Raw genomic sequence first — 55,269 nt, 5'->3', positions numbered from 1 at the left:
GATCTGAGCTACTCGAAGTTCATCTTCGGCCTGAGCAAGGCCGGGATCGAAGTGGACCGCAAGGTTCTCGCCGATCTCGCCGTGCACGAGCCGGAAGCTTTCGGTGCGATCGTCGAGCAGGCGAAAGCCGCCGCCGCCGCGTAATCGGCTGTCGATAGAATTCGGGAAGGGCCGCTCCGTTTGGGGCGGCCTTTTTCGTTTCGAGTGGATGACCGGTCGGGGAGGGGCTCTGCCCCCTGCTCCTTCGGAGCCCCCCGGGATATTTGGATCAAGAGGAAGAAAAACGCCCGGCTCGGACCCATCATCGGGCGGCAGGCCGGGCGCTTCCCCTTGAGCGGTCATCGGCGTCCCCGCCTGTACCGCATCTCCGAGTGAACGCGATTCCAGTTAATGAACCGCTAACCTTCCTCTTGATGGAAATATCCCGGGGGTGAATGGCGAAGCCAGAGGGGGCAGCGCCCCCTGTCCGGCCGTTAGTTGCAGGCGGTCTCATAGCCTGTCGCGATTTTCTTCGCGATGCCGAGCATCATCGTCTGCGCCAGCGCTCCGCCCATTTCATCCGCAGGGGCGCCTTGAGACTTCCCAACTTCCATGAGCGTCCCTATCAGCTCTGGATGCGCATTGGCGACCAGTGCAAGCCCCACCGTAGCCACCTTTTGGTTTTCATCAGGGGACTGAGCCTCCAACAGTTCTGTGGTCTGCGACGAAACCCCGAAGGCGTCCTGGAGAACCGACAGGTCTTCCTCCTTTGCCGCTTCGACTTTGTCGAAGCCGCTCTTCAATTCATCCAGCGACATCGCGCCAACTCTGGCCTCGAAGTCGTTCAAGGCGGCACATTGTGCGCTCGAGAGTTCCAGTTTCTGGTCGCTGTCTCCGTTGTCGGCGGTATTACCCTTATTGGCGTTCTGGCCCTCAGCAGACGCGTTTTCCTCTGCGACAGGGCAGCCGGTGAAGGGATGATACATCGTGCCGCCGTAGAACATTTCATCCGGGAACATCTGCTCGTGTTTGGCTTTGTAAGCGCTTTCGAGTTTCGCATAGGTGTCTGCATCTGAGATCGCCGCCACACAGCGATCTTCGATCTTTTCAAGTCCGATGAGATCTCGCGTCTCACTTGCCTTCTCGGCGGCACTATCGAAGCAGACGTATGCTTCCTCATAGAGTTCGTTCTTGTCCTTGCAGATGTTGATTACTGGATCGGCCGCAGGACCATATAACGCGTCCGAGCGCGCCAGGTTGAGCATCTCGTATCCCAATGCCCCGTTTTTCAAACAGTCGGGCAGATCGCTCGCATCTCCCTTGGCATTACACGTGGCGATAACCTCGTCCGGCACGCCCTCTGCGGCGATTGGGCTCGCCATACATGCAACAAAACAAATCAAAGTTGTCCGAAAATACATTTGGCAATCTCCTTCCAAAAACTACTCCAAAGCTGGACGGCGATCGTGGCATCGATATGACGTCGGAAGGCAAATTCCGAGCGATCAAGGCGACTGCCCCCGCGCTTCGCCCCCATCCCATACCCTGGAACGCAAACTGCCGAGATCCAGTTGGATCTCGGCAGCCAGGCCATCTTCGGACTTCGTGTCCGGTATGAGGGTGATAGATCGTATCAGAGTCCTCAGCTCTTCGTTGGCGCGAGCGACGAGATCCGGATCGCCGAGCAGCGCTTCGAGGTCCTGGAGCGCCGCCTCGAAGATCGCAGGGATGTCCGGCGGCGTGGCGTCTTTCCTGTCCTGCCGCGCCTCAAGTTGCGCGACCCGGTCTTCGAGTTCCTGGGCCTCTGCTTTGAGTTCCTTGTCGCGCGCGCCGTAGTCGGCGAAGTCGGCGCCGTTCTCGATCGCGCTCATGATGCTGCGGCGGGCTTTGCGCACCTTGGCGAGCTGGGCATTCGCGGCCTTGATGGAGGCCCCCAGATCGGTGTCTTCCAGAATGCGCATCTCGGCCCGGAACGCAGCTTCGAACTCAGCGATCAGTTCAGCGCTGCGCAGCCTGGAGCGCAGAGCGGTGAAGACGCGCGGTTCGATCCGGGTTTGGCGGATCGTGACGCTGTTCTCGCAAACACCTTTGCGGTTCTCACGACACTGGAAGCGGTTCCTGCTCGTCTTGATATAAGGCGCGCCGCAGCAACCGCAGACCATCAGGCCGCTCAGCAGGTGCTTCGAGCGACGCGCCGCCTGCGGATTGCCGGTGCTGGTCGCACGCTGCGTGCGCGTCGCGAGCTCGGCCTGGACCTGATCCCAGAGGTCTTGCGGGATGATCCGCAGCGCGTCGAAGGTTTCCGTCACCGCATCATCTTCGGTCGCGAAGACGGCTTTGGCACCAGTCTCGGGGTGATAGCGGCGGCCGAACTGACAGACCGAAGCCTCGCCGATATAGAGGCGGTTGTTCAGGATGCCTTCACGGCGATCCTTGCGGCCGCGGATCGACGAGGCATCCCAGGTGCCGCCCTTGGGTGCCGGAATCCGATCGGCGTTGAGCGCCTTGGCAATGGCGGTGGCGGAGCGGCCATCCGCCGTCTCCCGAAAGATCCGGCGCACGACCTCGGCCTCTTCCGGGTCGATCTCGCGGTTCAACCCCTCAGCGGCCTCGCGCTTGCGATACCCGTAGGCGCTGGTGTGCAGCCGCCCGCGCGAGACCGCCCCCTGCATGCCGCGCCGCGTATGCGCGCCGATCATCTCCGAGAATTGCTGCGCGCCGATGCCTCCGACCAGAACCGAAAAAAATTCCAGCTCGCCTTCTTTCACGGAGTGCAGCTCGACGCCCTTAAACTGGAACAGATCGAACTGGGTGAGTGCGTCCGCAACCTTGCGCGTCAGACGATCCAGCGCCTCGATCACGACGACATCGATCTCGCCCCGCGCGACCGCCGCCTTCATCGCCTGGAAACCGGGACGGCGCATATTGCGCCCGGTCTTCTCGCGGTCTTCAAAAATCTCGACCACGGTCCAGCCGTTGCGCTCGCATTCGCGGCGCGCCATGGCGATCTGATCCTCGATCGAGGTGGCCTTCTGCAGGCTCGACGAGTAGCGGGCATAGAGGGCGGCGCGTTTCACTGAGCGGTCCTTTCGGTCGGGGCGGTGGTGATGTTGGCGGGCGCGGACGCCTGGGCGAAGCGCCGGGCGGCGGCGCGTCCGAGAAGCGAGACGAGCCCGGTCGGTGCGATCTCGATCCGGGTCGTGCCGCCGGGGTTGTCGTTGGCTGCGGTCAGCGTCTGGGTGGTTGCCTGCATGTCTGCTCCTTGCGGTCTGATTTTTTCGACGCAGGAAGAGTGGATAAGAGCAGGAAAAATACCCCATCGAATTTCGGAAAAAACTTTCAAGTCATTGCTTTCGAACGAAAGAAAGCCTCTTCCGAGTGGTTTGATCTCCCAAAAAAAGGGGGCGCAGATCCCGTTCGGACCCGCGCCCCAAGTTGGGTGGCTAGCTTACTTGCCGAGCCACCGAAGACGGCGGACTTCTTGATCCGCCGCTATCAAATCGGCGACGCGCTCCGAGTGGTTCAGCGCCACCCTCAGTTCGTCGCGAAACACCTCGACCGTGTCGTCGGGGAGGAAGGCCCCGAGCCGCTCGATGCAGAGCGCGATTTCGGCGCGAGCCCCGTCGCCGATCGTGTCGCGCCGCTCCAGCCTACGCTCGAGCGCAGTGAGCTCCGTGCGGATATCTTCGGCGATGCCTTGAGAGAGATCAGAGGCCGATTGCAGGGCAAGGCGCAGCGCGCCGGTCGCATCGGCGGCGATGTCCTGGATCCGGTCGAGATCGGGCGTTTTCTGGTCGGGCGAGGACAGTATGATCCGATGGGTGTTGCCGCTCGGGATCATGTTGGGAACGAGCATTGTTGAAACTCCTGTTGAGAGAGGAAAAGGCGGCAGCGCCGGCGAACTGACGCTGCCGAAAGGCTTCAGCGTCAGGTGCCGGTGATGACCGCCCGCGCCGCGGCCCGGGCCCGGGCTTCGATCAGCGACTTGCGGTCATCGATGCGCGCACGGCGGCGCTCGGCGCGCGCCTCGGCGGCGATGTCGGCCTCGGCCTGGAGGCGCGCCCGTATCGCATGCATCCGCTCCAGCGGACGCCCGGTCAGACGGCCGAGGACAGGGGTGCGCAGGGTCGGGCTGACCGCGAAGGCGCGATTGTTGGGACGCACGATAACGATGCGATCGCCGCGAAACGCCGTCGCGCGCTCGAGCCCGGCCACCCGCGCGTCGTGCGAGCCGAGCGGGATCGCATAGCCCTTGCGGACCTTCTCGGTAACGGAGGTGCCGTAGGCGATGGTGAGCCAGCGCTGCCCTGAGATCAGGGCGGACGCGAGAACGAGACAAGGACGGGCCTTCGGTTCGGGGCCGGTCTTGCCTTCGTCCGTAGGGAAGCGGAACGAGACGATGTCGCCAGAGCGCAAGGTCTCGGACCACGCCTGCGTCGTCGTCTCGACGGTCGAGGGAACGTTGTCGAACATGGGGTTCTCCATTTTGGGAAAAGATCGACACGCTCCCGCTCCGGCCCCTTCGGGGTGTCCGGGTTTCGGTCGCGCGTCATATCGACCGCGCGACCGAAACCCGGACGCCTCGGCGGCCATTCACGCGAAACCGTTCGGGCCCTGGCCCGCGGTCAGTCGAGAACCGGCGCAGTGCTGGAGGGGGTTCGGGGGAGGCGCGCCCAAGCGGCCTCCCCCGGGCGCAGGGGGTGTCCAGAGGGGGAGTGCAGAACGACGACCCTCTGGTCCCGCGGAAGGCGGCCGGGGTAGTCCAGAGGGGGCGGCGAGCGCCCCTATGGTCCGTCGGAGGACGCCAGGGGGAGGCCGGAGGGGGCGCGGCGAGCGACCGCCCTTCGGTCCCGCGGAAGGCGCGGGGTCCGGGGCAGCGCCCCGGCGAACGGCTTCTGACAGGGAGGGCCAACGGCCCGGAATGTCAGATGCTTAGTGAGTAATGGCGTGGCAGACTAGTAAGGCGCAACAAGCTTCACTACGGTGTTCCGAGACACGGAGCTCAATCAAGATACTTTCAGTGGACGCCTGATTCATCAGCGACACGACTGAAATCCGATTTCTCAGTGCCGGAGGGCATTCATGAAACTTTCACGCCAGAATAGATTTAGATGACAGAGACCATAAAACTCCCCAAACGCCTATATAAATATAGAGCATTCAGTCCTCGCTTGCTCGATATGCTCGTCCGAGATGAACTATATTTCTCCGACCCCGCGGATTTCAACGACCCATTGGATTGTCGCCCGTCACTTGAGGCGGATGTCACAAATGATCAATTAGAGCAAATTTTAACTCGAATGCGACAGCAGCGCGCCACAGCAGAGATGGAAGCTGCGGCGAAATCTCTCAGATATCGAGGGATCCGGACCTTAGAGCACATAAACAGGCAAGTCCAAAAAACAGCATCGCAGCTATTGGATGAGATTCGCTACTTAGCAACGGATCCTAGCGCTTTGGTGGAAGATCCCCTGAGTTCACTATTGCAGCATTACATCGAGAAAGAGCTATTACTCCGATATGATCGAGGAATTGTCTCCTTCGGGTCTCGCTCGACCTGCCCACTTATGTGGAGTCACTATGGCGACCAACACAACGGAATATGTGCTGCATATTCAATTCCCACCAATAAAAGAGCAGATCTGCATAAAGTTCAATATGGTGGAAGTCGAATGGTCCGCGCAAGTGATGTTGCCACAATGGATCATGACGCCAAAGCCCGGCGCCGTGTCGACGAAGCGGTCTTGTTGCGTAAAGCTGCGAGCTGGCGTTACGAGCGTGAGTGGCGACTCGTCGGAGAACGCGGAGTGCGTGACTCCCCCCTCGAACTAGAAGAGGTTATATTTGGAATACGTTGTAATGTGGCTGTCAAGTTTGCAATAGTTCAAGCGCTTTCAGAGCGCGAAAGGCCGATAAAATTTTATGAGATGCATGAAGTCAAGGACAAATTTACGCTGAAGAAAACTAGAGTCGATGTGGACGAACTTAATGCACATTTTCCTCGCCGCGCTCTGTCCGTCTATGAGCACTTTGATTGAAAATTAAAAAAGTTGCGCATCAAGAGGAAGAAAAAGATTAACACAAAATAAACCACTCAAGACTTCATTCTCCAATAATTTCCAAAATTATCGGAAACGCGTTCAATTGCGTGCCGGTCCACGGGTTCTGCATTGCTCTTCAATAGGGCAAAAATATCACTTAGGATCGTGCGACTGCTTCCGACGTAGGCATGCGAGAAGTTTCCGAGATCAAGATCGTTAACGAGCACTGTATCCATGCCACTCAAGACGAAGGTTGGGGGTGTTATCCCGACCCGAGGAAAGCTATGAAGCCAACCCGAAACTTTCAACGCAGCATCCAAGTCAGAGACGTAAGAGGTGACGCGCCTGCAATGTTTTATTACATCCACGCCTTGATGAGGCATAATGCCAGCATCGATGTCAGCAGCCGCCAAAATAACCTGATTGATCCTTTTCAAAGTATTCGTATTCCCTTTCGCAAGAACTTCAAGCGCACCAATTGCGCACCTGCAACCCATGCTGTGCGCAATTATATTAACCCTTCTCCCCTCTTGGTCGGAAATAAACTTCTTTATAAATTCTGCGAGTAAATACTTACTAACCTCTACGGCCGCCTCATCAGAAGTGTATTTGTAAATCTTTCCTTTCGACGGCCAGCTGAAAAGTCCAATCCCTTGCCCCACTCCAAGATCATACCCAATCTGAGCCGCTCTTAACACCGCATCTTTGAACGTAGTATTGAAGCCATGGACAAATATGGTTGGGCACTCCTTTCTCTTCATGCGGCGAGCTGAATCTCTGATATATTTACCGAAGAGCTCGCTATCTAGAGAAATTAAACGATGAACACTAAGACGATCATCATGCCGATTCATTAGCCTCTTCCAAAGTGGCGAACCCAGCGAGCCTATTCTATGGCCTTCTGGAACAATCACCTCGCACACACCATAGCTTAGTTGTTCAGCATTAGCGTCTCCATAATCAACTATCTCCCCCCTTTGAACAATCTTGTTTCTATTGGTTCCAAAGAAGACATCATAGCGAATCTTAGGCGTCTTAACTTCCACCGCCTGGCCTCTAGAAAAAAGTCCTCCTGCGCCTTCAATTTTCATCGCGCCATCTGAAATCTTTCTCATAACGGGGGAATCGAGCAACTCATCCTTCGGATTAATTTCAGACCAAGCCTCTAAGTTACGCCTCTGAGATACAGTAAGCACGGTTCCAATAAAAGTGGAATCTATAATACTTGCCCCATGAAGGTCGGCATCTCGAAGGTTAGTGTTTTCAAAAATCGATCCGACAAACTGTGACATTTGCGCATTTGCTTTAGATAAATTCGCGTCCTTAAAATTCGCACCATTAAAGTTCGACAAAGACATATCAGAGTTCGACAGATTGGCGCCCGAAAATTTACCGTGAGAAAAATTAAGATGGGAGAGGTTCGCGCCAGAAAGATCAGCGTCTGAAAGATCAATCCTTTCAAAGTATCTCGAAGTTTTTGGCGAGTCACGAAAATCAGGCGGTAGAAAATCGAAAAAATTTACACCCCGCAAATCCGGCGAGAAGCTCACCTTTTTTCGACGGCGATTCCAGCTTTGAACCCCCTCCCTGAGCCACTCAGCGTGTTGTCCCGCGGTCATTTGCTACCCCAAAAAGAAAAGATTTTCCATTAAATCCGACCTAAGCCCATTAGGGTTTTAACCCCTCAGTTGTCGAAGATTACACACAGGTTCTTCCATGAGGCAAGATTCAAGAAATCGAAGCTTCACAACCCAACACGCACGCGTATACCCCCCTGAAAAACCTGATTCTCTGAGGATTCGGCGCCGATGAATTCGAAGTCGCGCGTTTGGGCGTAGATTGCCGCCTCATTTCTTTCTACTTCGTCACTACAAATTTTGGGTTCACGTGCGCAGCGCGATCTCCTGATGATCACCAGTCAGGAATCCAAAATGTCCATCCACTACCCGTTCGAAACGCTCAACGTCGCCGAAGCGGCCGGCGCCCACCCGATCGCGCTCCGCTTCGAGGAGATGTTCCCGCATCAGCTCCACCGCTACGACCTGCATCTCCGACGCAAGCAACGCGACATGGACCATTTCGATCACGAACGCACTCCACTCAATCGCCACCTCCACGGCGAAGAGGACTGGCTCGAATCCCTGAAGGCTGACATCGAACTCGCCCGCCTGCAAAACCTCAATCAAGAGGTCGAGGGTCTGCAGCGCACACGCGGCTCCAACGAAGCGCAGAAACGCCTTATCGAAGGCCCTCGCGATCCGTGGCGTGCGTCGAAAGGTGGCCCTCTGCGCGAGTTCATCATCACCGCCAACAAGGAGTGGTTCGAAGAGACGAGCGACAGTGCCAAGCTCTTCGACATCCGCGAGCAAGAGGCGCGAGAACGCCAGTTCGAAGCGCGCGCGCTCGAATGGCTAAAGAGCCGCTTCGGCGACATGCTGGTCCATGCGCGCGCCGACCGTGACGAGACGACCTTCCATATCCACGGCATTATCGCCCCATGGCACGAGAAACACTCAAAGCGCAGCGGGCACCAACGCATGCTCCAGCCCTCCGCGCATCCGCTTCTCAAGGACTATGAGAAGGCGCAAGACGACGTCGGAGCCTTCTTCGCTGAGCTGGGTCTCACCCGAGGCGAGCGACGCGCAGAGGCACGCCGCAAGGCCAAGGAGGCCCGCAAGACAGACCCAAGCGTCGAGATTCCGAAGAAGCGTAGGCACATCCCCGCTCACATCTGGCGGGCCGACGAAGAGCTGCGACTGGCGAGTGAAGCCCGCAAGCTCAAGGCCGAACAAAAATCGGCACAGGCAGAGCGGGATGAAGCTGCGCGCGCGAAGCGTGAAGCCGATCGAAAGTCACAAGAGGCGCACACCGCGTCTGCACAGGCTCAAATGCGCACGCAGGCGGCGGACGAGGTGCTGCAGATCGCCGAGCAGGCCGCACGAGGAAACCTGCGGCCCGGAGAGGACGGGCGCCTCGCAATCCGGCGCGACGATCAAGCCGCTCTCGAGACCCGGAAAGGTCTGGAACGCGTGCTCACCAACCCCGCTCCCGCCGCGCGAAAGCTGATCCGTCATCTGGAGCGGACCTATGGCGCCTTCCGGCAAACCGCGACCCGTCGCGCAGAGGCGGAGGTCGAGACGCGCATGAATGCAGTCATGCGCGCTGAGACCGCGCTTCTCGCGCTCCGCAACAAGATCGCCGGCGCTCTGCCAGAAGCTTTCAGGAAGCGTTTCGTCGCCGAGACCACGAAGCCCGGAGCGGAGCTGGAGCGTGCGATGCGAGCCGTTCGGAAGGGTGATCAGGGGCCCGAAAAGGAAGACGAACGGTGAGCAAAAGATTCCCGTTTTTACTCTGCCCATGACGCCCCAGCTTTAGGGTCCAACCGGACTTATTAACGAAAGGAATACCCTATGACGGTTCAAATCCCCCAGACGAAACGCGACGCGATCTTCAACGAATACTGCCGCATCCAGGACAAGATCACGAAGGTCGCCGAGAAGGAGCACAAAGCTCAGCTGCGTCGGCGGCGCTATGTCCTCGACGCGTTTGGCAAATGGCTCGACAAGGCTCCGCGGAGCGAGGTCGAAACCTTCCTTGAGACGCTTTCCGATGCGTCCAGCGTCGCTGACAGCAAGCGGATCGCGGACTACCTCAACAGCCTGCCTCCCGAGCCGGAATCCACGGCTCCCGTCGCTCGCTCGACTATTGAGGCGAAGACCGACGAAAGGGCCTAGCCGACGGTGACCGAAGAGAAGGGGAGTTGATCCGAGTTTCGTCCAACGCCTCTGCCGCCCGCAGATGAAAGCAAAGCCCGCCAGTGCTCTGGCGGGCTTTTCATCAATCAAATTGCAGGTGATGCCTGCGCGACAAATAACGGTCGGGCAGCGCCCCCATCCGCCCTTTGCCTGCAAGCGCGAGGTTGCAAAGGCGCGCCGGCGCGGCTAACCCGTCTCCGAGGCAAATTCCCGGGGAATGATATGCAAGAGCTTCGCGATAAATACCTGAACGCCGTGGCCGATGTGACCGACGAGGCCGCGCTGGAAGAGATCCGTCTGGCCGCCTTGGGCAAGAAGGGCGAGATCAGCCTGAAGATGCGTGAGCTGGGCAAGATGACCCCGGAGGAGCGCCAGACCACGGGCAAGGCGCTCAACGTGCTGAAGGACGAGATCGACGCGGCGCTGCGCGCGAAGAAGGCGGCGCTGGCGGATGCGGCGCTCGATGCGCGGCTGCGCGAGGAATGGCTGGATGTGACGCTGCCGGGCCGTCCGCGGCGGCAGGGCACCATTCACCCGGTCTCTCAGGTGATGGACGAGGTCACCGCGATCTTCGCCGATATGGGCTTTGCGGTCGCCGAAGGCCCGCAGATTGAGGACGACTGGCACAATTTCGACGCGCTCAACATCGCGCCCGAACACCCCGCGCGGCAGGAGCATGACACGTTCTTCATGCATCGCGACGAGGGCGACGACCGCCCGCCGCATGTGCTGCGCACCCATACCTCGCCGGTGCAGATCCGCGCGATGCTGGAGCAGGGCGCGCCGATCCGCGTGATCGCGCCGGGCCGTGTCTACCGTATGGACATGGACCAGACCCACACGCCGATGTTCCATCAGGTCGAAGGTCTGGCGATCGGCAAGGACATCTCGATGGCGAACCTGAAATGGGTGCTGGAGGAGTTCTGCAAGGCCTTCTTCGAGGTGGACGGCGTCGAGCTGCGCTTCCGCGCCTCGCATTTCCCCTTCACGGAGCCCTCGGCCGAGGTCGATATCCGCTGCTCGTGGGAGGGCGGTTCGCTCAAGATTGGTGAGGGCGACGACTGGATGGAGATCCTCGGCTCGGGGATGGTGCATCCGAAAGTGCTCGAATCCGCCGGGATCGACCCGAACGAATGGCAGGGCTTCGCCTTCGGCATCGGGATCGACCGCCTCGCGATGCTGAAATACGGCATCCCGGACCTGCGGGCGTTCTTCGAGAGCGACCTGCGCTGGCTGAAGCATTACGGGTTCAGCGCGCTGGATCTGCCGACGGTGGCTGGTGGGTTGAGTCGGTGACGTCCCGCACTTCATTTTATTCGTTATGGCGAAGATTTCGCGAGTATTCGCGGAAATCTGGTGAAGTACATGCGGGTGTCTTCTTTGCATTTGTGGTATGTGGGGCGATTCTCATTGTTGCGCTTCCTGACGCTGCGGCCGGAATAGTCGCTGCCACCGCTGCCCTAATCATCGCCTTCGTCGCTTACCCATGGCAAAAGGCAAGAGATCGCGAGTTGAAGCAGCACAGTGAAAAGCTGGCGGCCTATCAGAGGTTTGTTTCTGAAATAACTAAGCATCATTCGCTAGTCGCGACTACTTGGTACAACGACGGCAATAAAGCAGTCCAAAATGACGAAGCGTGGAAACCAATAATCGCCGCTTACCCCGGTGTGGTATCTTCAAGCTATGATTTGATATTCTATGCACCGGCAGACGTCATTGAAGCCTGTCAGGAATATCTTGAAGCGGTACTAGCTTACGAAGTGATGGTATTGGGGCCGCTCGGCCTAGAGAAGCAAGAACGCTCAGCAAAGAAGTACACGGGTGATCTTGGAACATTCAAAGCTGCTCAGCGCGCGCGACGCAGAGCAATTCTAGCAATTAGGAAAGACATATCCGACGAAGCTCCCGAGGTGAGTGAAGAGGCGATAAACGCCTTTTTCGTGCTGACGCCGGCGGAAAACGGCTAAGACTTGATCGGTGTCTTCCCGGCGACGTGATGATATGCCCAACACCCCCATCACCTTCACCTTCGGCGATAGCCGCGAACTCTGCGACCAGCTCCTCACCCTGATCCGCCAAGGCAAGAAGACCGCCACCTGCGGTGCGCTCACTTACTTCACCGAAGGGGGCGAGGATATGCCGGTGGTGGGGCGGCGCGATATCGCGCTCGACTGGGACGGCAAGCCCGCGGTGATGATCGAAACCGTCGAGGTCACGATCCGGCGGTTTTGCGATGTCGATGAAGACTTCGCGCTGGCCGAGGGGGAGAACGAGACGCTCGAGGGCTGGCGGCGCGATCATCAGGCCTATTTCGAGCGTAACGGAGGTTTTAACCCCGAGATGGAACTCGTCTGCGAGCGGTTTCGCTTGATAGAGGACTATCAAGGAGCCTCAAATGTCACAGAACAAGCGCCTCTTCGACACTCCGAAGCATGAACAGACCCCCGAGCAGCGCCGTTTCGTCGCCATCACCGAGATCGCCTATACGGTCGTGGATTTCGGCGCGGCCTTCTGTTTCGTCGTGGGGTCGATCTTCTTCTTCTACGACAGCCTGATGGTCCCGGGGACGTGGTTGTTCCTGATCGGGTCCATCCTTTTCGCGGCAAAACCCTCGATCCGGCTCTGGCGGGAGTTGAAACTCCTCGAGATGGGGGATTACAAGGACCTCGCTCTGCGCAGAAAATCCTGAGGGAAGTCCGATGAAATTCACCCTGTCCTGGCTCAAGGATCATCTCGAGACCGAGGCCACCGTCGATCAGATCGCCGAGGCGCTCACCGATCTGGGTCTCGAAGTCGAGGAGGTCGTCGATCCGGCGGCGAAGCTCGAGACCTTCACGCTGGCCAAGGTGCAATCCGCCGAGCAGCACCCCGACGCCGATCGTCTCCGGGTCTGCATGGTCGAGACCAACGAGGGGGTGAAGCAGATCGTCTGTGGTGCGCCGAATGCGCGGGCCGGGATCACGGTCGTGCTGGCCAAGCCCGGCGATTACGTGCCCGGCATCGACGTGACGCTGTCGGTAGGCAATATCCGCGGTGTGGAAAGCCACGGCATGATGGCCTCCGAACGCGAGCTGGAGCTGTCGGACGAGCATAGCGGTATCATCGAACTGCCGTCGGGCGAGGTCGGGCAGAAGTTCACCGACTGGCTGGCCGAGAACCGTCCCGAGGCGGTCGATCCGGTGATCGAGATCGCGATCACGCCCAACCGCCCCGATGCGCTTGGCGTGCGCGGTATTGCGCGCGATCTGGCGGCGCGGGGGCTGGGCAAGCTCAAGCCGCTCGACGTGCCGAAGGTCGAGGCTGCGTTCGATGCGCCGATCTCGGTGACGATCGACCCGGCGCTGAAGGACAAGGGCTGCCCGCTGTTTGCTGGTCGCGTGATCCGCGGTGTGAAGAACGGGCCGTCGCCCGACTGGCTGCAAAAGCGGCTGCGCGCGATCGGTTTGCGTCCGATCTCGACGCTGGTCGATATCACCAACTACTTCACCTATGACCTGAACCGGCCGCTCCACGTCTTCGACATGAAGAAGGTGACGGGCAACCTGGTGATCAAGCAGGCCTCCGGCGGCGAGGAATTCCTCGCGCTCGACGAGAAAACCTACACCGTGCGCGCAGGCGATATGGTGATCTGCGACGACAAGGGCGTCGAGAGCCTTGCCGGGATCATGGGGGGCGAGGAATCCGGCGCGGATGAGGACACGGTCGATGTGTTCCTCGAGAGCGCCTATTGGGACCCGATCACCATCGCGGCCACGGGCCGTGCGCTGAAGATCAACTCGGATGCGCGGTATCGGTTCGAGCGCGGCGTCGATCCGGCCTTCACGCTGCCGGGGCTGGATCTGGCAGCGAAGATGGTCGTCGATCTGTGCGGCGGCGAAGTGTCGGACGTGGTGATGGACGGCGCGGTGCCGGATGTCAGCCGCGCTTACAAGCTGGATCCGGCGCGGGTGATCTCGCTCGTCGGCATGGATATTCCCGAGGCCACGCAGCGCGAAACGCTGGAAGCTCTGGGCTTCACGCTGGAGGGCGATATGGCGACGCCGCCGACTTGGCGCCCGGACGTGCTGGGCTCGGCCGATCTGGTCGAGGAAGTGGCGCGGATCGCTTCGCTGACCAAGCTCGAAGGCAAGCCGATGGGCCGCGAGACGACCGGCGTGCCCGGCGCGATCCTCACCCCGATGCAGCAGCGCGAGCGGATGGCGCGGCGCACCACGGCGGCTTTGGGGTACAATGAGTGCGTGACCTACAGCTTCATCGACGAGGCCTCCGCCAAGCTGTTCGGCGGTGGCGCGGATGCGACCAAGCTGGAGAACCCGATCAGCTCGGAGATGACGCATATGCGTCCCGACCTGCTGCCGGGTCTGCTGCAGGCGGCCGCCCGCAATCAGGCGCGCGGCATCGCCGATCTGGCCTTGTTCGAGGTCGGCCCTGCGTTCAACGGCGGCGAGCCGGGGGAGCAGGTTCTGCAGGCGACGGGGCTTCTGGTCGGTCACTCCGCGCCGCGCGATCCCTTCGGCTCGCGCCGTCCGGTGGACCTCTATGATGCGAAGGCCGATGCCGAGGCCGTGCTGGCCGCGGTCGGCGCGCCGGCGCGCGCGCAGATCAACCGCAAGCTCGATGCGTGGTGGCATCCGGGCCGCGCAGGCAATGTGGCGCTCGGGCCGAACCTGCTGGCGACCTTTGGCGAGGTGCATCCCAAGGTGCTGCGCGAACTGGGCGTGAAAGGCCCGGCGGTGGCGTTCACCATCCGTCTGGCGAACATCCCCTTCCCGAAGAAAAAGGGCGCGACGCGGCCCGCGCTGCAGATTTCCGATCTGCAGGCGGTCGAGCGCGATTTCGCCTTCGTCGTGGATGCGGATGTCGAGGCGCTGACGGCGGTGAACGCGGCGATGGGCGCCGACAAGAAGCTGATCGAGAGCGTGAATGTCTTCGACCAGTTCACCGGCGCCAAGGCCGAGGAACAGATGGGCGTGGGCAAGAAGTCGATCGCGCTGACGGTGCGGATGCAGCCCGCCGACAAGACGCTGACCGATGCCGAGATCGACGCGGTGAGCAAGAAGATCGTCGAGAAGGTGAGCAAGGCCACCGGCGGCACGCTGCGCAGCTAAGGTTGTCCTCGAGAAAGTTTGGAGCGCCCGGTCGGAGAGACCGGGCGTTTTCTTTTGCGTGCAGCGGAGGGCGGGGCCCGACCGCCGGGTGGGCGCATTGCCCTCGGAGGTCGGCACTTTATCCCCGTCACATCCGGGCGACCTCGAACCGCGCGCTGCCGTCATAAAAGCGCCCGCCCGAGGGGGCGGTCGGGCGCTGCCTTGGCCGCTGACGCGGCTGATCCGGGCATTCAATTCCAGTCGTTCTCGCCCGAGGCTCGGGCGCGTCCCTAACCCGTCCGACCCTGCGTCACGCTTCCTTATCTTCCGAAACCCGTTAGGCTTTTCGCGAACGAGGGAAGGAGGAGCCCTTGCGGTTCGATTATCTCATTCTGGGCGGCGGCTCGGCAGGCGCAGTGCTGGCGGCGCGGCTGTCGGAGGACGCCGCGGTGACCGTCTGTCTCGTCGAGGCAGGGCGCGAGGCGCGCGATATCTTCGTGCGCGCGCCTGCGTTGGTCGCTGCGATGGTGGCGGGGCGACCGCCGATCCACAACTGGGCGCTGCGCACCACGCCGCAACCGGGGCTCCACGGGCGGCGCGGGTTCCAGCCGCGGGGCCGGGGGCTTGGCGGGTCGTCGGCGATTAACGCGATGCTCTATGCGCGCGGCCAGCCCGAGGATTACGACGGTTGGGCCGAGGCGGGCGCCGAGGGCTGGGACTGGGAAACCGTGAAGCCATGGTTCCTCGCCTCCGAGCGCAATGCCCGCGGGGCGTCGGACTGGCATGGTACGGCGGGGCCGTTGCAGGTCGGCGATCAGCGGCGGCCTCGGGCGATCAGCCGCGCTTTCATCGAGGCGTGCGGCGCGGTGCAATGCCCGCCGAACGAGGATTTCAACGGGCCGCGACAGGAGGGGGCGGGGCTTTATCAGGTCACGCAGTTCTGGGACGGTCCGCGCAAGGGCGAACGCTGTTCGGCGGCGGCAGCCTATCTGCATCCGGTGATGGATCGGCCGAACCTGACCGTGCTGACACGTGCGCGCGCTGAGAAGATTGAGATTGCGGAGGGCCGTGCGACGGGGGCAATCGTCCGGCAAGGCCGCAAGCGGATGAAGATCGAGGCGGCGCGCGAGGTGATCGTATCGGCGGGGGCGTTCGGCTCGCCACAGCTGCTGATGCTGTCCGGGATCGGGCCTGAGGATCATCTGCGTGAGGTCGGGATCGAACCGCGTCTCGATCTGCCGGGCGTGGGGGCAAACCTTCAGGATCATCTGGATTACGTCATCAGCTACACCTCGCCCCGGCGCGATGTCGTAGGCCTCAACCCGCGCGGCCTGCTGCGGCTGGCGCGGGCGGCGGGCGCGTGGCGCAAGCATGGCGAGGGGCTGTTCGCCTCGCCCATGGCCGAGGGCGGAGCGTTCCTGCGGAGCGATCCGAGCCTCACCCGACCCGATCTGCAAATCCATTTCGTCGTCGGTATCGTCGATCAGCACATGCGCAAGCCGCATCTGGCCGATGGCTGGTCGGCTCATATCTGCCCGCTGCGGCCTCAGTCGCGCGGCACGCTGCGGCTGGCCTCGAGCGATCCGCGCGCGGCGCCCTTGATCGACCCCGAATATCTCTCCGATCCGCGCGACGCAGAGCTACTGCTGAAGGGCGCACGGCTATTGGACCAGATCGCCGAGGCGGAGCCGCTTCGTCCGTGGCGGGGGCGCAGGTTCTATCCGCATGACGGAACGGATGAAGGGCTGATGGCCGATATCCGGGCGCGGGCGGATACGATCTACCACCCGGTCGGCACCTGCGCGATGGGGCAGGGCGACATGTCGGTGGTCGATCCTCAGCTGCGGGTGCGCGGGATCGACGGGCTGCGCGTTGTCGATGCCTCGGTGATGCCGCGGCTGATTTCGGGCAATACCAACGCGCCGACGATCATGATCGCCGAGCGCGCGGCCGCGTTCATCCGAGAGGATCAGTCGACGCGATCGGTCGGGTGATTGACGCCGTCGTTCCACGGCACCGGGTCCAGATCGCGCGGGTTCACCCCTTCCAGACAGGCGGCGTTCACGCCGTATTGGTTCGGGTTCGAGCGGCGCTGGTGATGGGTGTAGACGCCGCAGGTTTTGCAGAAGTAATGCTTCGCGGTCATCGTGCCGAATTGATAGAGCGTCAGGTTGTCCTCGCCCTTCACGATGCGGATGCCCGAGAGCGGGGCCGAAACCGCCACCGCCCCGCGCCGACGGCAGAAAGAGCAATCGCAGCGCCGCTTGGTGTTGAGCCCGTCGGAAAGCGTCACTTCCATCTCCACCGCGCCGCAATGGCAGGTCAGGCGGTGGGGCGACTGGATTTCGGGCAGCATCAGCGTCTCCGTGTGACTGTGGGAATATTGGTCTGGCTCTCGCGCGCCTCGGGGAAGGGCGGGTGGCCATGGGTGAGCCGCCAGAAGAGCGGCCCGCCGAGCCGGAGCCATAGCGGCAGGGTCAGAAGCACGCCCGCCACGAAGCCGCCGATATGGGCCATATGAGCCACCCCGCCCGAGGCGCTCGAGGTCAGCTCGTTGAACAGTTGCAGCGTGAACCAGAGACCCAGAACCAGCCAGGCAGGGGTGGCCCAGATCTTGAAGAAGACGAGGAAGTAGAACAGCACGTCGATCCGCGCCTTCGGATAGAGCAGCAGATAGCCTCCCATCACGCCTGCGATCGCGCCCGAGGCGCCCACCATCGGCACGGTCGCATCGGGGTTCGCTGCGATCTGCGCGAAGGCGGCGGCCAACCCGCAGGCGAAGTAGAACAGCAGGAAGGCGATGCGGCCCATCCGATCTTCGAGGTTGTCGCCGAAGACCCAGAGAAACAGCATGTTGCCCGCCAGATGCAGGATACCGGCATGCAGGAACATGTGTGTAATGAGCCCGTGCCACGCGACGCCATGGGTCACGGCGGCAGGCCAGAGCGCGTTGTCGAGCCAGAGTTCCCGCAGATCGCCGCCCCATGGCGCGGTCATGACATAAACCACGATATTGATCGCGATCAGGGCCCATGTGACCCAGGGGGTATTGTACGAAGGATTGTGATCGCGGATCGGGAACATCGCCCGAGAGGGCCACGCGCAGGGCCCTCGGTCAAGGCGCTTATTGCGTGGCTTCGATCACCGTCTCGCCCTGCGCGATCAGCTCCAGCCGGTCCTGCGACAGTTTCACCGTATCGACTCGGGCCATGGCCGAGTGGAAGGCCTTCTCGACACCCATTGCGGGCTCGGGGCACATCATCCTCGTGCCCGCCAGTTCGCCGACTCGCACTCGGCCGTCCTTCTCCGAGATCCGGCCGTTGTAGTGATTGCAGCCGGCCTTGCCCGCGACCAAACCCTTTTCGGGGTGGGTGAGGGTGACCTCCACGCCATTGGGGATCGGTTTGCCGTCAATCGACACCACTTCCCAGATCGCGTTCGGTGCGATCGCCTCAAGAGGGTCGCCCGGCTCCGACTGGCATCCCGTCACCAGCCCCAAGGCCAGCAGCGGCCCGATCACGATCGCACGCATATTTAGCTTCCCTCTTGCTCTCACGCGCCTTGCTTAGACCTTGGGGATGGGGTGCGCCATTCACGGCCCCGTGATCCCGCGTGGGAAAGTTGCGACATCGGCGCGCATCCTCCTTGGCCCGAAGGCCGTATATCTCTATGCTCTCGCCCCGCGACAGGAGGAGTCCCATGATCAACGAACTCGGGCATTTTGCCCTGATTCTCGCCTTTGCGGTGGCCATCGTGCAGGCCATCGTGCCAATCGTCGGCGCACAGAAAGGCTGGCGCGGCTGGATGGCGGTGGGCGAACCCGCAGCGACGGCGCAGTTTTTGCTCATCGCGGTGAGCTTTGCGGCGCTGACCCACGCGTTTGTCGTGTCGGACTTCTCGCTGAAGCTGGTCTGGGCGAATTCCCATACCGACAAGCCGATGCTCTACAAGATCACCGGCGTTTGGGGGAACCACGAGGGCTCGATGCTCCTCTGGGTGTTGATCCTGTCGCTCTTCGGGGCGGCGGCGGCCGTGTTCGGTGGCGCTCTGCCACCGCGGCTGCGGGCGCGTGTGCTGAGCGTTCAGGCGTGGATTGGCGTCGCGTTCCTCGGCTTCATCATCTTCACCTCCAACCCGTTCCTGCGTCTCGCGGAGCCGCCTTTCAACGGCGAAGGGATGAACCCGCTGCTGCAAGATCCGGGTTTGGCCTTCCATCCGCCGTTCCTCTATCTCGGCTATGTCGGCCTCTCGATGTCGTTCTCCTTCGCGGTGGCGGCGCTGATCGAAGGCCGGGTGGACGCGACCTGGGCGCGCTGGGTGCGGCCGTGGACGCTGGCGGCGTGGATATTCCTGACCATCGGCATCGCGTTGGGCTCTTGGTGGGCTTATTACGAGCTTGGCTGGGGCGGCTTCTGGTTCTGGGATCCGGTGGAGAACGCCTCGTTCATGCCGTGGCTTCTGGCCGCCGCGCTGCTGCACTCGGCCATCGTGGTCGAGAAGCGCGAAGCGCTGAAATCGTGGACGATCCTTCTGGCGATCATGGCTTTCGGCTTCTCGCTGATCGGCACCTTCATCGTGCGTTCGGGCGTGATCACCTCGGTGCATAGCTTCGCCTCCGACCCGCAACGCGGCATCTTCATCCTCGGCATTCTCGCCCTCTTCGTGGGCGGGGCGCTGACGCTCTATGCGTTCCGTGCGAGTTCGATGCAGGCAAAGGGCGTGTTCTCGATGCTGTCTCGGGAAACCGCGCTGGTGATCAACAACATCCTGCTGGCCGTCGCAGCCCTCGTCGTCTTCGTTGGCACGGTCTGGCCGCTGGTCGCGGAGATGTTCTTCGGGCGCAAACTTTCGGTCGGCGCGCCGTTCTTCGATCAGGCCTTCACCCCCTTCATGGTGATCCTCGCCCTGATCCTGCCGATCGGCGCGATGATGCCCTGGAAACGCGCGCGTCTCGGCCGCGTGGTGAAACCCCTGGTCCCGGCCTTCGTGCTGGCGCTGGCCCTGGGCGGGCTTGCCTGGGCCGTCGAGAGCGGCAATTCGCTTCTTGCCCTCGTCGCGGTGTTCCTCGGCAGTTGGCTGGTCTTCGGCGCCATGACCGAGTTGTGGCAGCGTTCGGCCCGCAATTTCGGGCGCCTCAAACGCCTGCCGCGCGCCGACTGGGGCAAGGCCACGGCCCATTCCGGCCTTGGCATCACCTTCATCGGCATCGGCCTACTGACCGCCGGCCAGCTCGAGGATATCCGTGTCGCCAAGATTGACGAGCCTTTCACCGTCGGCGGCTACCAGATCACGCTGACCGAAGTGCATAAGGAGAAGGGGCCGAACTATACCTCGCATATGGCGACGATGCTGGTCGAGAAGGACGGCAAGAAGATCGCGACGATGCATCCCGAGAAGCGCATCTACCCGGTGCAGCGGATGCCCACGACCGAGGCCGCGATACACACCACGCCGCTGCGCGACATCTACCTCGTGATCGGCGATCCGCAGGATCAGGGCGGCTACGCGGTGCGCACCTATATCAAGCCCTTCGCGGACTGGATATGGGCGGGCGCGATCATCATGGCGTTGGGCGGGCTTCTGAGCCTGTCGGACCGTCGTTACCGTGTTGCGGCGGGGGCGCGCAAATCGCGTGCGACCTCGGCGCACGCTTCTCCGGCGGAGTGAACGATGCTCAGGAAAACCCTTCTTGTCGTGACGCTGGTTCTCTCGGCGCTGATCTCGCTCGGGCCTGCACTGGCGGTGCAGCCTGACGAGATCATGAAGGACCCGGCGCTTGAGGCGCGGGCACGCGAAATCTCCAAGGTGCTGCGCTGCCCGGTCTGTCAGGGCGAGAATATCGACGATTCCAACGCCGAGGTATCGCGCGATCTGCGGCTGCTGGTGCGCGAGCGGCTCAAGGCGGGCGACACGAATAGCCAGGTGATCGATTACATCACCGCTCGCTATGGCGAGTATGTGCTGTTCGAGCCCGAAAAGCGCGGGGCGAACCTGCTGCTGTGGTATCTCGGTCCGGCGGCGTTGATCGTGGCGCTGATTGGCGGGTTCTTCTATGTCCGCTCGCGCCGCGTGGCGTCCGATGGGCCGGCCCAGCCCGATCTCTCCGACGAAGAGCGCAAGCGCCTTGAGGAACTGATGGGCGAGTAGGGGAGCAGGGCGCGCGGCGGCCCGTGGGGTGGCGCATCGCGACCTTGGACGGCACGCGCTTTATTCCAGCCACGCCCCTCCATCGAATGAGCGTCGCGCGCGGTCACCAATGCCCCAGCCCGTCGGGACGGGCCGCCGCGCGCCCTGCGCCTTCGGCGCGCTCCGGGCGCAGGCGCTCTTCAGTCCGCGTTTTAAAATGAAAGAAGCGGCGGGAAAGCCCGCCGCTTCTCTATTCTCACCCTGATGTCTCAGGTGCAGCGGTCACTCGATCCCGCCGAGGCACATGTATTTCAGCTCGGTGAAATCTTCGATGCCGTATTTCGAGCCTTCGCGACCGAGACCGGATTGCTTGATGCCGCCGAACGGGGCTACCTCGGTCGAGATCAGCCCGGTATTCACGCCGACGATCCCGGTCTCCATCGCTTCGGCCACACGCCAGACGCGGGCGAGGTCACGGGCGTAGAAATAGCCCGCCAGCCCGAATTCGGTCGCGTTGGCCATCTCGATCGCCTCGGCCTCGGTCTCGAAGCGGATCAGCGGGGCGAGCGGCCCGAAGGTCTCCTCGCGCGCGACCCGCATCTGTTGCGTCACGCCGGTCAGCAGCGTCGGCTCGAAGAAGGTGCGCCCCAGGTTCGAGCGGTGCCCGCCAGCAGCTACCTGCGCACCTTTCTCGGTCGCGTCCGCGATATGCGCCTCGACTTTGGCGAGCGCGTCCGCGTTGATGAGCGGCCCGGTGGTTACGCCCGGCTCGAACCCGTTGCCCGGTCGTAGGGTCGCAAGCCGCGCGGTCAGCTTCTCGGCGAAGGCGTCATAGACGCCGGCCTGCACGTAGATCCGGTTCGCGCAGACGCAGGTCTGTCCGTTATTGCGGAACTTCGCGATCATCGCGCCATCGACCGCCGCATCGAGATCGGCGTCGTCGAAGACGAGGAATGGCGCGTTACCGCCCAGTTCCAGGCTGATCTTCTTCACCGTCTCCGCCCCTTGGCGCATCAGGATCTTGCCCACGCGGGTCGAGCCCGTGAAGGTAATCTTGGCGACCTTGGGATTGGCGCAGAGCTCTTCGCCCATGCCCGCCGCATCGACGCCGGGGATGATGTTGAAGACACCCGCCGGGATACCCGCGCGCTCGGCCAGAACGGCCATCGCGAGGGCTGAAAGCGGCGTCAGCTCGGAGGGGCGCCCAACGAAGGTGCAGCCCGCCGCCAGCGCCGGGGCCAGCTTGCGCGCGATCATCGCGTTGGGGAAGTTCCACGGCGTGATCGAACCCACCACGCCGACCGGCTGGCGGATCACGAGAATGCGCTTGTCGCGCTGGTGGCCGGGGATCACGTCGCCATAGACGCGCTTGGCCTCTTCGGCAAACCATTCGAGGAAGCTTGCGCCATAGGCGATCTCCCCCTTGGCCTCGGCGAGCGGTTTGCCCATCTCGGCGGTCAGGATCGCGGCGAGGTCGTCCTGATTTTCCATCATCAGGTCGTGGAAGCGGCGCAGGTAGCCCGCGCGCTCCTTGCCGGTGAGCGCGGCCCAGTCCGGTTTCGCGGCATGGGCGGCCTCGATCGCGGCGCGCGTGGCGTCCACGTCGAGATCGGCGACCTTGGCCACCAGTTCTCCTGTGGCTGGGTCGGTCACGTCAAACGTCTTGCCCGTTTCGATCCACTCGCCGTTCACATAGGCGCGGGTTTCCAGCAGGCTCGGGTCGTTCAGTTTGAGCATGTCAGCCCTCCTTCGCGGCGGTCATCGCCTCTTCGAGGATGTCGAGCGCCTTGGCCATCTGCTCGTCGGGGATGGTGATCGGCGCGAGGAAGCGGATCACGTTGCCATAGACGCCGCAGGTCAGCAGCAGCAGGCCCCGGTTGAGCGCTTCGACACGGATGCGCTGGGTCAGCGCGGCGTCGGGCTTGCCGTCCGTCATCAGCTCGACCGCGACCATGAAGCCGGGGCCACGGATCTCGGCGATCTCCGGCATGTTGGCGCGGATCGCCTCCAGACGCTGCTTGAGACGCGAGCCAAGCTCGTTGGCGCGGGCGCAGAGGTCTTCCTCCTCGATCACGTCGAGCACCGCGTTCCCGGCTGCGACGCCCAGCGGGTTGCCACCATAGGTGCCGCCCAGCCCGCCCGGGTTCGCCGCGTCCATGATTTCGGCGCGACCTGTCACCGCCGCGATCGGAAGGCCGCCGCCCAGACCCTTCGCCATGGTCGTGATGTCCGCGGCCACTCCATAGGCGTCCATCGCGAACATCGTGCCGGTGCGCGCGAAGCCGGTCTGCACCTCGTCGGCGATCATTACGATGCCATGCTCGTCGCAGAAGGTGCGCAGCCGTTTGACGAAATCATGCGGGGCCGGGTTGAAGCCGCCTTCGCCCTGCACCGGCTCAAAGATCACAGCAGCGAGCCGCGTGGGATCGAGATCGGTTTTGAACAGGCTCTCCATCGCAGCGAAGCTGTCATCGGTCGACACGCCATGCAGCGCGTTCGGGAAGGGGACGTGGAACACGTCGGGCATCATCGCACCGAAGCCCGCCTTGTAAGGCGCGACCTTGCCGGTGAGCGTCATCGTCATGAAGGTCCGGCCGTGGAAGCCACCGCCGAAAGCGATGATCGCGTTACGGCCGGTATAGGAGCGGGCGATCTTGATCGCGTTCTCGACCGACTCGGCCCCGGTGGTGACGAAGATCGACTTCTTGTCGAAATCCCCCGGCACCTTCTCGTTGAGGCGTTCGGCAAGGCGCACATAGGGTTCGTAGGGCATCACCTGATGGCAGGTATGGGTGAAGGCATCGAGCTGGGCTTTCACCGCCTCGATGACTTTCGGGTGGCGGTGGCCAGTGTTCACCACCGCGATCCCGGCGGCGAAATCGATTAGTTCGCGGCCATCGGCATCGGTGACGGTGGCGTTCTCGGCGGAGACGGCGAAGTTCTGGGTCTGCACCCCCACGCCCCGGGCAAGGGCGGCGGCGCGGCGGGTTTCGAGGTCGGCATTGCTGGACATGGGTACTCCTGAGGTGCTGGAGAATCACGGAATGATGTGACGCTAGTGTTTAACGAATAGCTGTGCAATGTTTAGTTTGTTAAACGTAGGGCGACGGCGCGCGCGCTGGAAATCCGCCCGCCCGCACTCTAGAACAGGCAAAGGACAGGAGGCTTGCGGTGAGCGAATTCGACGTGGGCGGACGGCTTCGGGCGATCCGCGAGGACAAGGGATTGTCGCAGCGCGAGCTGGCGCAGCGGTCGGGCGTGACCAACGGGCTTGTCTCGCTGATCGAGCGCAACAAGACCTCTCCCTCGATCACCTCGCTGCGCAAGATCCTCGAAATCCTCGAAATGACGCTGGCGGAGTTCTTCGACAGCGACACGCCGTCCGAGCCAGGAAAGTTCGTCTTCCGGCACTCCGAGCTGACCGAGATCAACCCTGGCCGGATCTACCGCTCGGGCGGCGCGGCGCTCGATGCGCTTTCGCTGAAACGCGCGGGCAAGTCGGGGCAGACCAACCTTCTGCTGCTTTACGAGACCTATGAGCCCGGCGCCGATACCGGGGCGGAGGCCTATGCTCACGAGGGCGAGGAGGGCGGGTTTGTCATCGAAGGTGAGTTGCTGCTGACGGTGGGCGAGACAACAGAGCTTCTGCGCGCGGGCGATGCCTACCTGTTCGACAGCCGCCTGCCGCACCGTTTCCGCAACGTGGCCAAGGCGCGCTGCGTGGTGGTCTCGGCCGCGACACCGCCCACCTTCTGAGACGCGCGCTCAATAATAGGTGCGCTCTTCCAGATCGCTCTCGGCCATCATCGCATCACAGGCCGCGAGGAACGCGGTTTCCGCGCTCGACTGCTTCCGCTGCGGGTTGGTGAGCAGGTAGATATTCACCATCGGCAACCCGTCATAGGGCGGCAACTGGCGCAGCCGCCCGGCCTCGACATCGCGATGCGCGACATGCAGCGGCAGCGCACCGATCCCGACACCTGCCACGATCATTCGACGCAGCTCGTGAAGGTTCGACGACACCCCGCGCCAGCTCGGCGCGAGCTTGGCCCGCGCGCGGAGCAGTGAGACGGGGTGAAGCGGGCCGTCCTCGGTCTCGGTCTGGAACGACACCGAGGTCTCGCCCTCGATCTCCGCGAGCGAGATGTTCTCGCGCTCGAAAAGCGGGTGCCGCTTGCCGCAGAACAGGCCGAAATATTCGCGGTAGAGCACCTGTGCGCGCAGGTTCTCGGGTGTCTTGTGAAGCAGGCAAATCCCGAGGCTCGCCCGATTCTGTTGCACCCGATTCACCACTTCCTCGCTCTCGGCCACGGTCATCGAGAAGGTCACTTTGGGATGTTCGGTGGCGAAATCATGCAACACCGCGTCGTAGTGATCGGAGATGACATGTGACGTCGTGGTGATCGCGATATGGCCCCGCAGCTCCTCTGCGCCGGTCTCTAGCAGGGAGGGGATCTGCGACACGGCGCCGAAGATCTGCGCGCATTCCTGATAGAGCAGGTTTCCCGCCCTAGTGACCTTGAATTCATTCGGTTTTCGGATGATCAGCTCATGGCCGGTGCGTTCCTCCAGCCGCTTGAGCGCGGCCGAGATCGTGGGCTGCTTCAGACCCAGCAGATAGGCCGCACGCGAGATGCCCCGCTGCTCCACCACGACCATGAAAGTCCGTAATAGGTTCCAGTCGAGATGCCAGGGGAAACGTTGTTCGTAGGGTTTGACCATAGCCCAGATCTATAATGAAGATTTCAATTATTTATTTGCGCAATGGCGGTCGCCATGCAAGCGTTCCCGTCAACGAGGCTCCGGATGGGGCGCTCGCCGTGGCGGGACGCGCCGGAAACAAGGCCGCCCGCAGTCATGACCAACAGGAGAGATCCATGACCAACCGCAGAACCGTTCTCAAGACCCTCCTCGGGGCCAGCACGCTCGCCGCCACCGGCATTTCGCTGCCCAGCCTCGCCGCGGCTGACGAGCTCGAAAGCCTCAAGGAAAAGGGCGTGATCCGGATCGCCATGTCGGGCGCCTACCCGCCCTTCAACTTCATCAACGATTCGAACGAGGTCGTGGGCTTCGATCCGGCCATCGGTGAGGAGATCGCCAAGCGCATGGGCCTGAAGACCGAGATCGTGACGACCGCGTGGGACGGGATCATCGGCGGTCTGCTGGCCAACAAGTACGACGCCATCGTCGGCTCGATGTCGATCACCCCCGAGCGCGAGAAGGTCGTCGATTTCGTCGGTCCGTATTACACGACGAAGCGCGCGATCTTCGTCCTGCCCGACAGCCCGATCAAGTCGGTTGCCGATCTGAAGGACGTGACTGTCGGTGTGACCCTTGGTGAAACGCACGAAGAGTGGGCGCGTCAGCAAGGCTATAACGTGAAGACCTACAAGGGTCTGCCCGAGCTGATCCTCGAGCTTCAGAACGGTCGTGTCGACGCGATCATCAACGACTCGATCGCGGCGATCCTCGCGATGAAGAAGAACGACTACAAATACCGCATCCTCGACGATCTGAAGACCGACGCGATCGGTGCTGGCATCGCGATCCGCAAGGGCAATCCCGAGTTGAAAGACGCGATGCAGAAGGCGCTCGATTCCATGATGGAAGACGGCACCTACGAGAAGATCGCGATGAAGTGGATCGGCGCTGACATCCGCTGATCGGCGCGTCCCAAGGAATGGTGGGCAGCCCGTCTTCTGACGGCTGCCCTGCCTCCCGCAATCTTCGATGGATTCCCGAAAGGACACGGAACGGATGACCGCCGAATATGGAAAGCTGACCTGGGAGCAGGTCCGCGACGCGGACAAGGATCGTGTGGTGATCCTGAATGTCTCTGCGACGGAAGATCACGGGCCGCATATGCCGCTCGATACGGACACGGTTCTGGGGATGGCGGTGGCCAATGGCGTTGCCGAAGCCGCGCCCGACGAAGTATTCGTGATGCCCGCGATCCCCTATGGCTTCAACGAGCATCACAAGGACTTTCCGGGTGTCATCTGGATCCAGCCGGAGACGCTGATCAACTTCGTCTGCGATGTGACCGAGTCGCTCGCGCATCACGGCTTCCGCCGGATCCTGCTGCTGAACTCGCACGGGTCGAACCACCCGATCCTCGATCTCGCGGCGCGCAAGACGGTCATCCGCACCGGCATCATCTGCGTCTCGGCATCGTATTGGAACCTGTGCAGCGACCGTATTCAGGGCCTGCGCAAATCCGAAGTGGGCGGCATCGCCCATGCCGGGGAATTCGAAGCTGCGATGTACAAGCATCTGCATCCCGATCTGGTCGATCTCGACAAGGCCGAAAGCCAGAACCTGCACGATCCCGACACCAAGTTCTTCAATCTCGATTTGGCGGCCGGTGGCGGCAAGGCGATGCTGATGCGCTGGTGGTCCTCGGTCTCGCCCGATGGAACCATGGGCGATCCGACCGTCGCCGATGCCGAGACCGGCAAGGCGTTCCTGGAAGCGGCGATCGAGGAGACGACAGCGCTCGTGCGCGAGATACGCGCGCTGCCGATCCTGCCACGCCGCGATCATCATTGAGGGGAATGCCGTGGATATCGAACTAATCCTCAAGGTCTATCCGTACTTCCTGAAAGCCGCCGTGATCACGGTTGAACTGTCGGTCCTGACCATCGTGCTGGGGCTCATTTGCGGCGCAATTGGCGCAGCGTTCCGGCTGTCGCGCTTCTTCCTCTTGCGCTTCATAGGCGGCGCCTATGTCAGCTTCTTTCGCGGCACGCCCGCGCTGATTCAGCTGTTCCTGTTGTATTTCGGCGGCCCGCAGGTCGGCATCCAGCTAGATGCGTTTCAGGCCGGTGTGATCGGGCTCGGCGTCAATATCGGGGCCTACATGACCGAGACGATGCGGGGCGCCATCGTCGCGGTGGACCGCGGGCAGACCGAGGCCGCGCGCACGCTGGGCCTGTCGAAGGCGCAGGCCTTCCGCAAGGTGACGCTGCCGCAGGCGCTGCGCCTGATGATCCGGCCGCTCGGCGTCAACATCAACGCTCAGATCAAGGGCACCGCGCTGGTCTCCGCGATCTCGGTGGTGGAGCTGACCTACACCGCGCAGCGCTACATCGGTTCGACTTACAAGCCGTTCGAGATGTTCTTCCTCGCGGGGATACTCTACCTCGTCATCATCACGGCGGTGGGCAAGGGCATCGCCTTCCTCGACCGCAGGGTGCGCATCCAATGATCCACGCATCCGCCCCCCTTTCCCGCCCGCACGAGAAGGAGTGAGCCATGGGTCTCGATTTCTCCGTCATCCCGCCTTTCTACGGCACGCTCTTGCTGGGTGTCCTGTGGACCATCGCCATCACCGCCGCCTCGGCGCTGCTGAGTTTCTTCGGGGGCATCCTGCTCGCGGTGATCGCGCTCTATGCACCCGCCATCATCCGCCTGCCGGTGCGCTTCATCGCGTGGCTTTTCATGGGCACGCCGCTGCTGCTTCAACTCTTCCTGATCTATTTCGGGCTCGTGCAGATCGGCATCGACCTTCCGGCCTTCGTGGCGGGCGTGATCGGCCTCGGCTTCCACTTCGCAGTCTATAATTCCGAACTGATCCAGACTGCGATGGTCGCGGTGGACAAGGGCCAGATGGAGGCCGCACGCACGCTGGGCCTGTCGCGCAGGCAAGCGCTCGTCAAGGTGGTGGTGCCGCAGGCGGTGCGCGACGTGCTGCCGCCGATCGGCAACAACATGATCGCGCTTCTGAAAGACTCGGCGCTGGTCTCGGTGATCGGGGTGTCGGAACTGACGCTCTCGGCGCAGCGCGCCATCGGCCAGACCTACCGCGCCTTTGAGTTCTACGCGGCTGCGGCCGTTCTCTACTACATCATCAATCTCGGCATGGAGGCGGTGATCCGCTGGTTCGAGAACCGCAACCGCCTCTATCGCTGATCCGGGAGATATCGACATGACCGAGACAAAATCCTTCGTCGAGATCCGCCACGCCCAGAAATCCTACGGCTCGCTGGAAGTGCTCAAGGATATCTCGCTCAACGTGGAGCGCGGCCAGATCGTCGCGATCATCGGCCCTTCGGGCTCGGGCAAATCCACGCTGCTGCGCGCCATCAACGATCTCGATCCGCTGACCGGCGGCGAGGTCTGGCTCGACGGGGTGCAGGTGAACAAGTCCCTGCCGCATAACCAGTACGAGAAGCACATAAACAAGATGCGCCAGGACATCGGCATGGTGTTCCAGCACTTCAACCTGTTCCCGCATCTGAGCGTTCGGGACAACGTCACGATGGCGCCGAAGCTGCTCAAGAAGATCTCCGACAAGGAGGCCGACAAGCTCGCCGAGGAGCAGCTCGATCACGTCGGCATGCTCGAGCGGATCGATTATTACCCGGCGCAGCTTTCGGGCGGTCAGAAGCAGCGTGTGGCGATCGCCCGCGCGCTGGCGATGCGGCCGAAGCTGATGCTGTTCGACGAAGCCACATCGGCGCTCGATCCCGAGCTGGTGGAAGAGGTGAACCTGGTCATGAAGAAGCTCGCGCAAGAGCACATGACCATGATCATCGTCACCCACGAGATGGATTTCGCCGCCTCCGTCTGCGACCGCGTGCTGTTCATGGACAAGGGCGTCGTGGTCGAGGAGGGGCCGCCCGAGCAGGTCTTCAAGAACCCGACCCAGGAACGGACCCGGAATTTCCTGCGCAAACATCTCGAAGGTGCAAAATGACGACTGAAAAGTCTCACCTGTTCTACCAGTCGCGCCAGCCGCGGCCTTTCCTCGAACGCTCCGAGGGGATCTACCACTACGACGAGAACGGGAAACGCTATATCGACGGCTCTTCGGGGGCGATGGTCTCGAATATCGGCCATTCCAATCCGCGCGTGCTGGAGAAGATGAAGGCGCAGATGGACCGTTCGACCTTCGGCTACCGGCTGCATTTCCGCACGCACCCGTCCGAGGATCTCGCCGCACGGGTCGCCGCGCGGATGCCGGAAGGGCTCGACAAGGTGTTCTTCGTCTCCGGCGGTTCCGAGGCGGTCGAGACCGCGATCAAGCTCGCACGGCAATACGCGGTCACGCAGGGCGAGGAGAGCCGCTACAAGGTGATCTCGCGGCTGCCATCCTACCACGGCGCGACGATGGGCTCGCTCGGCGTCACGGGCAGCCCGATCTTCACCGGGAAGTTCGCGCCGATGTTCACGGAGATGCCGAAGGTTCCGGCACCGACCTGCTATCTCGACCGCGACAACCTTACCGAGGAAGAGCGCGGCATCAAATATGCCGAGATGCTGCGCGAGAAGATCGAGGCCGAGGGCCCCGAGACGGTACTCGCCTTCCTGATGGAGCCGGTGGGCGGGGCTTCGACCGGTGCGCTGGTGGCGCCTGACAGCTACTATACCCGCGTGGCCGAGATCTGCGAAGAATACGGCATCCTGCTGATCTATGACGAGGTGATGACCGGGGCAGGGCGCACCGGCAAGTTCCTCGCCGCCGAGCATTGGGGGATCATCCCCGATATCGTCGCGATGTCGAAAGGCTTCGGCGCGGGCTACGCGCCTCTGGGTGCCGTGGTCGCGCGTCACGACATTGTCGAGACGCTCCTCGACGCGGGCGGCTTCCTGCACGGCTTCACCTATGCGGGCAACCCTCTGGCCTGCGCGGCGGGTCTCGCGGTGCTCGACGAGATGGAAGAGCAGGATCTGATCGGCAACGCCGCGCGGATGGGCGATGTTCTCAAGGCGCGGCTGACCGCGCTCATGGATCGCTACCCCTTCATCGGCGACGTGCGCGGCAAGGGCCTGCTGCTGGCGTTCGAACTGGTCTCGGACCGCGAGACGATGAAGGTTCTGCCGAAAGAGTGGAACGCGCATGTCGAGCTCGTCGAGCTGGCTTATGAGCGCGGTCTCATCATCTATTCGCGTCGCACGCGAAGCGGCTATGAGGGCGACCATTTCCTCGTATGCCCGCCGCTGATCGTGACCGAGGCGCAGATCGACGAGATCATCGCGATCCTCACCGACGCGCTCGACGCCTTTGCCGCCAATCACGACCTGCCGGTGGTTGAGGAGGTCAGCGCATGAAGCTGCCCGACAAATCCATCGTGATGGAAGAGGTAGTGGCGCAGATCCCCGACGGCGCCACGGTGCTGGTGGGCGGCTTCGGTGTGCCCGGTACCCCCTTCGCGCTCCTGCGCGAGTTGGCGCGTCAGGGGCAGCGCGACCTTGTTCTGGTCAAGAACGATGCCAACGAGGCGGGCATGGGCATCGACCACCTGATCGCGGGTGGACAGGTGCGCAAGCTGATCGTCACCCATCTCGGCCTTAACGCCAACGCCATCGCGGCGATGAACGAGGGCCGGATGGAGGTCGAGTTCTGCGCGCAAGGCATCCTCGCCGAACGTATCCGGGCCGGAGGCGCCGGACTCGGTGCGATCCTGACCGATATCGGCATCGATACGGAATTGGCGCAGGGCAAGCAGATCGTCGAGATGAACGGTCGTCCGATGCTGGTCGAGTCCGCTCTGCGCGGCGACGTGGCGCTGGTCCATGCCGCGCGCGCCGATTGCTTCGGCAATCTCGCCTATGCCGCGACCGCGCGCAATTTCAACCCGCTCATGGCGATGGCCGCGAGCCGCGTGATCGCGGAGACCGAAGAGCTGCTACCGCTGGGCGGGCTCGATCCGGACTCGGTCGAAAGCCCCGGCGCCTTCGTCGACCACGTCGTGAAACTCGACGCGATTTCCGAGGAGTATGGCATTGTCAGACGCTAGAGCTCGCATGGTGGCCCGCGCCGCGCGCGAAATCGCGCCCGGTATGGTCGTGAACCTTGGCATCGGCTTGCCCACCAAGGTGGTCAACCACCTGCCTTCCGACTTCCCCGTCTGCCTGCATTCGGAAAACGGGCTGACCGGGATCGGGCCGACGCTGTCGCCGGAACGCGCCGACCGGAACCTGATCGACGCGGGCGGGGCCTATGTCTCGACGATCCCCGGCTCGGCTTTCTTCGATAGTGCAGTGAGCTTCGCGCTGGTGCGCTCGGGACGGCTCGACCTGACGCTGCTCGGTGCCTTCGAGGTCGCGCAGAACGGCGATCTGGCGAACTGGAAGATCCCGGGCAAGTTCTCCCCCGGCGCGGGCGGCGCGATCGAGCTGGCGCAGAAAGCGCGCCGTGTCGTCGTGATAACCACGCATTGCGACCGCAAGGGCAATCCGAAGCTGCTCGAGACCTGCTCTCTGCCGCTCACCGCGAAGGGACGGGTGGCGCGGATCTACACTGACTTGGCGGTGGTGGACGTGACCGATCAAGGCTTCGCGCTGGTCGAACTGGCCACGGGCATTTCCGAGGCGGAGATCCGCGAGGCGACCGGCGCGCCCCTTGCGCTGCCGCAAGGCGACATTCCCAGATTCTGAGGCATGACATGGATACCGAGCTTAAAACCCGCATCCTCTCGGCGGTCGACGCCGCATTCGATGACGAGACCGCGTTTCTCTCCGAGCTGACCGCGCACCCGTCCACCCGTGGGCAGGAGCAGAGCGCGCAGGACTTCATGGCCGCCGCCCTCGACGAGCGCGGCTACGAGGTGGATCGCTGGCAGATCGACGTCGAGAAAATCCGCGACATGCCGGGTTTCTCGCCGGTGATGGGCGATTACGAGGACGCGGTGAATGTGGTGGGCACCCATCGCAGCCAATCGCGGAAGGGGCGCTCGCTGATCCTCAACGGCCATATCGACGTGGTGCCTGCGGGGCCTCTGGACATGTGGGACGCGCCGCCGTTCGAGCCGCATGTCGCCGATGGCTGGCTCTATGGGCGCGGCGCGGGGGACATGAAGGCGGGGTTGGTGTCGAACCTCTTCGCGCTCGATGCGCTGCGCAAGGCGGGTTTCGCTCCCGGGGCGGATGTGTTCTTCCAATCCGTCGTGGAAGAGGAGTGCACCGGCAACGGCGCGCTGGCCTGCCTTGAGCGCGGTTACCGCGCCGACGCCGCGCTGATCCCCGAACCGTTCGAGGAAAAGCTGGTCGACGCGCAGCTCGGCGTGGTCTGGGCGCAGGTGCACCTGAAGGGGCTGCCCACACATGTGGCCTATGCTGGCACCGGCGCCAATGCGATCGAGGCCGCAATCCCGCTGATCGAGGCGCTGCACGGGCTGGAGGAGCGCTGGAACGCGCCGGGTTATCGGCACGGGGATTTCGCCCACGTCCATCATCCGATCAACCTCAATATCGGCAAGATCCAGGGAGGCGATTGGGCGTCCTCCGTCCCGGCCTGGTGCATCTTCGACATGCGCATCGCGATCTATCCGGGTCAGGATATCGCCGCCGCGCGTGCCGAGATCACCGAGACCATCATGGACGCCGCGCGCAATAACGCCTTCCTGAAGAACTCGCTGCCCGAGATCGTCTGGCACGGCTTCATGGCCGAGGGCTATGCGCTTTCCGACGACCACTCCGCCACGGCGAAGGCCGCGATTGGTGCTCTCGAAGGGGCGCATCGCAGCGTCAACGAGAGTGATCTCGACCGCGTGGCGATCACCGCGACCACCGATGCCCGTTTCTTCGGGCTCTATGCCGACACGCCCGCGCTGGTCTACGGGCCGCGTGCCGAGGCGATCCACGGCTTCAACGAGCGCGTCGAGCTGGAAAGCATCCGTCGCATCACCCAGAGCACCGCCCTGTTCATCGCGGACTGGTGCGGGCTCGAAACCATCTGAGGATACCCATGCGCGACGCTGTCATCGTCTCCACCGCCCGCACGCCCATCGGCAAGGCCTATCGCGGCGCGTTCAACAATCTCGAAGGCCCGGCGCTGGCCGCTCATGCCGTGCGCGCGGCCGTCTCCCGTGCAGGCCTTGAGGGCGGCGAGATCGCCGATGCGATCTTCGGCTCGGCCCTCACGCAGGGCTCCACCGGCGTCAACGTGGCGCGCCATATCGCGCAGGCGTCGGGCCTGGCCGACTCCGTGGCGGGCGTCACGCTGGACCGGCAATGCGCCTCGGGCCTCAACGCGATCGCGGCGGCGGCTCATGGCGTGATGACGGGCGAGATGGACGTGGCGCTTGCGGGCGGGCTCGACTCGATCTCGCTGGTGCAGAACGAGCATTGGAACGGCTATCGCTACCGCAGCCCCGGCGTGCCCGACGCCTATTACATGTCGATGATCGAGACGGCGGAGGTCGTGGCCGAACGCTATGGCGTAACCCGCGAGGCGCAGGATGCCTATGCGCTGCAAAGCCAGACGCGCACCGCCGCCGCGCAGGAGGCCGGTCGCTTCGATGCCGAGATCGTGCCGGTCGAGGCGGTGAAGCTGGTGAAGGACAACGCCACGGGCGACGTCTCGGAGCAGTCGGTGCGGCTGGAACGCGACGAATGCAACCGTCCGCAGACCACGCTGGAGGGGCTTCAAGGGCTCAAGCCGGTGCTGGGCCCCGACAAGTGCGTGACCGCAGGCAATGCGAGCCAGCTCTCCGACGGCGCGTCCGCCTGCGTGGTGATGTCCGCCGAGGAAGCCGCGCGGCGTGGGCTGGCGCCGCTGGGCGCGTTCCGGGGCATGGCGGTTGCGGGCTGTGCGCCTGACGAGATGGGCATCGGTCCGGTCTTCGCGATTCCGCGCCTGCTGGAGCGTGCGGGGCTCTCCATCGACGATATTGACCTGTGGGAGATCAACGAGGCCTTCGCTTCGCAGCTTCTCTATTGCCGCGACTGGCTGGGCATTCCCGACGATAAGCTCAACGTCAATGGCGGCGCGATCTCGATCGGCCATCCCTATGGCATGTCGGGCGCGCGCATGGCGGGCCATATCCTGCTGGAAGGCAAGCGCCGCGGTGCGCGCTACGGCGTCGTGTCGATGTGCATCGGCGGCGGGCAGGGGGCTGCGGGCCTGTTCGAGATCTTCTGAATAAATCGGTGTGGGCGTTGCGCGTGTGACGCCCCGTTCCGCTTTCCCTTCGCGTGACCCGCGTTATCGTGGGCGCGCGACAAAGAGGGAGGCGCGTTTTCCAGATGGTGTTCAAGGTTATCCGTTACGAGGTCGAAGAGCAGGTCGCGGTGATCACGCTCAACCGGCCCGATGTAATGAACGCGCTTAACGCGCAGATGCGCGCGGAAATCCTCGAGGCGGTGAAACGCGCCGAGGATGAGGCACGGGTGATCGTGCTGACCGGCGCGGGCCGCGCCTTCTGCTCGGGGCAGGATCTGGGCGATGGCGTCTCGGCGGCCGGGCTCGATCTGGAGCGGGTGCTGCGCGACGAGTACGAGCCGATGCTCAAAGCGATCTACGAGAGCCCGCTGCCCGTGGTCTCCGCGGTGAACGGGCCTGCGGCAGGGGCGGGTGCGAATATTGCGCTGGCCGCGGATGTGGTGATCGCCTCGGAAGCGGCGAGCTTCATTCAGGCCTTCACGCGGATCGGGCTGATGCCGGATGCGGGCGGCACCTATTGGCTGCCGCGTCAGGTGGGCTTTGCCCGCGCAATGGGCATGGCTCTGTTTGCCGACAAGATCACGGCGCGGCAGGCGGCCGATTGGGGCATGATCTGGGAGGCCATCGCCGAGGTCGATTTCGACCACCACTGGCGCACCCGGGCGGCGCATCTGGCCAATGGTCCGACGGCGGCCTATCGCGCGGTGAAGCGCTCGCTGCGCGAAGGTTACAGCAATGATCTGTCGACCCAGCTGGAACTGGAAGCGGAGCTGCAGGGCAGCCTCGGTCAGAGTCACGATTTCCGCGAAGGCGTGACGGCGTTCCTCGAGAAGCGCGCGCCGAAATTCGAGGGGCGTTGAGCGCCCAGCGGCCTTGCCAAGTCGCCGCGCCCGCGCTAGCCAGAGCGCGCTGCGGGCGTGGTGGAATGGTAGACACACGGGACTTAAAATCCCTTGGGCATTGCCCGTGCCGGTTCGAGTCCGGCCGCCCGTAGCCTTCCTGCGAAAATGTGAGCTATCGTGAGGCCGTCCGGGCATGCGCGTCCCGCAGGCTTTGCCAATCGAGGCTTGCCCGCAATGCCCCCGCCGCCTAAACCCGTCGTCAAGCAAGGGGGAATTCATGGCTCGCAGACCGACGGGACCGGCCGATGACCGGCCCAAGACGAAGAAGATCGGCGCGCTCAAGGGGCTCGGCCCCTTCATCGCACCTTACAAGGGGCTGGCCTTCGGGGCGCTCTTGGCGCTGATCGCCACCGCCACGATCTCGCTGATCCTGCCGCTCGCGGTGCGCCGCGTGGTGGACGGATTCCAGAAGGGCGCGGCGCTGCTGGATCAGTATTTCTTCGCCGCGCTGGTCATCGCGGGTCTGCTCGCGATCGGGACGGGGCTGCGCTACTACCTCGTGACGCGCTTCGGCGAACGGGTCGTGGCCGATATCCGCAAGGCGGTGTTCGACCGGGTGATCTCGATGAGCCCCGCCTTCTTCGAGCGCATCCTGACCGGCGAAATCATCTCGCGCATCACCACCGACACCACGCTGATCCTCTCGGTGATCGGCTCGTCCGTCTCGGTCGCGCTGCGCAACGTGCTGATCCTGATCGGCGGGTTGATCATGCTGCTCTTCACCTCGGCCAAGCTGACCGGGCTGGTGCTGCTGGTCGTGCCGGTGGTCGTTGTTCCGATCGTGGTTCTGGGCCGCCGCCTGCGGGTGCTGGGCCGTGAGAACCAGGACTGGATCGCGAATTCCTCGGGCTCGGCCTCGGAGTCGCTTTTGGCGGCGCAGACCGTGCAGGCCTTCACCCATGAGGCGATCACCCGCGAGAAATTCTCCGACGTCACCGAGAAAGCCTACCTCTCCGCCAAGAAACGGATCGGCACGCGGGCGGTGATGACCGTGATCGTGATCTTCCTTGTCTTCGCCGGCGTCGTGGGCGTGCTCTGGATCGGCGCGCGCGACGTGCGCGCGGGCGAGATGAGCGTGGGCGAACTGGTGCAATTCGTGATCTACGCGGTGATGGTCGCGGGTTCCGTCGGGGCGCTGTCGGAAATCTGGTCCGAATTGCAGCGGGCGGCCGGCGCGACCGAGCGTCTGGTGGAGCTGCTGCAAAGCGAGGACTCGGTGAAAGACCCCGAGCATCCGGTGCCGCTGCCGATGCCGGCGACCGGCGCGATCCGGTTTGAGGATGTGAGCTTCCACTACCCGTCGCGGCCGCAGGCCTCCGCGCTCGACCATGTCGATCTCGACATCGCGCCGGGCGAGACGGTCGCGCTGGTCGGGCCCTCGGGCGCGGGCAAGACGACCGTCGTGCAGTTGATCCAGCGGTTCTGGGATCCCGAAACCGGCAAAGTCATGATCGACGGCTACGACCTGCGCGACATGGCGCGGCATGATTTCCGTCAGGCGATCGCGCTTGTGCCGCAGGATCCGGTCGTCTTCGCGGCTTCGGCGCGCGACAATATTCGCTTTGGGCGTCCCGATGCGACCGACCGCGAGGTCGAGGAGGCTGCGCGCGCGGCCCATGCCTATGACTTCCTCGAGGCTCTACCCGACGGGTTCGACACCTATGTCGGCGAGCGCGGCGTGATGCTTTCGGGCGGGCAGAAGCAGCGTATCGCGATTGCTCGCGCGATCCTGCGCGACGCACCGATCCTGCTTCTGGACGAGGCGACCTCGGCGCTCGATGCAGCCTCGGAACGCGAAGTGCAGGCGGCGGTCGATCAGCTGGCCAAGACGCGCACCACGGTGATCGTGGCGCACCGTCTGGCCACCGTGAAAAAGGCCGACCGTATCGTCGTCTTCGAGGAAGGCAAGATCGTCGCGCAAGGTACGCATGACAGTCTCGTGGCCGAGGGTGGTCTTTATGCGGAACTGGCGAAGCTGCAATTCACCGAAGGAGCGTGAGAGGCGTTCGCGCCTTTCCACCTTGAACCCGGACGCTTGTTTCCCCACGTCAGATTTTGCGTGACGTGACGTTTTGGCGGCGGCGTAACTCTTGCCGTGGCGGGCGCTTTTGCCGCATCCTGCGCGTGGCCCGTCAGTGGAGGATCGCGGCGGCCCCGGGAGGAGAATAATGCAGAAATTCGCGACAGTTGCCGACCGTGATGCGGTCGAGGCCGAGAAACCCTGGGAGGCGCGCAACCGCCCCGAAACGCTTTACGGTTTTCTCAGCGAGACCGCCAAGGCCCATCGCGATCGTCCGGCCCTGTCATTCCAGATCATGTCCGGCCCGACCGACAAGGCGGAGACGCTGACATGGTCGCAACTGCACGGCAAGGTCACGCAGGCCGCGAACCTGCTGCGCCATCTGGGCGTCGGGCCGACCGACACGGTGGCCTATCTGCTTCCGAATTCGCTGGAGACCGCGACGGTGCTGCTTGCGGGGGCCACGGCCGGGATCGTGAACCCGATCAACCCGCTTCTCGAGCCCGAGCAGATCGGCGCGATCCTGCGCGAAACCAAGGCGAAGGTTCTCGTCACCCTGAAGGCGTTCCCGAAGACGGACGTGGCGCAGAAGGCGGCTGAAGCCGTGCGGCTTGCGCCGAATGTCGAGGCTGTGCTCGAAGTCGATCTCAACCGCTACCTCTCGCCGCCGAAAAGCTGGATCGTGCCCTTCGTGCGTCCCAAGACCGAGGTGAAGCACAACGCGAAGGTGATGAGCTTCAACGGCGAAGCCGCGAAGATGCCCGGTGACAGGCTGATGTTCGACGATCCCAACGAGGATCGCGTCGCGGCCTATTTCCACACTGGCGGCACCACCGGCATGCCCAAGGTCGCGCAGCACAAATATTCCGGCATGATCTACAATGGCTGGCTCGGTGGTCGGCTCCTGTTCAAGCAGGACGACGTGATGATGTGCCCGCTGCCGCTGTTCCATGTCTTCGCGGCCTATCCGATCCTGATGTCGGCCATCGCCTCGGGCGCGCATGTCATTTTCCCGACCCCTGCGGGCTATCGTGGGGAGGGGGTGTTCGACAATTTCTGGAAGCTGATCGAGCGCTGGCAGGTGACCTTCCTCATCACCGTGCCCACTGCGGTCTCGGCGATGGTGCAGCGCAAGGTCGATGCCGATATCTCCTCGCTGCGGACCGCGCTCTCGGGCTCTGCGCCGCTGCCGATCGAGCTCTACAACCGCTTCAAGGCGGCGACCGGGGTCGAGATCGCGGAAGGCTACGGCCTGACCGAAGCGACTTGCCTGGTGTCGGTCAATCCGGTGGACGGGATGAAGAAGGTGGGCTCCGTCGGGATTCCGATGCCCTACACCCATGTGCGCATCCTCAAGAAGCGCAACGGCACGTTCGACGAATGCGGACGTGACGAGGTCGGCGAGATCTGCGTCGCCAATCCGGGCGTCTTCGAGGGCTCGACCTATACCGAGCCGGACAAGAACCACGATCTGTTCGCCGAGGAGCGTTTCCTGCGTACTGGCGATCTGGGCCGCATCGACGAGGACGGCTATCTCTGGATCACGGGCCGCGCGAAGGATCTGATCATCCGGGGCGGGCACAATCTCGACCCGGCAGAGATCGAGGACGCGCTGCTGAGCCACCCGGCCGTCGCTTTCGCGGGCGCGATCGGCCAGCCGGACAGTTTCGCGGGAGAGCTGCCCTGCGCCTATGTCGAGTTGGTGGCGGATGCCGAAGTGACCAACGAGGAGCTGATGGAGCACGCGAAAGCGAATATACACGAGCGCGCCGCGATCCCCAAATACCTGGAGGTGATGGACGAGTTGCCGAAGACGGCGGTGGGCAAGATCTTCAAGCCCGACCTACGCAAGAAGGCGATCATGCGGGTGCTCAATGGCGAGCTGGAAAACGCCGGCATCAACGCGCATGTGATTTCGGTCACAGAGGACAAGAAACGCGGTCTGGTGGCGCATGTCGCGACCACTGGCGACTGCGATCAGGACGCGCTGGCCCATAAGCTGGGCGAGTTTACCGTGCCGTGGGACTGGGCACAGTAAGTGCCCCTTCAGATCGCTGCCACCCATTGCGCCGCCCTCAGGGGCGGCGCTTCGATTATGGAGACATCGTGGCGGTGCATCGCGAAATTGCCCCCGACCGGCCCAAGTAGGTTCCGATTTCAATGGTTAAAGAAAGTCAAAGAAGCCGCATTCGCAAGGACGGATCGGCACCATTGAGATCGAGTGTAACGATGTTCCGGATTACCATTGCCCGTTTCGTGAAACGCGCCCTTGCCCTCTTTGTGGCGAGCGTTCTGTACAGTTCCGCCGCGCAGGCGGTGACCGTGGACCTGATCACGAACGGTGATTTCGAGACCGGTAACCTCTCGGGCTGGAGCACATCGAGCACCGCCTTCGCCGATGACTTCCAGATCAATAACGGGCGGTTCAACCCGCGCGGGCCGACGCGGCGCGTCGATCCGATTTCGGGCAATTACGACGTGATGAACGAGCAGACCGGCTACGGTGTATCGACGTTGACGCAATTCTTCGCGGTGCCCGATCAGGTGATCAGCGCCAGCTTCAACTTCACCTATCAGATCGTGAACCATTACCTCTTGGGATACGATGACCCGAACCAGCAGTTCCGCGTGAGCCTGATCGACAACGCGGGGGCGGTGATCTCGCAGATTTTCGCGACGCAGCCGGGCGATGCGACGACACAGGGTGCGACGGCGCTGAGCTACGACCTGACCAGCTACCTGCAGGCCGGGGTGGGCTCGACGCTGGGAATCCAGTTCGATGTCGAGACGAATTACTACTATATGAACGCCTCGCTGGACGAGATCGCGATGATGGTCGAGACGCCCGCGACGGTGCCGCTGCCCGCCTCGGTCTGGATGATGCTGGCTGGGCTGGGGCTTTTCGTGGGGCTTGGCTGGCTCGGTCGCCGGCGCGCCCGCGACCCGGTCGCAAATTGCGACAGCTTTGCCGCCGCGTAACAGGCCGTGAAAGCGTCCCGACAACGCCACCGACATATCCACAGCCCGCCACGTAAGCGCCTCAATTGAGCGGAAATCTGAAAGGGTGACGCCAGAACGGCGTCGATGCAAAGGAGACACGGAATGAGCCGCCTGATTGCCCTTTTCAGCTTCTTCAAGCGTCGGGAGGACCGGATCGAAGTGAGGATGAAGGCCCTTGGCGCGATGCCCGCGCCCCGCCGCAGCCGCGTCTCGCCCTTCGCCGAGATGCCGAAGCCTCAGTAAGAGCCGCGCGCCTTAGTGCAAGACCAGTGCCAGTGACAAAACGCCCGAGGGTCATTCCCAGCGGGCGTTTGTTTTTTCCGCTTTTCGCGCCGGGAGAGGGCCTCAGAAGTCGACCGCGACGCCGGGCAGGTCCAGCTCCTTCATCAGGTCGCGCACTTCCTGACGGGCCGCCACGTTGGAGATGTTGAGGCTCTCGACGCCGAGGTCCTTCAGGTCCAGAAGCGTCAGCCCGCGCGGGAACAGCTCGCGGAAGATCACCCGTTCGGAGAAGCCGGGCGAGACGCGGAACCCGATGCGCTTCGAGAGCTGTTCGAGCGCCGCGCCCACCTTGCGCTTGTTGTGCATCTGCTGGGCGCCCACGCGGTTGCGCAGCACGATCCAGTCGATCGGCTTCAGACCCGCCTTCGCGCGCAGCTGCCGCGCCGACCAGACCATCTCGGAATAGATCGAGGGGCCGATCACCTTCGACGTCACCGGATCGATCCGCGCCAGCAGGTCGAAATCGATGAAACTGTCATTGAGCGGCGTGACCAGCGTATCGGCCAGCGAATGGGCGACCTGAGACAGCCGCGTATGCGAGCCGGGGCAGTCGATCAGGATGAAATCGCAGGACGGCTCCATCTCGGCCACGGCGGTAGACAGACGGTGGTCATAGGGGTTCTCGCCCGGACCCAGCGTCGAGGCGTCCACCTCGGGCAGTTCGCGATAATCGGGGCAGGGCAGATCGAGCCCCTCGCGATCCATATAGGCCAGCCGGTTCTCGATATAGCGCCCGAAGCTGCGCTGCCGCAGATCGAGATCGAGCGCCCCGACTTTCCATCCCATCCGCGCCAAGGCGGTCGCCACATGCATCGAGGTGGTGGACTTCCCCGACCCACCCTTTTCGTTGCCCATCACGATGATATGCGCCAAGTCCCATCCCCGCTTTGTCTTGTGTCTTGTCCCTTACCAGACACTATAGATGGCAATAGGGAACTGGGGAAGGTGGCGCGCGAGGGGCGAGGTGCCGTGGCCTAGAAACACTGCGTTTAAGCAACAGAGAAAAGCGCAGAGCATGGTTATGCTCTGCGCTTTCGCTTTTCGTTCGAAGTGTGTGTCGGAACTTACCGGCTGAACTTCTTATACTTCACCCGCTTCGGCTCGACGGCATCGGGGCCGAGGCGACGGATCTTGTCTTCTTCGTAATCCTCGAAGTTGCCCTCGAAGAATTCCACATGGGCGTCGCCCTCGAAGGCGAGGATATGGGTGCAGAGGCGGTCGAGGAAGAAGCGGTCGTGCGAGATGATGATCGCGTTGCCGGCGAAGTCTTCGATCGCGGCTTCCAGCGCCTGCAGGGTTTCGACGTCCAGATCGTTGGTCGGTTCGTCGAGCAGCAGCACGTTGCCGCCCTCTTTCAGCAGCTTGGCCATGTGGACGCGGTTGCGCTCACCACCCGAGAGGAGACCCACCTTCTTCTGCTGGTCGCCGCCCTTGAAGTTGAACGCGCCGCAATAGGCACGGCTGTTGACCTGCGCGTCGCCCAGTTCGATGAGTTCGGCCCCGCCGGAGATTTCCTCCCAGACGGTCTTGTTCGCATCCAGCGCGTCGCGCGACTGGTCGACATAGGCGAGCTTGACGGTCTCGCCGAGGGTGATCTCGCCGGTGTCGGGCTTGTCCTGACCGGTGATCATGCGGAACAGCGTGGATTTACCGGCGCCGTTCGGGCCGATCACGCCGACGATGGCGCCCGGCGGGATCGAGAAGGAGAGATCCTCGATCAGTTGCTTGTCGCCGTAGTGTTTCGAGATGCCCTCGACCTCGATCACCTTGCCGCCCAGACGCGGGCCGTTCGGGATGATGATCTGGGCCTTGCCGACGCGCTCGCGCTCGGACTGGTCCGCCATCTTTTCATAGGCCGAGATACGCGCTTTGGACTTCGCCTGACGGGCTTTCGCGCCGGCGCGGATCCACTGAAGTTCCTTCTCGAGGACCTTCTGCTTGGCCTTGTCTTCGCGGGCTTCCTGCTCGAGGCGCTTGGCTTTCTGCTCCAGCCATGCGGAGTAGTTGCCCTCGTAAGGGATGCCGCGGCCGCGCTCGAGTTCGAGGATCCACGAGGTGATGTCGTCGAGGAAGTAACGGTCGTGCGTGACGCAGAGGATCGTGCCCTTGTATTCGATCAGGTGCTTTTGCAGCCACGCGATGGTTTCCGCGTCCAGGTGGTTGGTCGGTTCGTCGAGCAGGAGCATGTCGGGCGCTTCGAGCAGCAGCTTGCACAGCGCGACCCGGCGGCGCTCACCGCCTGAGAGGGTTTCGACATCGGCGTCGTCCGGCGGGCAGCGCAGGGCCTCCATCGCGACGTCGACCTGGCTGTCGAGATCCCACAGGTTCTCCGAGTCGATCTCGTCCTGCAGCTGGGCCATCTCCTCGGCGGTCTCGTCCGAGTAGTTCATCGCCAGCTCGTTGAAACGCTCCAGCTTGGCCTTCTTGGCGGCCACGCCTTCCATGACGTTGCCGCGCACGTTCAGCGCCGGGTCCAGATCGGGCTCCTGCGGGAGGTAACCGACTTTCGCGCCTTTCGCGGCCCAGGCCTCGCCCGAGAAATCCTTGTCGATGCCGGCCATGATGCGCAGCAGCGTGGACTTACCCGCGCCGTTTACGCCCACGACGCCGATCTTCACGCCGGGAAGGAAATTCAGGCGGATGTTTTCGAAGCATTTCTTGCCACCCGGATAGGTCTTCGAGACACCATCCATGTGATAGACATATTGATAGGACGCCATAGTCGACCTCGTATGGAATAAGGGGTTTGGGCGCCTTCTATGCGGAAAGCCGGGATAGGGAAAGGGGGCGTGGCGGGAGCCTACGGGCGAGCCTGCCGCTTCTGTCGCGGAACTGTCAATTTTCAAGGTGCGCAGATGCGCAGAACTGTGTTTGAAATCGCCAGTTTACTGCGAATGCGAACGATCCTAGATCAGCGTCATCGCCGAGGGCACAGACGCTTCCCCCTGTCGCTTCGCTCTCGGTGAGAAGAACAACATGCGTATTCGTATAGGAGAGTAACCATGAAAACGCTTATCACGACTTCCGTCCTCGCCCTCGCCCTGAGCACGTCGCTGGCTGCTGCCGGCGGTGACGGCTACGGCTCCATCGCGCCCTCGATGTCGCAAAGCTCGTCGGCCAGCAAAGGCTCGGCTGTTGGCGAAGTGACCCCCGGCAAGGCCCAGATCGCGGCCCAACTCGGTCTGAACCCGGCCGAATACACCACCGCCGAGCTGTTCCGCATCCAGAACGCGCTGCGCAACGGCAATCGCGACGAGGCGAAATACGTCATCAACCACACCAACCGTCAGCCGGTCGACGTGGCGCCGCAGCCCGTGATGGGCCGTGACGCGTAAGGTCGACGCAGTGTTCTGACCGAAAACGGCTCCCTCGCGGGGGCCGTTTCTATTTGTGCGAACCTGTCATTTTCTTTCGATAAAATTGGTTTTCACATGTATTCCAAATACTTCACGGCGTCTGGAACGGGCGAGAGTTCCCTGTGTATATGTGTTTGAGTAAACATGGGAGCGGGCCGAAACGGCCTTTTGTGCGATGATTGGGTTCATAAGTCGGGGTCATCGGCGCCAGACGGTGCCGCGGAAAATCAACCTGCTGATGAAAGGATTTCATCATGACCCGCAATCTTCTGACTACTGCTATCGCAGCGCTCGCCCTCACGGCAGGCTCCGCCGGACTCGCTTCGGCCGCCACGACCTATAACGGGCCTGACAATAATTCGGACCTGGGTGTCATCGCGCCTTCGATGACGCCGCAAACCCAAGGGTCATCGATGGTCGTCAACGCGACCAATCAGGGCAGAGCGCAAGTTGCCGCAGAGTTGCAAACCTTCGCCGGTCTCAACAATGTCGATCCCACGCAATATTCGGTGGGAGAGTTGCAGAAAATGCTCCACGCAGCGCGCAAGGGCGATACTGCCAAGCTGGCCTACTACCGCAGCCACGCGGACCGGCATCCGGGCGGTCCCGGCCTCGGCAAGACCACGCCGGGCAAGACCCAGATGGCTTCGCAGCTTGGGCTCAACCCCGACAACTACACCGTTGCCCAGCTTCAGCGCATCCAGCATGACGTGCAGCGCGGCAACTATGGCGACGCCCATTTCATCGTGACCCAAGGCGCTTCGTCGCAACCCACGACGATGCACTTCGCGCCGAAGGCTTCCTGACCTGACATCGCCTGACTTGACGAAAGGGGCGGTCCTTCAGGGCCGCCTTTTTCATGCGCTTTGACAGGGCGGTCAAAGCCTGTATCCCTGAGCGGGACCTATGGGAGAGAACATGCTCGAAACGCTAAGGCATTATTACGAGGGCGAGAGCCACCGGGCGCATGTCTTCCGCTACGGGCTTCTGATTTTCGACCTCTTGACGATCGTCTTCGTCATCGTGACCTCGTTCTTTCCGCATTCCAGCACCATAGGCGCGATCGATGCCGTGATCGGCGTCGTGATCGTAGCGGATTTCCTCGCCCGTTACGCGATCTCGGGCGAGAAGGTGCGGTTCTGGACCCGCGCGCCGACCTGGGCGGACCTGATCGCGATCGGCTCCTTCCTTGCGCCGATCGCGGGGCAGGGGTTGGGCTTTCTGCGAATCCTGCGGACGCTGCGGCTGTTGCACACCTACCAATTGCTCGCCCGGCTGCGGGCGGATTTCTCTCTATTCCGGCACCACGAAGAGATTATCGTCGCGGCGATCAACCTTCTGGTTTTCCTCTTCGTCATGACCGGGCTGATCTATTCGACGCAGGTGCGGATCAACCCGGAGATCAAAAATTACGCCGACGCGCTCTATTTCACCGTCACCACGCTGACGACGACGGGCTTCGGCGACATCACCCCCAAGGGCGAATGGGGGCGGATGATCTCGGTCGCGATCATGATCTTCGGGGTGACGCTGTTCCTGCGGCTCGCTCAGGTTCTGTTCCGGCCAACGAAGGTGCGTCACGAATGCCCGACCTGCGGGCTGAAACTGCACGATGCCGATGCGGTCCATTGCAAGCATTGCGGCGAGGTCATCCATATCGACACCGAAGGGATAACCTGAGCGTCTCAGCAGGGCTTGGCGAGCACCATCACGTACCACGAGCCCTTGCCGTCGCGCTTGGGGACGACCGCCACGCCGATCCGCGTCACGCCGCGTAGCAGGATGTTGCGGCGATGGCCGGACGACTTCATCCAGGCGTCGAAGGTCTCGCCCGGATCGCGTTGGCCCATCGCAACATTCTCGGCGATCAGGCAGGCGTGAAAGCCCGCGCGCTCCGCGCGCGTGAGTGGGGTCGACCCGTCGGAGCCCGTGTGGGCAAAGAAGCCGCGCCGGGCCATGTCGCAGCCCTGTGCCGCGGCTGCCTGTGTCAATTGCGGGTCCATCGCGAGCGCGTTGAGGCCCTGCGCCTGTCGCTGTTGCGAGGTTGCCTGCGCGATCTCTCGCCCCTGCGCGGCATCGATGGCGCACTCGCCAGCCTGCGCCGCGAGCGGGAGCAGGCCGAAAAGCAAGGCGGACAGGGCGAAAATGCGGATCAAACGAGTCGTCCCCAGAGATCGTATTCCGAGGCCTCGTCGACCTCGACCGTCACGATATCACCGGGGTTGAGATTCTCGAAATCCTCATCGATGAAGAGGTTGCCGTCGATCTCGGGAGCATCTGCCTTGGTACGGCAAGTGGCGCCTTCGGCATCGACAGCATCCACGATCACCTGCTGCACGGAGCCCACCTTTGCCTGCAGCTTCGCATCGGAAATCGCCTGCGCCTTCTCCATGAAGCGGTTCCAGCGGTCCTGCTTGACCTCGTCGGGCACATGATCGGGGAGGGTGTTGGAGCGCGCGCCCTCGACATTCTCGTACTGGAAGCAGCCGACGCGATCGAGCTTCGCCTCGTCCATCCAGTCGAGCAGGTACTGGAACTCGTCCTCGGTCTCGCCGGGATAGCCGACGATGAAGGTCGAGCGCAGCGTGATATCCGGGCAAGCCGCGCGCCATGCCGCGATCTCGTCGAGCGTCTTGGCCGAGGCCGCGGGCCGTGCCATCCGCTTGAGCACGTCCGGATGGGCGTGCTGGAACGGGATGTCGAGGTAAGGCAGCACGCCGCCACCGTTCTCCTGTGCTTCCGCCATCAGCGGGATCAGATTGCGCACATGCGGGTAGGGATAGACGTAATGCAGCCGCACCCATGCGCCGAGCGACCCCAGATCGCGGGCGAGATCGGTGATATGCGCGCGGTGGCCCCGCTCTTCGGCATGTTTGATATCGACGCCGTAAGCGGAGGTGTCCTGCGAGATCACCAGCAATTCGCGCACGCCCGCACCGACCAGCTTCTCGGCCTCGCGGACGATCGCATGGGCCGGACGACTGACGAGGCGGCCGCGCATGTCAGGGATGATGCAGAACTTGCACTTGTGGTTACAGCCCTCGGAAATCTTGAGATAGCTGTAATGGCGCGGCGTCAGCTTCACGCCCGCGGCGGGCAGAAGGTCGACGAAGGGATCGGGATCGGGCGGCACGGCCGCATGGACCGCGTCGAGAACCTGCTCGTATTGATGCGGCCCGGTCACTGCGAGCACGGACGGGTGCGTGCCGGTGATATATTCGGGCTCGGCACCGAGGCAGCCAGTTACGATGACCCGACCGTTCTCGTTCAGCGCCTCGCCGATCGCCTCGAGGCTTTCCGCCTTGGCGCTGTCGAGAAAACCGCAGGTGTTCACGATGACAGCATCCGCGCCCGCGTAATCGGGCGAGATCGCGTAGCCCTCGGCGCGCAGTCGCGTCAGGATGCGTTCGCTGTCGACCAGCGCTTTCGGACAGCCAAGCGAGACCATCCCGATCAGCGGCTGACCGGGGCGGGGGGCATCCGTGATGCGCGCGCGGGGCGCGAGATCGGGACGCAGGTTCGGAGGGTTCGTGCTCATGGCGCGCGATATAGCCTTTGCAGGGCGCCCCGAAAAGCCCCTCGCATCGAGGCAGCGTCGGTTGGGGCGGCGGGATTGCGGCGTGTGTGACCGGTTCAAAAGAAAAGGGCGCCTCGCGGGGCGCCCTTCGATATCACGGGGGAAGCGGCCTCAGCGGCGACGGTCGCGGCGCGAGCTCATCGGCTGGAAGGCGACGCCGACATGGGCCTCGCAATAAGGCTTACCGGATTGGCTCGGCAGGCCGCAGAACCAGAATTCCTCGGTCGCAGGGTCGCCGATCGGCCATTTGCAAGTGCGCTCGGTCAGCTCCATCAGGCCAAGCTTCTTGGCGTGTTTCTCGACCTCGCCGACCTTGGCCAGCGCGGCCGGGTCGATCTCGTTGGCCGACGGCTGCGGCGGCAGCGGCTGGCCGGCGGGGATGATCGCCTTGCGTGCGGGCGCGGCCGAAGGGGCTGCGGCCTGAGCGGGCGCGGGGCTCGCCGGTTTCGCGGCAGGTTTGGGGTCCGGCGCCTCGGCCGCGGGCTGCGCGGCGGGCTTCTCGGGTTTCGCCTCGACCTTCTCGGGCTTGGCTTTCGGCTCGGGTTTCGCGGGCTCTGCTGCGCCGCCGGTGCGGTTCGACAGGCCGAGGCGATGCACCTTGCCGATCACCGCGTTGCGCGTCACACCGCCCAGCTCTTTCGCGATCTGGCTGGCCGATTGGCCTTCGGTCCACATCTTCTTGAGCAATTCGACGCGTTCATCGGTCCAGGACATGGGCATCCTTCCTTGGTTTCCTGCAAGTCCGTCTTGCAGGCCATTCCAGTTTCAATCCCTATTTTAGCGGGAGAGCGCAGAGATACAATCGCGGGGCCCGCTTTTCAAGGGCTACGAGGCGGTTCGGGCGCGTGCGCAAGCGGGAAACCGGCTGTGCGCTCGCTGCGTTGAGCTGCGGGCCGCGAGCGTGTAGGGAGCGGTCAACAACGGGAGTATCAGGATGTACGAGATCGGTGTGCGCCGTTTTGGCGCGGTAAACTGGATGGGCCTGCGGATGTTGGGCTGGCGCGAGATTCGCCGCTTTCTCGCGGTCTGGCAGCAGACGGTGTTGGCGCCGCTGATCACCGCCGGGCTGTTCCTGACCGTCTTCGCGCTGGCCTTCGGGCGCAATCGGGCCGACGTGCTCGGCGTCGATTTTCTGCATTTCATTGCGCCGGGCATCCTGATGATGACGGTGATCCAAAACGCCTTTGCCAATACGTCCAGCTCGATCGTGATCGCGAAGGTGCAGGGCAATATCGTCGACACGCTGATGCCGCCGCTTGCGCCGTGGGAAATCCTCGTGGGGTATCTGACCGGCGCGGTAGCGCGCGCGCTGATCGTGGCGGTCGTGATCTGGATCGGGCTGTTTGTCGTGCTGGGGCAGGGTGTCGCACATCCGCTCTGGGCGCTGGCCGCAGTCGTCTTCGGCGCTGCCTTCCTTGGCGGGCTGGGCATTCTGGCGGCGGTGTTTGCCGACAAGTTCGACCAGATGGCGGCGATAACCAACTTCATCATCACGCCGCTGTCGTTCCTGTCGGGAACCTTCTACTCGGCCAAGGCGTTGCCGCCGGCCTTCCAGATCCTGACCCATTACAATCCGGTCTTCTACCTGATCGACATGGCCCGCTTCGGATTTTTGGGCGTGTCCGATGCGTCACCGTGGCACGGTCTGGCGGTGATCGGCGTGGCGCTGATCGTGGTTCTGGGACTCGGCTGGTACTGGCTGCGCATTGGCTATCGCATGAAGCCCTGAGCCAGTCGCGGCGCGGCGACTTACGCCGAGTGCGCGCCGCCCGCGAGGCCTTTCACGAAGTCCAGAACCTCGGCCACCGGCTTGCCCTCGGCGATCTCTTTCACGATGGCCGAGCCCACGACGCAGCCATCGGCCACGCCCGCGATGGTCTCGGCCGCCTCGGGCGTCGTGATGCCGAAACCAACGATCACCGGCAGATCGGTCTTGGCCTTGATCCGTGCGACTTCCGGGCCGACCTCGGTCGCCTGCGCGGCCTGAGAGCCGGTAATCCCCGTCACCGAGACGTAATAGACAAAACCGGACGTGTTCTGCAGAACCTTGGGCAGGCGCTTGTCGTCGGTCGTCGGCGTCGCTAGGCGGATGAAGTTGATCCCGGCAGCCTGCGCGGGGATGCAAAGCTCCTCATCCTCTTCCGGCGGCAGGTCGACCACGATCAGCCCGTCGATGCCCGCGGCCTTCGCATCTTCGAGGAAGCGATCCACGCCGCGCGAATAGATCGGGTTGTAATAGCCCATCAGCACGATCGGCGTGGTGTCGTCGGTCTTGCGGAATTCCGCCGCCATGTCGAGCGTCTTCTGCAGCGTTTGCCCGCCGTCGAGCGCGCGCTGCCCCGCCAGCTGGATCGTCGGACCGTCGGCCATCGGATCGGTGAAGGGTACGCCCAGCTCGATGATGTCGACGCCTGCCGCCGGCAGGCCTTTCATCACCTCGAGCGAGGTTTCCAGATCCGGGTCGCCCGCCATGATATAAGAGACGAAGGCTTTCTTGCCCTCTTCCTTGAGGCTGGCGAATTTGGCGTCGATGCGAGTCATGGCGTCCCTCCGGCTGGTCCCGAAGCGGTTTGCGCGAAGAGGGCGGGAAAATCAATGCCTCGCGCGCGTGATCGAATGCCACGACGGCCCGCGCATACTGCGGCGACGGACCGCGCCTACATCTTCGAGGGGCCGTTGATCATCCACGCCGTTCCGAAACGGTCACGCAGCATTCCGAACCCGTCGGCCCAGAACGTGTCGTCGAAAGGCATCATGACCTCCTCGGCCCCATCCATCAGCCGCTCGAAGATCGCCTTCGCGGCCTCCCGGCTGTCCGAGACATGCGAGATCGAAACCGAGCTTTGCGGACGATCGCGACCCTCGGGCCAATCCGATGCCATCAGCGCGCCATCTCCGAGCTTGATCAGCGCATGCATGATCCGCGCCTTGCCGCTATCGCTCATGCCTTCGCTGGCCTCGGGCATGTCGCCATAACGCATGAGCAAGGGGGGCTCGGTGCCGAAGAGGTCGGCATAGAAACGCATCGCCTCTTCGCAGTTTCCTTGAAAGTGGATGTAGGGTTCGAAACTCATCGCGGTCACCTCCCTGAACACGAAGGCCAGCCTATCACGATTCCGGCCCTCGCGCGCGCTTGCACCGGGGGCGGCCAATGAATAAGAAGCGCGCAGCCACAAACAGGAGGGCGAAATGGGTTTCAAGATGGGTATCGTGGGTCTGCCGAACGTGGGTAAATCCACCCTCTTCAACGCGCTGACCAAGACGGCGGCCGCGCAGGCGGCGAATTTTCCCTTCTGCACGATCGAACCGAATGTCGGCGAAGTGGCCGTTCCCGATGAGCGGATCGACACGCTGGCCCAGATTGCAGGCTCGAAAGAGATCATCCCGACCCGTATGACCTTCGTCGATATCGCCGGCCTCGTGAAAGGCGCCTCGAAAGGGGAGGGGCTGGGCAACCAGTTCCTCGCCAATATCCGCGAAGTCGATGCGATCGCCCATGTGCTGCGCTGCTTTGAAGACGGCGACGTGACCCATGTGGAGGGCCGCGTCGATCCGGTGGCCGATGCCGAAACCATCGAGACCGAACTGATGATCGCCGATCTCGAAAGCCTCGAGAAGCGTATCGCGAACCTCGCCCGCAAGGTGAAATCCGGCGACAAGGAAGCCAAGGAAGCGATGCGCCTTCTGGAGCAGGCGAAAGAGGCGCTGGAAGCCGGTCGCCCCGCGCGAACCGTCGAGGTGTCCGAGGACGACCGCAAGGCGTGGAACATGCTGCAGCTGCTGACCGCCAAGCCGGTTCTCTATGTCTGCAATGTCGAGGAAGGCTCCGCCGCGACCGGCAACTCGAAATCGGAAGCGGTCGCCAAGATGGCCGCCGAGCAGGGCGCGGGCACCGTGGTGATCTCGGCCAAGATCGAAGAGGAAATCTCGCAGCTCGACGCCGAGGAAGCCGAGATGTTCCTCGAAGAGATGGGGCTGGAAGAGGCCGGTCTCGACCGCCTGATCCGCGCGGGCTACGACCTGCTGGGCCTGCAGACCTATTTCACCGTCGGCCCGAAAGAAGCCCGCGCCTGGACGATCCGCAAGGGCACGCTGGCCCCGGCGGCGGCGGGCGTCATCCACGGCGATTTCGAACGCGGCTTCATCCGCGCCGAGACGGTCTCCTACGACGACTACGTCGCCAACAAGGGCGAAGCGGGCGCGAAAGAGGCCGGCAAGTTCCGCGTCGAGGGCAAGACCTACGAAGTCAAAGACGGCGACGTGCTGCACTTCCTGTTCAACGCGTGAACCTCGGCTGGGGGCGTCACTTCTTCGCCCCCGCCTTGACCTCCGTGATCGCGTCGACATCCACGATCTGCCACGGCATCCCCGCATTGCGGTAGAGCCGCTTGGCCTTGTCAGGATAGTCGCCCACGTCATGGGGTAGGCGCTGGCCCACCACGAGCAGCCGCAACATCTCCGATCCGGTATTCTCGATCGTATGGGCCGCGCCGCCCGCGCGGTAGCCGATGAAATCGCCCGGCCCGATCGCGTGACGCTCTTCGCCGATCCGCGCGGTCGCCTCGCCGCTGAGCACGAAGATCGCCTCGTCCTCGTGGTGGTGGCGGTGAAACTCGGTGGTCTCGCAGCCGGGCTCCACTTCGATGATATGCACCCCGATCCCGGTCAGCCCCGTCGCATCGCCAAGGCTCTTGTTGATCCGCCGAGCATTCGGGTTGAGGAAATGCGTCTTGGCCAGCCCCTCCATCGCCGCGATCTCATCGGCCCGGATCAGATATCGGTCTTCGCTCATCGCGCCCCTCCTTCTCCTTGATCCAAATATCCCCGCCGGAGGCTTCCGCAGTCTCAGCCAGCGATCCGGTCCAGGATAGCAGAGACATCGCTGCCCGCCATCGCGCCGGTGGTCCGGCCCCCCTCGCCCGCAAGCCGCGTCGCGACGAAGGCGTCATTCACCGCAGCAGGTGCATTTCGGATCAGCAGCGACGCGGTCAGGAGCAGCGCGAGCCGTTCCGCGAACCAGCGCACCTCGGCCTCGGGTGGGAGCGCAGGCCAGCGGGCGAGGTGATCGGCCAGCGCCGCGTCATAGCGCGGATCGGTGCCGCGCGCCGCGTCCAGCTCCGCGCTCAGCATCTCCGCCGCCAGCGGCTCTTTCGCGAGGGTCCGCAGGATGTCGAGACAGATCACGTTGCCCGAGCCTTCCCAGATGCCGTTCAGCGGGGCCTCGCGGTAGAGCATCGGCATCGGCGTGTCCTCGACGTAGCCGATGCCGCCCAGCACCTCCATCGCCTCGTAGGTCACCACGGGGCAGCGTTTGTTGCCGTAATATTTCGCCAGCGCCACGCCGATCCGGGCGAAGGCGCGATCCTCGGGGCGGGCGCTGTCGAAGGCCTGCGCGACGCGCATCCCCAGCGTCAGCGCGCCTTCCCAATCCAGCGTCAGGTCGGCCAGCACCGCGCGCATCAGCGGCTGGTCGATCAGGCGCCGTTGGAAGGCGGCGCGATGCGTCGCCCAGTGATGCGCCTCGGAGATCGCCGCGCGCATCAGCCCCGCAGGCGCGAGCGCGGTGTCGAGTCGGGTGTGATGCACCATCTCGATGATCGTGGCGACGCCCCTGCCTTCCTCGCCCAGAAGATGGGCCAACGCGCCCTCATATTCGATCTCGGAGGACGCGTTGGAGCGATTGCCCAGCTTGTCCTTCAGCCGCTGGATTCGGATCGCGTTGCGCTCGCCTTCCAGCCAGCGCGGGACGAGGAAACAACTCAGTCCCTTGTCGGTCTGCGCCAGCGTCAGGAACCCGTCCGACATCGGCGCGGAGCAGAACCACTTGTGGCCGGTCAGCCGCCAATGCCCGTCCGCCGGCTCGGCGCGGGTGGTGTTCGCGCGCACGTCCGAGCCGCCCTGCTTCTCGGTCATCGCCATGCCGAGCGTCGCGCCGGTCTTCTCGCCCACCGGCAGCACGCGCGGATCGTAGCTGCGCGCGGTCAGTTTCGGGCGCCAGATCGCGGCGATCTCGGGCGTGGCCTCGAGCGCGGGCACCGCGGCATAGGTCATCGTCATCGGACAGCAGCTGCCGGGCTCGACCTGGCTCGCGAGATAGACCATCGCGGCGTGGGTGGGGTGGCCGCCCTTCGCGCCTTCCCACGGCAGCGCGGCGTAGCCCGCGCCGATTCCAGCCTCCATGAAGCGATGATAGGCGGGGTGAAAGCGCACTTCGTCAAGCCGTCGTCCACCCATGTCGAACAGCCGCAGCTCCGGCAGGTAGCGGTTCGCGTCGCGCCCGGCTTCGCGCATCTCGGTCGTGCCGAGGGTCCGGCCGTAATCCGAGAGCGTATCTGTCTGACCGCCCGCCCGCGCGACGGCCTCGCGCAGAGGCGCATCCGCGCCGAACAAATCGACGTCGCCGCGCGCGGGCGGCTGGTTCTCGACGTGATGGGTGGGCAGATCGGCGCGGGGATCGGGCGTGGTCATGGCAAACTCCTCCTGATCCGGATGGTAGGCGCGCGCCGTAAAACATGCGAGTGAAACGCGGCGGCAGGGCTTTTCTCGCGGCCGCCGCCGCCTAGATCAGGCGCGAAAGGGAGACCCATCATGAGCAAATGGCAGAAATCCGACGACGCGATCGCGAAACTCACCCCCGAGCAATACCGCGTCACGCAACAAAACGGCACCGAGCGCCCCTTCACGGGCGAATATGACGACCACTCCGCCAAGGGCATCTATGTCGACGTGGTCTCGGGCGAGCCGCTTTTCGCCTCCTCGACCAAATACAACGCGGGCTGCGGCTGGCCGTCCTTCACCAAGCCCTTGATCGACGATCATGTCGTGGAGCTGACCGATACCAGCCACGGGATGACGCGCGTCGAGGTGCGCTCGAAACATGGCGACAGCCATCTGGGCCATGTGTTCCCCGACGGGCCGCGCGATCAGGGCGGTCTGCGCTACTGCATCAACTCCGCCTCGCTGCGCTTCGTGCCCTATGAAGACATGGAGGCCGAGGGCTACGCCGACTACCTGGATCGGGTCGAGTAACGAGCGGGTCAGGGGCCTTTACCTTCCCGCGGCCCGGTGGCAGGGTCCGCGCAACATCAAATGACAGAGGGGGCGCGGGAATGCGCAAGCTGGAACTTGGTCAAAGCGGGATCATGGTGTCCGAGATATGCCTCGGAACGATGACTTGGGGCAGCCAGAACACCGAGGCCGAGGGCCACGATCAGATCGACTTCGCGCTCGACCGCGGGATCAATTTCCTCGACACC

Annotated in this window: 56 protein-coding genes and 1 tRNA gene (2 of these 57 running past the window's edge); 36 read left to right on the top strand and 21 right to left on the bottom strand. The window is 63.2% G+C overall.

The window, feature by feature from the left end; all coding sequences use genetic code 11:
• On the top strand, positions 1-144 hold the final stretch of the coding sequence (gene rplT / locus BMG03_RS16975; RefSeq protein WP_075773984.1) for a 50S ribosomal protein L20. It extends 222 nt beyond the left edge of the window; 144 of the gene's 366 nt are visible here — the last part of the coding sequence; its start codon lies off the left edge, out of view; the stop codon is at positions 142-144.
• A gap of 329 nt (positions 145-473) precedes the next feature.
• On the opposite strand, the gene BMG03_RS16970 is transcribed toward rplT, so the two are convergent.
• The 5 genes from BMG03_RS16970 to BMG03_RS16955 form a co-directional block, all read right to left on the bottom strand.
• Positions 474-1,400, bottom strand: coding sequence for a hypothetical protein (locus BMG03_RS16970; protein ID WP_157771607.1), 927 nt, complete (start codon positions 1,398-1,400; stop codon positions 474-476).
• 84 nt (positions 1,401-1,484) lie between these two features.
• Complete coding sequence (locus BMG03_RS16965; protein WP_075773986.1) at positions 1,485-3,056, bottom strand: recombinase family protein; 1,572 nt, start codon at positions 3,054-3,056, stop codon at positions 1,485-1,487.
• Positions 3,053-3,232 carry a hypothetical protein gene (locus BMG03_RS21060; protein ID WP_075773987.1) on the bottom strand — a complete coding sequence of 60 codons (180 nt, stop codon included), beginning with the start codon at positions 3,230-3,232 and terminating at the stop codon, positions 3,053-3,055. Before BMG03_RS21060 ends, BMG03_RS16965 begins: the two co-directional genes overlap by 4 nt.
• 195 nt (positions 3,233-3,427) lie before the next feature.
• Entirely contained in the window at positions 3,428-3,835 is a 408-nt protein-coding gene (locus BMG03_RS16960; protein WP_075773988.1) for a hypothetical protein, read from the bottom strand.
• Positions 3,836-3,906: 71 nt separating this feature from the next.
• Positions 3,907-4,452, bottom strand: coding sequence for a type II toxin-antitoxin system PemK/MazF family toxin (locus BMG03_RS16955; protein WP_075773989.1), 546 nt, complete (start codon positions 4,450-4,452; stop codon positions 3,907-3,909).
• A gap of 638 nt (positions 4,453-5,090) precedes the next feature.
• Here BMG03_RS16955 and BMG03_RS16950 point away from each other — a divergent pair.
• Positions 5,091-6,017, top strand: a complete 927-nt coding sequence (locus BMG03_RS16950; protein WP_075773990.1) for a DUF2971 domain-containing protein — start codon at positions 5,091-5,093, stop codon at positions 6,015-6,017.
• 56 nt (positions 6,018-6,073) lie between these two features.
• On the opposite strand, the gene BMG03_RS16945 is transcribed toward BMG03_RS16950, so the two are convergent.
• Entirely contained in the window at positions 6,074-7,639 is a 1,566-nt protein-coding gene (locus BMG03_RS16945; RefSeq protein WP_075773991.1) for an alpha/beta hydrolase, read from the bottom strand.
• A 312-nt stretch (positions 7,640-7,951) separates the two neighbouring features.
• Between BMG03_RS16945 and BMG03_RS16940 the strand changes: the two genes are divergently transcribed.
• The 8 genes from BMG03_RS16940 (at position 7,952) to BMG03_RS16905 (ending at position 16,856) form a co-directional block, all read left to right on the top strand.
• A complete protein-coding gene (locus BMG03_RS16940; RefSeq protein WP_075773992.1) occupies positions 7,952-9,349 on the top strand; it encodes a plasmid recombination protein in 1,398 nt (465 codons plus the stop codon).
• Between the two features lie 81 nt (positions 9,350-9,430).
• Positions 9,431-9,754: a hypothetical protein gene (locus BMG03_RS16935; protein WP_075773993.1), complete on the top strand. Its 324-nt coding sequence runs from the start codon at positions 9,431-9,433 to the stop codon at positions 9,752-9,754.
• A 243-nt stretch (positions 9,755-9,997) separates the two neighbouring features.
• Positions 9,998-11,071, top strand: coding sequence for a phenylalanine--tRNA ligase subunit alpha (pheS, locus tag BMG03_RS16930; protein ID WP_075773994.1), 1,074 nt, complete (start codon positions 9,998-10,000; stop codon positions 11,069-11,071).
• Positions 11,068-11,742, top strand: a complete 675-nt coding sequence (locus BMG03_RS16925; RefSeq protein WP_157771606.1) for a hypothetical protein — start codon at positions 11,068-11,070, stop codon at positions 11,740-11,742. The genes pheS and BMG03_RS16925 overlap by 4 nt, the downstream gene beginning before the upstream one ends.
• A gap of 34 nt (positions 11,743-11,776) precedes the next feature.
• Entirely contained in the window at positions 11,777-12,211 is a 435-nt protein-coding gene (locus BMG03_RS16920) for an ASCH domain-containing protein (RefSeq protein WP_075773996.1), read from the top strand.
• Complete coding sequence (locus BMG03_RS16915) at positions 12,171-12,464, top strand: YrhK family protein (RefSeq protein WP_075773997.1); 294 nt, start codon at positions 12,171-12,173, stop codon at positions 12,462-12,464. The genes BMG03_RS16920 and BMG03_RS16915 overlap by 41 nt, the downstream gene beginning before the upstream one ends.
• 10 nt (positions 12,465-12,474) lie before the next feature.
• Complete coding sequence (pheT, locus tag BMG03_RS16910; protein ID WP_075773998.1) at positions 12,475-14,883, top strand: phenylalanine--tRNA ligase subunit beta; 2,409 nt, start codon at positions 12,475-12,477, stop codon at positions 14,881-14,883.
• A 350-nt stretch (positions 14,884-15,233) separates the two neighbouring features.
• Complete coding sequence (locus BMG03_RS16905; RefSeq protein ID WP_075773999.1) at positions 15,234-16,856, top strand: GMC family oxidoreductase; 1,623 nt, start codon at positions 15,234-15,236, stop codon at positions 16,854-16,856.
• Here the strand turns inward: BMG03_RS16905 and BMG03_RS16900 are convergent.
• The 3 genes from BMG03_RS16900 to BMG03_RS16890 are packed head-to-tail and all read right to left on the bottom strand — an operon-like array spanning position 16,832 to position 18,394.
• The gene (locus BMG03_RS16900; RefSeq protein ID WP_075774000.1) at positions 16,832-17,218 is read right to left on the bottom strand and encodes a GFA family protein; all 387 of its coding nucleotides are present in this window, start codon (positions 17,216-17,218) and stop codon (positions 16,832-16,834) included. The genes BMG03_RS16905 and BMG03_RS16900 overlap by 25 nt on opposite strands.
• On the bottom strand, positions 17,218-17,946 hold the full coding sequence (locus tag BMG03_RS16895) for a rhomboid family intramembrane serine protease (RefSeq protein WP_075774001.1): 729 nt from the start codon (positions 17,944-17,946) through the stop codon (positions 17,218-17,220). The genes BMG03_RS16900 and BMG03_RS16895 overlap by 1 nt, the downstream gene beginning before the upstream one ends.
• A gap of 40 nt (positions 17,947-17,986) precedes the next feature.
• Positions 17,987-18,394 (bottom strand): META domain-containing protein, encoded by a 408-nt coding sequence (locus tag BMG03_RS16890; protein ID WP_075774002.1) that lies wholly within the window; start codon positions 18,392-18,394, stop codon positions 17,987-17,989.
• A 167-nt stretch (positions 18,395-18,561) separates the two neighbouring features.
• Here BMG03_RS16890 and BMG03_RS16885 point away from each other — a divergent pair, with 167 nt between their 5' ends.
• Together BMG03_RS16885 and BMG03_RS16880 are read left to right on the top strand one after the other, a co-directional pair.
• Positions 18,562-20,529, top strand: a complete 1,968-nt coding sequence (locus BMG03_RS16885) for a heme lyase CcmF/NrfE family subunit (RefSeq protein WP_075774003.1) — start codon at positions 18,562-18,564, stop codon at positions 20,527-20,529.
• Positions 20,530-20,532: 3 nt separating this feature from the next.
• Positions 20,533-21,009 (top strand): cytochrome c-type biogenesis protein, encoded by a 477-nt coding sequence (locus BMG03_RS16880; protein WP_075774004.1) that lies wholly within the window; start codon positions 20,533-20,535, stop codon positions 21,007-21,009.
• 261 nt (positions 21,010-21,270) lie between these two features.
• Here the strand turns inward: BMG03_RS16880 and BMG03_RS16875 are convergent, their stop codons facing one another.
• Both BMG03_RS16875 and BMG03_RS16870 read right to left on the bottom strand, forming a co-directional pair.
• Positions 21,271-22,725 carry an NAD-dependent succinate-semialdehyde dehydrogenase gene (locus tag BMG03_RS16875; protein ID WP_075774005.1) on the bottom strand — a complete coding sequence of 485 codons (1,455 nt, stop codon included), beginning with the start codon at positions 22,723-22,725 and terminating at the stop codon, positions 21,271-21,273.
• A 1-nt stretch (position 22,726) separates the two neighbouring features.
• Complete coding sequence (locus BMG03_RS16870; RefSeq protein WP_075774006.1) at positions 22,727-24,001, bottom strand: 4-aminobutyrate--2-oxoglutarate transaminase; 1,275 nt, start codon at positions 23,999-24,001, stop codon at positions 22,727-22,729.
• Between the two features lie 158 nt (positions 24,002-24,159).
• Between BMG03_RS16870 and BMG03_RS16865 the strand changes: the two genes are divergently transcribed.
• Positions 24,160-24,744 carry a cupin domain-containing protein gene (locus BMG03_RS16865; RefSeq protein WP_075774007.1) on the top strand — a complete coding sequence of 195 codons (585 nt, stop codon included), beginning with the start codon at positions 24,160-24,162 and terminating at the stop codon, positions 24,742-24,744.
• A gap of 9 nt (positions 24,745-24,753) precedes the next feature.
• Here BMG03_RS16865 and BMG03_RS16860 read toward each other — a convergent pair whose 3' ends face one another.
• A complete protein-coding gene (locus BMG03_RS16860) occupies positions 24,754-25,710 on the bottom strand; it encodes a LysR family transcriptional regulator (RefSeq protein WP_075774008.1) in 957 nt (318 codons plus the stop codon).
• Between the two features lie 155 nt (positions 25,711-25,865).
• Between BMG03_RS16860 and BMG03_RS16855 the strand changes: the two genes are divergently transcribed.
• The 16 genes from BMG03_RS16855 to BMG03_RS20810 all read left to right on the top strand — a co-directional run bounded on the left by BMG03_RS16855 (position 25,866) and on the right by BMG03_RS20810 (position 41,041).
• Positions 25,866-26,651, top strand: coding sequence for an ABC transporter substrate-binding protein (locus BMG03_RS16855; protein WP_075774009.1), 786 nt, complete (start codon positions 25,866-25,868; stop codon positions 26,649-26,651).
• A gap of 94 nt (positions 26,652-26,745) precedes the next feature.
• Positions 26,746-27,537, top strand: a complete 792-nt coding sequence (locus tag BMG03_RS16850; protein ID WP_075774010.1) for a creatininase family protein — start codon at positions 26,746-26,748, stop codon at positions 27,535-27,537.
• A 10-nt stretch (positions 27,538-27,547) separates the two neighbouring features.
• Complete coding sequence (locus tag BMG03_RS16845; protein WP_075774011.1) at positions 27,548-28,195, top strand: amino acid ABC transporter permease; 648 nt, start codon at positions 27,548-27,550, stop codon at positions 28,193-28,195.
• 47 nt (positions 28,196-28,242) lie between these two features.
• Positions 28,243-28,899, top strand: a complete 657-nt coding sequence (locus tag BMG03_RS16840; RefSeq protein WP_075774012.1) for an amino acid ABC transporter permease — start codon at positions 28,243-28,245, stop codon at positions 28,897-28,899.
• A gap of 16 nt (positions 28,900-28,915) precedes the next feature.
• Positions 28,916-29,686, top strand: coding sequence for an amino acid ABC transporter ATP-binding protein (locus tag BMG03_RS16835; protein WP_075774013.1), 771 nt, complete (start codon positions 28,916-28,918; stop codon positions 29,684-29,686).
• A complete protein-coding gene (locus BMG03_RS16830; RefSeq protein ID WP_075774014.1) occupies positions 29,683-31,041 on the top strand; it encodes an aminotransferase family protein in 1,359 nt (452 codons plus the stop codon). Before BMG03_RS16835 ends, BMG03_RS16830 begins: the two co-directional genes overlap by 4 nt.
• Positions 31,038-31,730: a CoA transferase subunit A gene (locus BMG03_RS16825; RefSeq protein WP_075774015.1), complete on the top strand. Its 693-nt coding sequence runs from the start codon at positions 31,038-31,040 to the stop codon at positions 31,728-31,730. Before BMG03_RS16830 ends, BMG03_RS16825 begins: the two co-directional genes overlap by 4 nt.
• Positions 31,717-32,370, top strand: a complete 654-nt coding sequence (locus tag BMG03_RS16820) for a 3-oxoacid CoA-transferase subunit B (RefSeq protein ID WP_244270964.1) — start codon at positions 31,717-31,719, stop codon at positions 32,368-32,370. Before BMG03_RS16825 ends, BMG03_RS16820 begins: the two co-directional genes overlap by 14 nt.
• An 8-nt stretch (positions 32,371-32,378) precedes the next feature.
• On the top strand, positions 32,379-33,671 hold the full coding sequence (locus BMG03_RS16815; RefSeq protein WP_075774017.1) for an ArgE/DapE family deacylase: 1,293 nt from the start codon (positions 32,379-32,381) through the stop codon (positions 33,669-33,671).
• 8 nt (positions 33,672-33,679) lie between these two features.
• Positions 33,680-34,855: an acetyl-CoA C-acyltransferase gene (locus BMG03_RS16810; protein ID WP_075774018.1), complete on the top strand. Its 1,176-nt coding sequence runs from the start codon at positions 33,680-33,682 to the stop codon at positions 34,853-34,855.
• A 104-nt stretch (positions 34,856-34,959) separates the two neighbouring features.
• Positions 34,960-35,736, top strand: coding sequence for an enoyl-CoA hydratase-related protein (locus tag BMG03_RS16805; protein ID WP_075774019.1), 777 nt, complete (start codon positions 34,960-34,962; stop codon positions 35,734-35,736).
• Between the two features lie 51 nt (positions 35,737-35,787).
• Positions 35,788-35,869: transfer RNA gene (locus BMG03_RS16800), tRNA-Leu, on the top strand.
• Positions 35,870-35,995: 126 nt separating this feature from the next.
• Positions 35,996-37,777: an ABC transporter transmembrane domain-containing protein gene (locus BMG03_RS16795; RefSeq protein ID WP_075774020.1), complete on the top strand. Its 1,782-nt coding sequence runs from the start codon at positions 35,996-35,998 to the stop codon at positions 37,775-37,777.
• A gap of 169 nt (positions 37,778-37,946) precedes the next feature.
• On the top strand, positions 37,947-39,836 hold the full coding sequence (locus BMG03_RS16790; RefSeq protein ID WP_075774021.1) for an acyl-CoA synthetase: 1,890 nt from the start codon (positions 37,947-37,949) through the stop codon (positions 39,834-39,836).
• Positions 39,837-40,027: 191 nt separating this feature from the next.
• The gene (locus BMG03_RS16785) at positions 40,028-40,777 is read left to right on the top strand and encodes a VPLPA-CTERM sorting domain-containing protein (protein ID WP_075774022.1); all 750 of its coding nucleotides are present in this window, start codon (positions 40,028-40,030) and stop codon (positions 40,775-40,777) included.
• Between the two features lie 123 nt (positions 40,778-40,900).
• Positions 40,901-41,041, top strand: coding sequence for a hypothetical protein (locus BMG03_RS20810; protein WP_157771605.1), 141 nt, complete (start codon positions 40,901-40,903; stop codon positions 41,039-41,041).
• 102 nt (positions 41,042-41,143) lie between these two features.
• On the opposite strand, the gene BMG03_RS16780 is transcribed toward BMG03_RS20810, so the two are convergent.
• Together BMG03_RS16780 and ettA are read right to left on the bottom strand one after the other, a co-directional pair.
• Positions 41,144-41,953: a division plane positioning ATPase MipZ gene (locus tag BMG03_RS16780; protein ID WP_075774023.1), complete on the bottom strand. Its 810-nt coding sequence runs from the start codon at positions 41,951-41,953 to the stop codon at positions 41,144-41,146.
• A gap of 191 nt (positions 41,954-42,144) precedes the next feature.
• Positions 42,145-43,800, bottom strand: a complete 1,656-nt coding sequence (ettA, locus tag BMG03_RS16775; RefSeq protein WP_075774024.1) for an energy-dependent translational throttle protein EttA — start codon at positions 43,798-43,800, stop codon at positions 42,145-42,147.
• 282 nt (positions 43,801-44,082) lie between these two features.
• On the opposite strand from ettA, the gene BMG03_RS16770 reads away from it, so the two are divergent.
• From BMG03_RS16770 to BMG03_RS16760, 3 genes are all read left to right on the top strand, one after another.
• Positions 44,083-44,415, top strand: coding sequence for a hypothetical protein (locus tag BMG03_RS16770; protein ID WP_075774025.1), 333 nt, complete (start codon positions 44,083-44,085; stop codon positions 44,413-44,415).
• A gap of 275 nt (positions 44,416-44,690) precedes the next feature.
• Entirely contained in the window at positions 44,691-45,242 is a 552-nt protein-coding gene (locus BMG03_RS16765) for a hypothetical protein (protein ID WP_075774026.1), read from the top strand.
• A 112-nt stretch (positions 45,243-45,354) separates the two neighbouring features.
• The gene (locus BMG03_RS16760) at positions 45,355-46,116 is read left to right on the top strand and encodes an ion channel (RefSeq protein WP_075774027.1); all 762 of its coding nucleotides are present in this window, start codon (positions 45,355-45,357) and stop codon (positions 46,114-46,116) included.
• Between the two features lie 5 nt (positions 46,117-46,121).
• On the opposite strand, the gene BMG03_RS16755 is transcribed toward BMG03_RS16760, so the two are convergent.
• The 3 genes from BMG03_RS16755 to BMG03_RS16745 all read right to left on the bottom strand — a co-directional run bounded on the left by BMG03_RS16755 (position 46,122) and on the right by BMG03_RS16745 (position 48,727).
• On the bottom strand, positions 46,122-46,592 hold the full coding sequence (locus tag BMG03_RS16755) for a CAP domain-containing protein (protein WP_077701309.1): 471 nt from the start codon (positions 46,590-46,592) through the stop codon (positions 46,122-46,124).
• A complete protein-coding gene (gene rimO, locus BMG03_RS16750) occupies positions 46,589-47,974 on the bottom strand; it encodes a 30S ribosomal protein S12 methylthiotransferase RimO (RefSeq protein WP_075774029.1) in 1,386 nt (461 codons plus the stop codon). Before rimO ends, BMG03_RS16755 begins: the two co-directional genes overlap by 4 nt.
• Positions 47,975-48,124: 150 nt before the next feature.
• A complete protein-coding gene (locus BMG03_RS16745) occupies positions 48,125-48,727 on the bottom strand; it encodes a GcrA family cell cycle regulator (protein WP_075774030.1) in 603 nt (200 codons plus the stop codon).
• A 220-nt stretch (positions 48,728-48,947) separates the two neighbouring features.
• Between BMG03_RS16745 and BMG03_RS16740 the strand changes: the two genes are divergently transcribed.
• A complete protein-coding gene (locus BMG03_RS16740; RefSeq protein WP_075774031.1) occupies positions 48,948-49,742 on the top strand; it encodes an ABC transporter permease in 795 nt (264 codons plus the stop codon).
• A 20-nt stretch (positions 49,743-49,762) separates the two neighbouring features.
• Here the strand turns inward: BMG03_RS16740 and trpA are convergent, their stop codons facing one another.
• Together trpA and BMG03_RS16730 are read right to left on the bottom strand one after the other, a co-directional pair.
• The gene (trpA, locus tag BMG03_RS16735) at positions 49,763-50,554 is read right to left on the bottom strand and encodes a tryptophan synthase subunit alpha (RefSeq protein WP_075774032.1); all 792 of its coding nucleotides are present in this window, start codon (positions 50,552-50,554) and stop codon (positions 49,763-49,765) included.
• Positions 50,555-50,670: 116 nt separating this feature from the next.
• Complete coding sequence (locus BMG03_RS16730; RefSeq protein ID WP_075774033.1) at positions 50,671-51,087, bottom strand: VOC family protein; 417 nt, start codon at positions 51,085-51,087, stop codon at positions 50,671-50,673.
• 115 nt (positions 51,088-51,202) lie between these two features.
• Between BMG03_RS16730 and ychF the strand changes: the two genes are divergently transcribed.
• A complete protein-coding gene (gene ychF / locus BMG03_RS16725) occupies positions 51,203-52,300 on the top strand; it encodes a redox-regulated ATPase YchF (protein ID WP_075774034.1) in 1,098 nt (365 codons plus the stop codon).
• Positions 52,301-52,316: 16 nt separating this feature from the next.
• On the opposite strand, the gene BMG03_RS16720 is transcribed toward ychF, so the two are convergent.
• Together BMG03_RS16720 and BMG03_RS16715 are read right to left on the bottom strand one after the other, a co-directional pair.
• The gene (locus tag BMG03_RS16720; protein ID WP_075774035.1) at positions 52,317-52,805 is read right to left on the bottom strand and encodes a cupin domain-containing protein; all 489 of its coding nucleotides are present in this window, start codon (positions 52,803-52,805) and stop codon (positions 52,317-52,319) included.
• A 53-nt stretch (positions 52,806-52,858) separates the two neighbouring features.
• On the bottom strand, positions 52,859-54,481 hold the full coding sequence (locus tag BMG03_RS16715) for an acyl-CoA dehydrogenase family protein (protein WP_075774036.1): 1,623 nt from the start codon (positions 54,479-54,481) through the stop codon (positions 52,859-52,861).
• Positions 54,482-54,601: 120 nt separating this feature from the next.
• On the opposite strand from BMG03_RS16715, the gene msrB reads away from it, so the two are divergent.
• The gene (gene msrB, locus BMG03_RS16710) at positions 54,602-55,042 is read left to right on the top strand and encodes a peptide-methionine (R)-S-oxide reductase MsrB (protein ID WP_075774037.1); all 441 of its coding nucleotides are present in this window, start codon (positions 54,602-54,604) and stop codon (positions 55,040-55,042) included.
• 80 nt (positions 55,043-55,122) lie between these two features.
• A protein-coding gene (locus BMG03_RS16705) for an aldo/keto reductase (RefSeq protein WP_075774038.1) crosses the window boundary here: on the top strand, positions 55,123-55,269 show its start. 900 nt of this gene lie beyond the right edge of the window; only the first 147 of its 1,047 coding nucleotides appear in the window; it begins with the start codon at positions 55,123-55,125; the stop codon falls past the right edge of the window.

The organism is Thioclava nitratireducens, from assembly GCF_001940525.2.
In the GTDB taxonomy this organism is placed as follows: domain Bacteria; phylum Pseudomonadota; class Alphaproteobacteria; order Rhodobacterales; family Rhodobacteraceae; genus Thioclava; species Thioclava nitratireducens.
The sequence above is the reverse complement of the archived record's forward strand: the minus strand, read 5'-3'. Positions and strand labels throughout refer to the sequence as shown.

Coding starts and splice junctions, on each gene's coding strand:
- BMG03_RS16870 (WP_075774006.1), bottom strand. CDS start 24,001: ATGTCCAGCAATGCCGACCTCGAAACCCGCCGCGCCGCCGCCCTTGCC.
- BMG03_RS16900 (WP_075774000.1), bottom strand. CDS start 17,218: ATGCTGCCCGAAATCCAGTCGCCCCACCGCCTGACCTGCCATTGCGGC.
- ettA (WP_075774024.1), bottom strand. CDS start 43,800: ATGGCGTCCTATCAATATGTCTATCACATGGATGGTGTCTCGAAGACC.
- BMG03_RS16770 (WP_075774025.1), top strand. CDS start 44,083: ATGAAAACGCTTATCACGACTTCCGTCCTCGCCCTCGCCCTGAGCACG.
- BMG03_RS16795 (WP_075774020.1), top strand. CDS start 35,996: ATGGCTCGCAGACCGACGGGACCGGCCGATGACCGGCCCAAGACGAAG.
- rimO (WP_075774029.1), bottom strand. CDS start 47,974: ATGAGCACGAACCCTCCGAACCTGCGTCCCGATCTCGCGCCCCGCGCG.
- pheS (WP_075773994.1), top strand. CDS start 9,998: ATGCAAGAGCTTCGCGATAAATACCTGAACGCCGTGGCCGATGTGACC.
- BMG03_RS20810 (WP_157771605.1), top strand. CDS start 40,901: ATGAGCCGCCTGATTGCCCTTTTCAGCTTCTTCAAGCGTCGGGAGGAC.
- BMG03_RS16840 (WP_075774012.1), top strand. CDS start 28,243: ATGGGTCTCGATTTCTCCGTCATCCCGCCTTTCTACGGCACGCTCTTG.
- BMG03_RS16920 (WP_075773996.1), top strand. CDS start 11,777: ATGCCCAACACCCCCATCACCTTCACCTTCGGCGATAGCCGCGAACTC.
- BMG03_RS16895 (WP_075774001.1), bottom strand. CDS start 17,946: ATGTTCCCGATCCGCGATCACAATCCTTCGTACAATACCCCCTGGGTC.
- BMG03_RS16740 (WP_075774031.1), top strand. CDS start 48,948: ATGTACGAGATCGGTGTGCGCCGTTTTGGCGCGGTAAACTGGATGGGC.
- BMG03_RS16790 (WP_075774021.1), top strand. CDS start 37,947: ATGCAGAAATTCGCGACAGTTGCCGACCGTGATGCGGTCGAGGCCGAG.
- BMG03_RS16885 (WP_075774003.1), top strand. CDS start 18,562: ATGATCAACGAACTCGGGCATTTTGCCCTGATTCTCGCCTTTGCGGTG.
- BMG03_RS16815 (WP_075774017.1), top strand. CDS start 32,379: ATGGATACCGAGCTTAAAACCCGCATCCTCTCGGCGGTCGACGCCGCA.
- pheT (WP_075773998.1), top strand. CDS start 12,475: ATGAAATTCACCCTGTCCTGGCTCAAGGATCATCTCGAGACCGAGGCC.
- msrB (WP_075774037.1), top strand. CDS start 54,602: ATGAGCAAATGGCAGAAATCCGACGACGCGATCGCGAAACTCACCCCC.
- BMG03_RS16940 (WP_075773992.1), top strand. CDS start 7,952: ATGTCCATCCACTACCCGTTCGAAACGCTCAACGTCGCCGAAGCGGCC.
- BMG03_RS16860 (WP_075774008.1), bottom strand. CDS start 25,710: ATGGTCAAACCCTACGAACAACGTTTCCCCTGGCATCTCGACTGGAAC.
- BMG03_RS16830 (WP_075774014.1), top strand. CDS start 29,683: ATGACGACTGAAAAGTCTCACCTGTTCTACCAGTCGCGCCAGCCGCGG.
- BMG03_RS16970 (WP_157771607.1), bottom strand. CDS start 1,400: ATGTATTTTCGGACAACTTTGATTTGTTTTGTTGCATGTATGGCGAGC.
- BMG03_RS16765 (WP_075774026.1), top strand. CDS start 44,691: ATGACCCGCAATCTTCTGACTACTGCTATCGCAGCGCTCGCCCTCACG.
- BMG03_RS16880 (WP_075774004.1), top strand. CDS start 20,533: ATGCTCAGGAAAACCCTTCTTGTCGTGACGCTGGTTCTCTCGGCGCTG.
- BMG03_RS16875 (WP_075774005.1), bottom strand. CDS start 22,725: ATGCTCAAACTGAACGACCCGAGCCTGCTGGAAACCCGCGCCTATGTG.
- BMG03_RS16715 (WP_075774036.1), bottom strand. CDS start 54,481: ATGACCACGCCCGATCCCCGCGCCGATCTGCCCACCCATCACGTCGAG.
- BMG03_RS16890 (WP_075774002.1), bottom strand. CDS start 18,394: ATGCGTGCGATCGTGATCGGGCCGCTGCTGGCCTTGGGGCTGGTGACG.
- BMG03_RS16810 (WP_075774018.1), top strand. CDS start 33,680: ATGCGCGACGCTGTCATCGTCTCCACCGCCCGCACGCCCATCGGCAAG.
- BMG03_RS16855 (WP_075774009.1), top strand. CDS start 25,866: ATGACCAACCGCAGAACCGTTCTCAAGACCCTCCTCGGGGCCAGCACG.
- BMG03_RS16960 (WP_075773988.1), bottom strand. CDS start 3,835: ATGCTCGTTCCCAACATGATCCCGAGCGGCAACACCCATCGGATCATA.
- ychF (WP_075774034.1), top strand. CDS start 51,203: ATGGGTTTCAAGATGGGTATCGTGGGTCTGCCGAACGTGGGTAAATCC.
- BMG03_RS16935 (WP_075773993.1), top strand. CDS start 9,431: ATGACGGTTCAAATCCCCCAGACGAAACGCGACGCGATCTTCAACGAA.
- BMG03_RS16950 (WP_075773990.1), top strand. CDS start 5,091: ATGACAGAGACCATAAAACTCCCCAAACGCCTATATAAATATAGAGCA.
- BMG03_RS16785 (WP_075774022.1), top strand. CDS start 40,028: ATGTTCCGGATTACCATTGCCCGTTTCGTGAAACGCGCCCTTGCCCTC.
- BMG03_RS16850 (WP_075774010.1), top strand. CDS start 26,746: ATGACCGCCGAATATGGAAAGCTGACCTGGGAGCAGGTCCGCGACGCG.
- BMG03_RS16955 (WP_075773989.1), bottom strand. CDS start 4,452: ATGTTCGACAACGTTCCCTCGACCGTCGAGACGACGACGCAGGCGTGG.
- BMG03_RS16760 (WP_075774027.1), top strand. CDS start 45,355: ATGCTCGAAACGCTAAGGCATTATTACGAGGGCGAGAGCCACCGGGCG.
- trpA (WP_075774032.1), bottom strand. CDS start 50,554: ATGACTCGCATCGACGCCAAATTCGCCAGCCTCAAGGAAGAGGGCAAG.
- BMG03_RS16805 (WP_075774019.1), top strand. CDS start 34,960: ATGGTGTTCAAGGTTATCCGTTACGAGGTCGAAGAGCAGGTCGCGGTG.
- BMG03_RS16835 (WP_075774013.1), top strand. CDS start 28,916: ATGACCGAGACAAAATCCTTCGTCGAGATCCGCCACGCCCAGAAATCC.
- BMG03_RS16945 (WP_075773991.1), bottom strand. CDS start 7,639: ATGACCGCGGGACAACACGCTGAGTGGCTCAGGGAGGGGGTTCAAAGC.
- BMG03_RS16915 (WP_075773997.1), top strand. CDS start 12,171: ATGTCACAGAACAAGCGCCTCTTCGACACTCCGAAGCATGAACAGACC.
- BMG03_RS16745 (WP_075774030.1), bottom strand. CDS start 48,727: ATGTCCTGGACCGATGAACGCGTCGAATTGCTCAAGAAGATGTGGACC.
- BMG03_RS16730 (WP_075774033.1), bottom strand. CDS start 51,087: ATGAGTTTCGAACCCTACATCCACTTTCAAGGAAACTGCGAAGAGGCG.
- BMG03_RS21060 (WP_075773987.1), bottom strand. CDS start 3,232: ATGCAGGCAACCACCCAGACGCTGACCGCAGCCAACGACAACCCCGGC.
- BMG03_RS16825 (WP_075774015.1), top strand. CDS start 31,038: ATGAAGCTGCCCGACAAATCCATCGTGATGGAAGAGGTAGTGGCGCAG.
- BMG03_RS16720 (WP_075774035.1), bottom strand. CDS start 52,805: ATGAGCGAAGACCGATATCTGATCCGGGCCGATGAGATCGCGGCGATG.